Below are 57,671 nucleotides of genomic sequence, written 5' to 3' on the forward strand. Positions count from 1 at the left end.
CAGAAGACGGATAGAGTCAAGCTTGTCGAGGAGAATCAGCGCGTCATACTACGTTAGGCAAAGATAAATGAATATCCAATTTTGTGGAAAATCGCATCTCCTGTTCCTGCTCTGATTTTTTGGCTTACTGGGAAGAAAATCAAATGGGAAAATATGAAACCAAATCACAATATTGGATTAGGCCTCACCCTTCGACTATTATGTCAGGTTTGATGCATGACTAGTGCTTTATATCAGGTGTATAGTTACACTTTTCAATACCCAGATTTTGTTTGAGAAACCGGGTTAAGATTCTTATTCTGCGTTTCCACAAAGGCGTATCTAGAAATAGGATGGTATCCGCCATTTCAAATAAACAACGATAGGAGGGACGGTCCGTCCCTTCGAATATCCATACGCCAAGGCTGTCAATGTCCTTAATAACCTCAATCTGCTCATCTGCGGTTCGTGTAAACCTTCCAGTCTCCGTTCGATGATGAACGATAAGATCTAACTCATACCAAGGAATTTTTAGTGTTTCGGATAGCCGCTTGGCTAGTGTTGTTTTACCGCAATAAACAAACAAGATGTAGGAACGGTTTCAGTCCCGGTGATGCAAGAGGTCATCGGGACTGTTTCCATTCGAGTTCAATCTCAAAGTGCGTTAGGGTTGCTTCTCTACTCCTTCACCGCCCCGACCACGATCCCTTTCACGAAGTACTTCTGCAGGAACGGGTACACCATAAGAATCGGCAGAGCGCCGATGAACACTTGCGCCGCCTTCACCGTTCGATTGGACATGTTCTCCGCGTCGAAGCCGCTCATCGACACTTTCATCGTGTCGAGCTGGATCAGAATCGTCTGCAGGAACGTCGCCAGCGGATAATCGCGAATATCCCCGATATAGATAAGCGCGTCGAACCAGGAATTCCAATGGAACACCATCATGAACAGCGACAAGGTCGCCACGGAGGGCAGCGATACCGGCAAGAAAATAAGCGTTAATATTTTCAACTGGCTCGCTCCGTCGATTAGGGCGGCTTCCTCGAGCTCTTTGGGAACGGAGCGGAAGAAGCTCATCATGAGCACGAGCAGCCAGATATTGACGGCAACAGGCAGAATGAGCGACCAGATGGAATTCAGCAGGCCGAGCTTCTGAACGACGATATAGGAGGGGACGAGCCCTCCGTTGAACAGCAGCGTAATGATGAAATACCACGAGTAGAACGAACGCGCTTTGAACACGCTGTTGTCTTTGGACAACGGATAAGCGGCCAGAAAAATGACGGACATGCCGATCGCTGTCCCCGCTATCGTGCGTATGACGGACACCCAGAGCGAATGAAGAAAGTTTGGGTTGTTCAGCGTCTTGCGGTAGGCGTCGAACGTAAAATCAACCGGCCACAGCCCGACCTGGAAAGCGTTGGCCGGCCCTCTGCCGCTGAAAGAAACGGCTAGCGTATGGATCATGGGTAGTAGGCAGGCAACTGCGATCAGCGCGAGCACGATATAGTTGAAGACGTTAAACGTCCGGTAGGCGGTTGTTTTGTAATACATAGTCGCAAGTCTCCTTGTCTAAGTCTCATGATTTAGAACACTCTATAGTTGGCGATTTTGTAAGCGAGCCGGTAAACGGCGACAACCAGCACACAGCTGATGACCGACTTGAACAGACCTACCGCGGTAGCGAAGCTCATTTTGCCGTCCAGAATGCCGACTCGGTATACGAAGGTATCGATGATATCGCCGGTTTGATAGACCATCGGATTGTACAGGTTGAAGATTTGATCGAATCCGGCGTTCAAAATATTGCTCAGCGACAATACCGCACAGACGACGGTAATCGGAACCAGAGAAGGGAGCGTAATGTGGAGCGTCATTTTCCAGCGCCCCGCTCCGTCCACTTCGGCGGCTTCATATAGCGAAGGGTTGATCCCGGCCAGCGAAGCCAAGAACAGAATCGTGCTGAAGCCGAATTCTTTCCACACCTCGCTTACGACCAGCGTAAAGCGGAACCAGCGGTTGTCCCCCAGAAAGAAGATAGGCTCCAAGCCGAACCAGGAAACGAGCAACCGGCTCACCATTCCGCCTTCCGGAGACAACAGGTCGATCAGGATCGACCCGAGAATCACCCACGATAGGAAGTGGGGGAGATAGACCATCGTTTGCACCGCTCGTTTGAAGGCTATTTTGCGGACTTCGTTCAACAGGAGAGCGAAAACGATGGGTACGGCGAGACCGAATAGGATTTTCTGGAAGGCGATAATGAGTGTGTTCCAAATGACCTGAACGCTGTCTTCGCGTTCGAACAGCAGGCGGAAATGATCCAATCCGACCCAAGGCGATTGAAACAAGGGATGCCATGGCTTGAAATCCTGGAAGGCGATGACCAGACCGGTAATCGGCAGGTAGGAGAATAGAAAGGCCAGAACGACGGCGGGAAGCAGCATGAGGTGGAAGGGAAGCGTCCTGGATGAGAGGAGCGGACTTCTCCGCCGGCCGAATCGTTCTGAAGGGGGTGTGCGGTGAGGCGCAGTAGTATCTTTCATAGTTGTTGATACCTCTTTTCTTTTTCATCTATAATTAAATCTATCACTGCGCCCGGAGCGGCTATATAACGTTCTCTTAGTCTGGCATACGACTCTGTTAGCTGGGAGGGTCGACGCTAAAATCGTGCTATCTCCGCTTAAGATCGTCTTATTTGAATCCTCGCATGCAGCTTTTACAATTTAGGAGGAAACGGACAACTGACTTGGGGGATGAAACGATGAAACACTGGAGAAAAGCCAGGCTTTTGTTGCTCGCCACTGTCCTGGCGATGTTGGTGGCAGGCTGCTCGAACGGTTCGGAAAGCGGGGATCATGGGCAGGCGAACAGCGGAACGGAGGGGACCCCGATTGAGGGGAATGCTCCTGTGTTGAAAGACGGCAAGTACGATCCGCCCGTCGTGATTACGACCGTCAGAGGCATGCCTGCGCCGGCAACCTATAAGAACGGCGAGTCGGCGGACGATAACGTGCACTACCGCTGGGCCAAGGAGAAGCTGGGGATCGAGATCAAAAATTTATGGTCGGTCGTGGACACGAACAATGCGTACGATACGAAGGTGAAGCTTGCGCTCTCGTCGAATGAATCTCTGCCCGACGTCCTCATCGCCTTCGGCGAAACCGCGCAGCTGCTCATGGAGTCCGGCAAGTTCCAGGATGCCGGCGAGCTGTTCGACAAATATGCCGGCGAGGCGTGGAAGAAGGCGATGGCCGAGAGCCCGACGGCCTGGTACGAATACACCCGCGACGGGAAGCGGCTCGGGATTCCGGTGCTCGAATACGAATACAATTTCGATCCGCTGCTGTGGGCGCGGGAGGATTGGATGAAGAAGCTGGGACTGCAGCCACCGAAAACTTTGGACGATTACGAGCGCATGCTGGACGCGTTCGCGAACGGCGATCCCGACGGCAACGGCAAGAAAGATACGTACGGAGCGGTAGCGGGCTTCAAAAACTCCTACGCCGATCCTTACAGCTTCTCGTCACTCGTATTCGGCGCATACGGGGCGATGCCGGATATGTGGCTGAAAAATCCGGACGGCTCGCTGGCGTACGGGTCGGTGCAGCCGCAGATCAAGCCCGCGCTGGCCAAGCTCAAGGAGTGGGTAAGCAAGGGCTACATTCCGAAGGAAGCGTCGATCTGGGATGTCGACAAAGCCGGCGCGTTTATGGCGTCGGGCCGTGCGGGCTCCGTCGGCGGACCGTACTGGGCGGACGTGTGGCCGATCGGTACCGATCTGCAGAAGAACACGCCGGGTGCGCAGCTCGTCACCTACGAAGCGCCGACCGGCCCGGATGGCGGCAGAATGATTCCGGGCAAGCCGAATTACATCGGCGGGATCTTCATCAACAAAAACATGAAGAACCCGGAAATTTTCTTCACGTACGGTAATTACCTGTATGACAACATCGCCGATCCGAAGCCGGGAAGCGAATGGGAGCACGGCTGGGCCAAGGGGTACGATTGGGATATCGTCGACGGTGAGCCAACCTATGATTTCAACAAGATTCCGGGCGGCGGGGTCCGTGTCTTCTTCTACAGCCTGCTGTATCACGGGCCGCGTATCCCCTCGCAAAATTTACTGGCTCTGAACAATGTGGCGATCCATAACAAGGCGCAAACGCCGTATGAGAAAATATGGTCAGGCTTCGCCACGCCACTGGAAATGAAAGCGGCCGTCAGCGTGTGGAACCAGCGCGATTCCCAGGTCAAAAACCTGTTCACTGGAGGCAACACGCCTACAATGAAGGAAAAGTGGGATTATCTGCGTAAAATCGAGCTGGAAACGTACGGCAAGATCGTGTTCGGCAGCGATCCGGTCGATGCATTCGACGCCTTCGTGGAGCAATGGAAATCGCAGGGCGGCGAACAAATTACGAAGGAAGTCAACGAATGGTATAAATCGGTTTCTGAATGAATAGAAAGGCGGGCAACGCTTCCCGGGCGGAGTCCGTCTTTTGCGTTTCACAAATATGGGAGACAGGTGTGGTGGCGTGCATGAATCGGCGGTTGACCATTTTCGTGAAAGTTGTCGTGCTGGTGCTGGGTCTGCTGATTCCGGTCATTGCGTTGTACGCGTATTCCAACCAGCAGTCGGTGAGCGTAATCAAAGACGAGATCAGGGAGATGAATTTCAGCAAGCTGGTTTTCCTGTTGCATCAGATGGATGCGCAAATCCAGCAGTTGTCTACGAACTCGCTGACGATGATCAACGATCCGGCTGTAAGGGAACTGAATTATATGGAGGAATCAGAAGAATTCTCCGAGTGGAAGAAGCTGATGGGAATGGTTCAGGATCACATCAATCTGCAGGCGTCTATGAGCGGATGGGTGTCGGACATTACCGTCTGGTCCAAGCAAGCCCGCGCTGTCGTCTCTACCGATAAGCGAACCGTCTTGTACGACGAGACGATGTTCGCCGACCAGTTGGCCAGGGGATGGCGGTTTAAGCAGGACACGGAGAAGAGTGCATTCGTCTGGTTCTCGGTATTGCCTTTATCCGCTTACGAGCAGCCTGACGAAGCACGCATGATCGTTCGCATCAGCTTCTCGACGGCCTATTTGCAAAACATGCTCGACGGCTACAAGGCGAACGGAAACGGCAATCCGTTCTTGTACCATCCCGAGTTCGGCGTCGTGACCAATCGAACGGCCGATCAGGACGATATCCGGGAATTGAGCCGGTTTCTATCGCAACACCCTCCGAAGCCTGCCGTGGAGGCTCAGACCGTCGAGCTGAACGGCCAGGAGTTTATGGTTAGCTCAATTCAATCGCAGAGCCTGGGCTGGCATTTGGTCGATTTTGTTCCGATGGACACCGTGCTTGCTCCGATCAACAAGAGTCGCAACCTGTTTTATATATCCACGCTTGTTTTGCTCTGCATGAGCGTTCTCGCTTCATTCGTGCTTTACCGCAACGTTCAAGTGCCGATCCGCAAGCTGATCCGGAACGTACAGCGCATTCGAAAAGGCGATTATTCTACCCGGATCAAAGGGGACGGCGGCAGCGAATTCTCCTATTTGTTCCAACTTTTCAACGAGATGTCGCAGGAAATCGAACAACTGGTCGGCAAGGTATACGTCGAGCAGCTCCGCTCCAAGGAAGCGATGCTGAAGCAGCTGCAGTCGCAGATCAATCCGCATTTTCTGTACAATTGCCTGTTTTATATCAAAAGCATGGCGCGGCTGGGCGACGAAGAGGCGGTCGTGGCGATGTCTCTGAGTCTCGGTGAATATTTTCGGTATACGACCCGGCTCGGGAAGCAGACGGCTACGCTGCAAGAGGAAATGGACATGCTGGGCCATTACTTAGCGATTCAAAAGATGCGGCTTGGACGACTCGATTGCCGGATTGAAATCCCGGACAAGCTGCTGACGATCGAATTGCCCCGGCTCATTCTCCAGCCCATCGTGGAGAACGCGCTAGTGCATGGCATAGAGCCGTGCGAGAGCGCAGGGTTGCTGCGTTTGACGGGGGTAGACGAAGCGGGCGAATACCGGATCGTCGTCGAGGACGACGGTAGCGGGATGGAAGAGGAAGCGATGGACAAGCTGGAGCAGCACGTCATGTACAGCAGCAGCGAAGGCGAGTCGGGCTACGGACTGTGGAACGTCAATCAGCGGCTAAAGCTCATATTCGGCAAGCAGTCGGGCCTCATTCTCTCCTCGAGCGACCTCGGCGGCTTGAAAGTGACTGTCACGATTCGAAAGGAGGGGATGGACGATGTATAAAATTTTGATCGTGGACGACGAGAAATTCGTAGTGGACAGCTTGACCGGCACGTTGCCGTGGAATGAGCTCGGCATCGGGGAGGTGTTCGGCGCATATTCCGCCCGGGAAGCGCTGCAGATCATCGAGCAGCATCACGTCGATATCGTCCTGACCGATATTCGGATGCCGGGCATGGACGGCATTCAACTGATCGAACGCATTCGCAGCTTGTCGTTCAATACGGAATGCGTGCTGTTGACCGGATATGAGGAGTTCTCCTATGCCAAACAGGCGATCCGTCATCAAGTTGTCGACTATTTGCTGAAGCCGGTTAGCGATGATGCGATTATCTCGGCGATTCGCGGCATTACCGGCAGGCTGAACGAGAAATGGGAGCAGATCAGCTCCTATCAGCGGGCCGTCTCCACGTTGAACGAGCAGCTGCCGGCTTTGCAGGCCGATCTGCTGCGCGACTTGCTGAACGGCCGCAAATTCGGAGCGCGGCTTCTCGGGGACAAGCTGCGTGTGCTGCGCTTGCCGTTCGGTTTGGACGATACCGTTGCGCTTATGCTGATTCGTCTCGAAGGCGAGTTCGCCTCCGAAGAATACCAGGACCGGTGGCTGATCGAATATGCCATCATCAACATGGCCCGGGAGATCATGGCGCAGGATTTCCATTTGTGGTCCTGCCGAGATGCTCACGATTATTTGGTCGTGGCGGCAGCTCCGCGTTCGGCGGAAGGCGCTGTCGGAGAGATGCCGGAAGGGATGGGGCATGCCGATTTGCTGGAACGGCTGGAACGCGGGGCATGTCTGCTTCAGGAAAATGTCGCCACGTTTCTGAAAGGGAACGTCTCGGTCGTCGTAGGCGGACAAAGCGAGTTTCCGGAAGGCTTGCCGAAGCTCCATGCCGAGGTGCTCGCGCTCATCCGCACGCAGATCGGCAGCAATCAGGGTTTCTTCATGACGGCCCGCCGGGTGCCGGAGCGGGAAAGCATCGATTCGCTGTCCGCCCTCCATAAGCCGCCGTCGTTGCTCCACCTGTTCGAGGCGGGATATTGGGAGGAGATCCGGATCAAGCTGGACAGCGTCTTCGCGGAGCTGGAGCAGCTCGGCGGCCGTGGAGGGGCGACGCACGAATATGCCCTTGAGGTCTACCACGCCTTCTCCGCCGCCCTGTACCATTATGCCCATGCGAACGGTCGGCCGGTCTTGGAGCTGTTGCATGACGGCAAGCTGTATTTGTCGGAGGAATCGCTGTCGGTCCATCGTCTGCGTGAATGGGCGAAGGCGGTTTGCGATGCGCTGCACCAGACGGCGAACAAGGAAATGAGCAATTCCAGGACGGCCGTGGTTCACATCGTTCAAGATTTCATTCATCAGCGGCTTAGCGAGGATGTGTCGTTGCAGACGCTGGCGGATCATGTCGGGTGGCATCCGGTTCACCTGTCCAAAGTGTTCAAGCTGGAAACCGGGGAAATGCTGAGCGATTACCTGCTGCGCATCCGGCTGGAGCGAGCGGTACAGCTGCTCAAGAGCAGCGAACTGCGAATATTCGAAATCGCGGCACAGGTCGGGTATTTGACGACGTCTTATTTCATTAAAGTGTTCAAGAAATACTATGGCGTCACGCCTCAGGAATACCGAAATGCGGGGGATGGCTAACAGAACGACATGCGCGCTTAAGGATGCAATATGGAATCCGGGCCCCGCGTCTTTTACGATGGGAATAAGGTCTCGGCCGATCGCAAAAATGCCGGGTTCCATAGGAGGAGAACTGCATGCTGCAAGAGATTAAAGTGGATTTGAGCAAAAGGAGCGGTACGATCAAGGTGCTGCACGGAGTCAACAACGGCCCCGTCTGTTACGGAGAGCTGATCGACGTTTCGCATCATTACACGGAAGCGGGTATTCCGCTCGTGCGCTTGCACGACCCGAACTGGCCGTATCCGCGGGAGGTCGATATCAGCGCCGTGTTCCCGGATTTCTCCCGGGATCCCGAGGATCCGGCCGGCTACGATTTCTCCCGAACGGATACGTATATCCGCTCGGTGCTGGATACGGGGGCGAAGATCGTGTACAGGCTCGGCCAGAGCATCGAACATACGAAGATCAAATACGATGTTCATCCGCCCCGGGATTACGGCAAGTGGGCGCGCATCTGTCTCAGCATTATCCGTCATTACAACGAGGGCTGGGCAGACGGCTTTCATTACGGCATCGAATATTGGGAAATCTGGAACGAACCCGATCTCGGGAATATGATGTGGTCCGGAACGGCGGAGCAATACTACGAGCTGTACCGCGTCGCCGCGACGGCGATCAAGGCGCGGTTCCCGGAGCTGAAGGTGGGCGGCTACGCGTTAAGCCAGCCGCAAAGCGAGTTTCTTCCGGGATTTCTCGCGTATTGCCGCGAGCATGCGCTGCCGCTCGATTTCTTCTCCTGGCATACGTATACGGTCGAGGTGGAGCGGTTGACTGCCAACGCGGCGTTGATGCACGAGCGGCTCGTCGAATACGGCTTCGCGGATGTGGAAGTCCACCTGAACGAGTGGAATTACGCCGATTTGAACGACTGGACGCAGAGGCTGTGGGCCAGGGGCAGCGGCAAGGCCAGGCGCGACACGTTCGAGAAAGCGAAGGGCGTTCAAGGGGCCTCGTTCTGCGCTGCCGCGCTGATCGCCTTGCAGGATGCCCGGGTCGACGCGGCCAATTACTACGACGGCCAACCGAGCGCGTTGTTTTGCGGACTGTTCGATTATTACGGGGTTCCGCAGAAAACCTTTTACGCTTTCGTCGCCTTCAATGAGCTGGTGAAGCATCCTTATCGGGTTGCGGTTACGGTTGGGGGAGGCACGGCAGCGGCCCAAAACGTATATGCATGCGCAGGAACGAACGATAGCGGGCAAATCGCCTTGCTGATCAGCAATCCCAAAGAGAAGCCCGCCCGGTGTAAGGTCATCGTTGAAGGATGTGAGGCAGGCATGTCAAGCACACTGTCCCGGCTGGATGCCGACCATGATTTTCAGCCGGACGAGACGTTATCCATGAGTTTGGAAAACGATGGCGCCGGCGCAGGTTCGCTCGAAGTGGAGATGCCCGGATACGGCGTCGTGTTGATCCGGATCGGATAGCGCTGCAGACGAAAAGCGATATGTAGAGTTTTCCCGCTTGTCGGATGAACAGGCAGCCGGTGATCGTTCGGACCGGCTGCCTGTTATCAGTAGGCAGCGATCTTCCAATCGGTTAAGCCCGCTTAAATATGTACTATTGACGGTTCGATCGCCAGAATACTACTCTAAAGCTTGTTGAGCGAGCCGATTTACGGAAGCGCTTGCATTGCAACCAATCGTCCTAAAAAGAGTGCCCATCAAAATTCATTTAGGTAAAGGGGGAAAAGGAATTGAAAGTGACAGCCTTTGCAAAGAAAAAGCTTGCGTACCTTCTCGCAGTCGTCCTTCTGCTAGGACTCGGACTACCCGCGCCTGCGACCTCATACGCCGACGCTTCGAATCCGGTCGCCAACGGCGGCTTTGAAGCGACGGACGCGAACGGAACGCCGTCCGGGTGGGCATTCGGCAGATTCAGCGGATCGTACGTCGCGACAGCGGATACGGCGGTGCATGCCGAAGGGCTGCGGTCGCTCCGCCTGCAGGCGGCGCAAACGGCGAGGGTCGCCGTCTATCAGGATGTTCCCGTAATCGGAGGTCACAACGTAACCCTTAATCAAAGCATAAAGCTGGAAAACATTGTTTCCACAAGCATAGGAGTAACGATTCGCGTTCAATATTACAATGCGGCGGGGAGCAGTTTGGGCAGCACGATATACGGCGGATGGAAAGGCACGCAAGATTGGTTCCGTCTTGGCTATGTCCTTCAACCCCCAGTTGCCGCAGTGAAAGCAAGGCTGGAATATTTCCTGTGGGAAGCTTCCGGAACCGTATGGTTCGACGCCATTCAGTTGGATAATTCGCCGCCTTCGGGCGGGTTGCTGCGCAACGGAGGGTTCGAATATCACGACAGCAGCGGGAAACCGACGGAATGGACGTTCGCCGGATACAGCGGAACGTACGAATCGGCGGTGAGCGCTGCCGACTACCACGAAGGACTCAAGTCGCTGCGCATTCACGCGGCTGCACCTGCGCGGGTCAGCGCCGTCCAAGACATCTCCGTCACTCCCGGGCAATATTACAAGCTGAGCCAGTGGGCTAAGACGGATGCGGTCGAAGGAGAACTCGGGGCTGTGCTGCGCGTGCAGTATTATAATTCGGCGAACACAAGTCTGGGCTCCGTTTTGTTTGACGAGTGGAAGGGAACGAACGACTGGTTCTTCTCCTCCTTCTATATTCGGCCGCCTGCGAACGCAGTGAAAGCAAGACTTGAGTATTTCCTATGGAACTCTTCGGGAACGCTGTGGCTCGATAACGTATCGGCCGTTGCGAGCAAATATCCGCCCCCGGAGGTGACGAAAGCCGTTTATCGGCCTAACGGGGAAGCGCATGTTTTTTGGAACAAGGGTTCCATGACGGGCGAAGGCGTAACGGTTTCCGTATATGCGCATTCCGCGCCGCTTGACGACGGTAACCTCCCTTCGGCCGTACTTGTGCAGTCGGGCATCCCGATTGCGGCAGGGAACGCATCGTTCATCATCGATCCCGTGACCTATCCTTATGCCGGAATAGTCGCTCAACATCCGTCCGACGGGGAATCGGCGGTAGCCGGCACACGTCTTGAACCTTATCAGATTCCCGTTCCGTCGGCGTTCGAAAGCATTCGCGGGTTTGACGGAAGCATCGTGTCGGCATGGAAAGTATCGGATGAAGACGCCGTAATCCTGACGGGCGCAACCGTCTCGTTGTATACCTACAATGTGCCGGTAACAGGGCAAAATCTCGCGCAAGCCCGCCTGTTGAGCAGCGGCATACCCGCATCCCACGCAAGTGCGGAAAGCATTCCCGGAGGAGGCTCGGCAACCGATGCGTATATCGGAATGGTGATAACCGATTCGCAAAGCGCGGCGTCCGCGGTCGTCCCGGCTGAGATCAAGACAGTCTCGCAAATTCTGCCGAAGGTTGACAACCAGGCTCCTGCGGTCCGAAGCCATCCGTTCCTATTTTACTCGTCCGAAACGCTAGACCTGGCCAAGACAAAAATAGAAACGTACTCGTGGGCGGAAAACGCTTTTCAACAGATGAAAAAACGCGTCGATCCGCTTGTCGCAGCGCCCGAGATCGTCTACCCGATATTCGGCGCCGGCACGCGCGAGGCCTCCGACCCGATTATTCAATTTATGACGAAAACAAGGGATGCCGGTCTCTTGTACCAGTTGACGGGAGAACCGCAATATGCCGAGTACGTCAAAAAAGTGCTACTCGGGCTGGCCTCCTCTTATTTGGATCTGCCCTATGTGGACACGACGAGGGCACGCTGGGATTTCGAGCTGCTCGCGGAAATCCGGCATATGATGCATTTGATGAGCGCCTACGATTTGATAATGCCGAGCGGAATTTTGAATGCGGAAGAGCAAAGCCTGATCAAAAATCGGCTGTTCCTGACGAATTACGAGAACAGCAGACGTTATATCGAAAACAATCCGAATATGCGTTATTCGAACTGGGTGACCTGGATGGATTTCTCCGTCGGGGCGACGGGGCTTCTGTTGAACCGTCCCGATTGGGTCGATTTCGCGGTGAACCATCCGGTTACCGGCATCAAGAACAACCTGCTGAACAATGTGAATGAAGACGGATTTTTTCTCGAAAACTCAGTCGCCTATCTGAAATTCACCACCGCGGCCTCCATCGGCTTCGCGGAGGCTCTGTACAACGCGAATCTGGATCTGTACCATACGCCGCTGAGCGGCATTCGGGAGAGGGACGGTCTCAGCATACAAAACAAATACCCGATCCGGGAAATGCTCGCCGCGCTCGATTATTACCGGTTCTCGAACAACGCCGTGCCGCCTGTCGGGGATTCGGGCATCCTCGCCTACAGCCCGCTGATCAGCATCATGCTGAACGAAAGCGAGCTGGCTTATGCGCGGTACGGGCTCGATCCCGCACTCGGCAAAGCGCTGGCCGCCGCGGTATGCTTCGACCGTTCGGGAATGCCGCGCGACGCCGGTTTTATTTACGCGGAGCCGCTCGACAGCATCGCGCCGGGGCCGTTTACGATCGGCACGAACGATTTCGCGAACGCCGGCTACAATTGGCTCGGCAGTACCGTCTTGGAAGATACGGGAGCGATATTCTTCCGTTCGCCCGGGGACGGAAACGAGAGCAATCTCAACATGTATTGGGACCCTTACGGCGCCGCTACGGGCCACTATCATTCGGATAAACTAAGCTTGAATCTTCACATGCTGGGTCAGAAAGCCGTTCAGGAAGCAGGCTCCTTCGCCTATGACCAAACGGGACCGCAAATCCCTTGGGGCCGGACTACGCTTGCCCACAATACGATCGTGGTCGACGAAACGAGCCAGGCGCCGCAAGCTTTCGCGCCGTGGGCGATGTGGGCCGGAGATACGGCCGGGCGGTCCTCGGCGGGAGAGAAAAAGGCGCTGGGCATCGGCCCTGTATTCAAGGTTATCCGCGCTTATAATGACAAAGCGTACGGAGGGGCTTTGCCGATTTACGGATCTACCTTCAGTCAAACCAAGCTCGAAGACCGCCTGTTCGATACGAAGCTCGACCGGACCGTCGCGATGATCGACGATTACGTGATCGATCTGTTTCATGTGAGCAGCCCCGGACCGCATCAATACGATTATGCGCTTAACTTTCCCGTCTCGCAGCAGACGGGCGCTTACGCGGGCGATGCGCCGCTGCAGCCGGTTTCCGGTCCGCTCGGCGCGAAGAACGGCTATGATAAAGTCGACTCGGTCAGCCGCGCGACCGCCAATCAGGATTGGACCTACACGCTGGCGCTGGACGATGCCCATGTCGGCATTCGCATGATCGGCGAACCGGGCACGGAAATCATAAAGGGATCGACCATCGGCGACAACTCCATTCTGATTGCCCGGAGGAGCGGGCGGCAGGAAACGCACTACGCTTCTTTAATCGAGCCGTACACGAACGCATCTAATATCCAGCAGTTCGCGTATACGCCGGTTGCAGGCCCGGTCAAAGGATTGAAAGCGGAGCATCTCGACGGCGGCAAAGATTACTTGCTCGTCGGGCAAGGAACGGGCGTGAAGTCAACCTCCGAAACGACGCTGTCAACCGACGGCAACGTCGCGTTCAAGCGCCTTGATCCTTCAGGCGCGACGGCAGCGCTCGCTTTCACCGAAGGAACGAATGCGTCGGCAGGGAATGTCACCATAGGGACGGACCGGCAAGCCGGCAGTCTGCAGTGGACGAAGCTCGGCTCCGGCAGCGCCAGGGTCGATTTCATGGGCGATGCCGGCACGGTCATTACGGTTGCCGACGTACCGTCCGATCGGAACGTGTACGTACTGGATGCCGACGGCCATGCCGTCAACCAACTGGCGGTCGTTCGCAGCGGCAGCCAAGTGTCGTTCGCAACCGATGCGGCTCGCCAGGCGTTCTGCATCTGCACCGCCGGTTCACTTGCAGAGCTTCCTCCGGCCGATAAAGTATCCGTAGAAAGCGACAATCCTTACTCCAATTTGCCGTCGGCGGTTCTGGTCGAACCGGGCAGCGACAGTCCGGGTAGCGTGAAAATCACCGTGGAAGCGGAGCAATTCGCCGCGCAAACCGGAGGCAGCGTCACTCTGACGGATAAGCCGGGAGCTCAACCGGCTGGCGCGATCAACTCGTTCAGGGGATGGGACGATATCGGGCACACGCTCCAATGGAACGTGCACGTCGACGATCCCGGTCAATACCTGGTTAGGCTCCGCTATGCAGCAGCGCTTGACCAATCGTACCGGACGTTCCGAATCGACGGTGCCGGCGACTACAACATCTACTTCCCGAACACGGGCGGCTGGAACGATTGGGATCTCATGGCGCTGCATCATCCGAGCGGCGGTTACCTTCTGTTCACGTTGACGGAAGGAGATCATACGATCACGATGACGAATTCCAGCTTAGCGGACGGCACCGGCACGAACCTGGACTACATCGAGCTCGTTCGTGTCGGCGATACGCCTATGAGCATCGCGGACATAAGCGGCTTGATCGATCGCTTTGCCGCTCAGGGCGAGCTTCGCGAACCGCTGCTCGCCGTTTGGGAGGATTGATTCCATCAGGCGCCCTACCGACGGTGGGGCGCTTTTTCCGTCTTTCACCGGAAGGTATGAATATTCCGTTACCCTTCTCAAGGAGGCCATCAAGTTTGAACAAATTTCTGTCCCGCAAGCGATCTTCGACAACGATGCGCAGGAGCATCCTTATTACGCTGCTCGTCTCGTACATCGCAGTCTTGATCCTCCCCGTGGGTATCGCCGTTATCCTCTACGGGAAAATAGAAAGCATTCTGGTCGAGAACGCGGAACGCTCCAATCTGGCTCTCCTGGAACAGGTGAAGCAGACGATGGATAGCCGGCTGAAGGAAATGGAGTTGCTATCCAGACAGATCGTATTGAATCCGAAGCTCCAATGGCTGCTCGGCAATGCGGACCCTGATGATTTACAGAGCCAACACCGGTTCGTCGAATTTCAGAATGAACTTTCCCGTTACCAGAAGGACAACCATTTTATTTATGAGTTTTTCATATACTTCGCCGGCAGCGGTACGATCGTTTCGTCGGCGCAGAAAACCGATGCGAATACGTTCTTCCGTGATATCGTGCCGTTTAAGGAACAGACGCCCGAGGAAATGATCAAGGCCGTATTTCCAGGCCGATCGATCCGCGCCTATCTGCCGTCTGCACCGATTCAACAAGGGATGTTCGTCAAACGGCTGGTCATCTACGTGCAATCGCTGCCGATCGACGAGAACCGGGATGTCAAAGGCTCGTTCGTTATTCTGATCGATGAGCAGCAAATACGCGACCTGCACACGCAAATCGAGCTACTGAACAAGGGAGATATTTACATATTGGATGAAAACAAGCAGGTCGTCCTGAGTACGGGGAAAGACGAAAATTTCTTAAGCGGGCTTGAGCCGCAGCTGAATTTGGATATCACCTCCAATCATTATGCTTATCGCGGCAGCGACATCATGCTTTCGCATACGTCCTCGGACTTGAATGGATGGACCTACATATCCGCATTCCCGCTCGACGTCGTGATGGGCAAGGTGAACCGGATTAAAGCGCTCGCGTTCCTGCTTCTTCTCGTTTGCCTAGCCGCGGGAACCGCTCTATCCTGTTTGCTCGCTTACAAGAATTACAGACCGATCCGCGCCGTCGTGGGCGATATTTTACGAAGAAAGCGGCTTTCCGGACAAATCATGAGCGATGAAATCGAGCTGATCCGCAGCACGCTCATCGCCTCCTTCGACGAGGAACGGCAGCTGAAGCAAACGCTGGAGCGTCAGGCTCCCGTCATGATGGCCAATTTTTTGACGCGGCTGATTAAAGGACATCTCGACCCGCTAACGATCAGCAAACCGAATCTGGATTTTATGGGCATCGATTTCGTGCATCGGCACTTTGCCGTCTTGCTGATCGATATCGACGACTGCCGCGTGCTGATCAACGGCGATTTGGAGAAGGAATGGGCGTTCGTTCGGTTCATCATAGCCAATGTAAGCTGTGATATGCTGCCTGGAGACGTCTATCCGGCCGAGCTGGACAAAAACAGGGTGGCCTTGCTGGTTAACGTTCCAGGGGTGCCGCATGCCCAGCCGGATACGGCGGACGCGCCAGACTCGCCGGAAGCGGACAGCGGGGACTTCAATCGCCACACTCTGCAGAATGCCGCCGGGGAGCTGAAGCGGCTGCTCGAGCAGCGGTTCGGGATGCATCTTACAGTTGCCTTAAGCGAAACTTGCCCAAGCATGGAAGAGATCGGGCGATGCTACCGGGAAGCTCTGTTCGCGCTTGATTACAAGATGGTGCACGGCTCGAACCATGTCATTCTGTACGAACGGGTCAAGCATTTGAAATTCAAATATTATTTGTACCCGATGGAAACCGAAGTGCAGCTCATGAATCTTGCCAAAAGCGGAGATTGGGCTGGCGCGGAGAAGCTGCTCGACCAACTGTACGCCATGAACGTCGAAGCCGGCAGCATGACCCCGGAGATGGGGAGATGCCTGTTCATCGATATGTTGAGCACGATCTTTAAGCTGCTCCACACCTTGAAGATGGAGGAGGGGGTTATTTTCAAGGACGGAGAGGACCCGGTCAAGACCATTTCCTCCTGCGCGACGGTAGAAGAGATGCACGAGCAGACGAAGCTTCTGTACCAAGCCGTATGCACGCATGTAAAGGCGGGGCGACCCGATCGCGGCGAAAAGCTGTACGGCATGATCACCCGCTATATCGGCGAACGTTTTCAGGAAAGCACGCTGAGCCTGACGACGCTGGCCGATCATTTCGAGCTGACGCCGCAGCATTTGTCCGCGGTTTTCAAGAAGCACAGCGGGCAGACGATTACCGATTTCATTACGGCACTGAGAATGGAATACGCCAAAAAAATGCTCGCCGACCCGGCCCTGACCCTATCGGCCGTAGCGCAAAAAGTCGGATATGCGACCGATGTCGGCTTTATCCGCATGTTCAAAAAATACGAGGGCATCACGCCGGGCAAGTACCGGGAAACGATGGAAATCGGCGGCAAGCAGAATGAAACGCCTGCAGGCTGAAGCGGCAATGCCTTGAGAACACCGTCATCCGAAATTCGGCATGCCCTTCTTAAATGGGAAATGTCGGTGATCTTAAGGATGGTTAACCGAGTTTCCGAATCGGCTATGTTCAATGGAGAGACGCGGATTTATGATCGGTAGCGAGTCGAAAGACGAATACCTAAAGGGAGGTTCTCCACCATGAAAAAAGAAATGGGAACGATCGTTTCCCTGCTGCTCGCGTCTTCCATGCTCTTGAGCGCATGCGGGGGAAATACGCCGGCGGCCGCACCGTCAAGCCAAACGGGAGAAGGAACGCATGCGGCGACGCAAACGCCCGACAAAAAGGAAGCCGGATATCCTGCGTCCTTGACTTACTGGGCTGTGTTGAACGCCAACGTTTCGGCCACTTTAAAAAGCTATAGCGAGGTGGCAGCCTACAAGGAACTTGAGAGGAGGACCGGAACGAAGGTCGAGTTCCAGCACCCGACAGCCGGTCAGGATAAGGATCAGCTCAACCTGATGCTCGCATCGGGCAAGCTTCCGGACGTCATCGAGTACAGCTGGGGGACCGTCAACAAAGGCGCAGACGCGCTGATCAAAGAAAAGTCGATCATCCGCCTGAACGAGCTGATCGATAAGCACGCTCCGAACTTGACCAAGCTTCTGAAGGAGCATCCGGAGTATCGCAAGATGATCACGACGGACGAGGGCAATATCTACGCCTTTCCGTTCATTCGCGGTGACGATTATTTGCTTACTTACGGCGGGATTGCCCTTCGAGAGGACTGGCTGGAGAAGCTGAATTTGCCAATGCCCCAAACGATCGACGACTATTACAACGTCTATAAGGCTTTTAAAAACGGCGATCCGAACGGAAACGGCAAGCAGGACGAAATTCCGGTTCTGCTCAATTTCAACAGCGGCAGCAGCGGATTTTATTTCCTCTACGCTTGGGGCATTTCCGACGGCTTCTATCAAGAAAACGGAAAAATCAAATTCGGAGCGATCGAGCCTCAGTTCAAAGAGTTCGTTGAGGTCATGCATAGCTGGTTCAAGGAAGGTCTCATCGACAAGGATTATGCCGCAACCGACCCTAAGCTGCAGGACTCCAAAGTGACCAACAGCCAGCTCGGCTCCGTTCCGTTGCTGGTAGGAGGCGGAGTCGGCAGGTACATGGATCTTATGAGAGATAAGGATCCGAAATTCAAGCTCGCCGGCGCTCCCTACCCTGTGCTGAAAACCGGCGATAAGCCGGAGCTCGGCCAGAAGGAAGCTCCTTTCTCGGGAATAGGCGCCGCGATTACGACATCCGCCAAAAATCCGGAAGAAATCGTCAAGTGGCTCGATTATAAATACGGGCAGGAAGGGCATATGCTGTTCAACTTCGGCATTGAAGGCGAGAGCTACGCCTTGACCGACGGCTATCCGAAATATACCGACAAAATCTTGAAAAACCCGGATAAGCTGCCGATTGCCCAAGCGATGGGGCAATACATTCTCGCGATGGGCAACGGGCCATTCGTGCAGGATCGCCGCTACATGGAGCAATATGCCGGCCTCCCCGAGCAGCAGAAAGCCATCGAAACCTGGATGAACGCCAAAAACGAGAAATGGCTGCCCGTTCTGACGCAAACGGCCGAAGAAAGCGCCAGATTCAACTCGATCATGAACGATGTGAACACTTACTTCAATGAAACGATCAACAAATTGATTATGGGTATCGAGCCTCTCGACAACTTCGACAAATTCGTCGGAACGTTGAAATCGATGAAAATCGAGGATGCCATCAAGCTTCGGCAAGCGGCATTGGACCGTTACAACAAACGTCAATGACGGTTGCGATTGGGGCTGATATGACATGCTGAAGACGGCTGCCAAAGATTTTCGCAAAAACAGAACGATTTATTTATTGGCGCTTCCCGTTATCGCTTATTACCTAGTATTTCATTACGGCCCGATGTACGGCGTTCAGATCGCCTTCAAGGATTTTTCCCCAAGCCTCGGCATTGCGGACAGCCCTTGGGTCGGGTTCCGGCATTTCAGCGATTTTTTTCACGGCTTTTACTTCTGGCGCATCGTACGCAATACGCTGCTGCTCAGCTTGTACAGCATCGCCTTCAGCTTTCCCGCTTCGATCGTGCTGGCGCTGCTGCTGAACGAGCTGAGAAACCGGCTCTTCAAGCGGACGGTGCAGTCGATCACGTATTTGCCGCATTTCATTTCGCTCGTCGTCGTCGTTGGCATGATGGTCGATTTCCTGTCCGCCGACGGCTTGGTCAACCAAATCATCGCCGCTTTCGGTTTGGAGCCGTTCTTGTTCTTGCAGGAGCCCAAATGGTTCCGGTTTCTCTACGTATCCTCGGGCATTTGGCAGGAGGTAGGCTGGGGTTCGATTATTTACCTGGCGGCGATCTCGGGCATCGATCCGACCTTGTACGAAGCGGCCAAGGTTGACGGAGCGGGACGCTTCAAGCGGGTCCTGCATATTACCATCCCGGGCATTCTACCGACGGTTGCGATTTTGTTCATATTGCGGATGGGCTCCGTCATGGCGGTTGGCGACGAGAAAATACTGCTTCTGTACAACCCGATGACCTACGAAACGGCTGACGTGATCGGAACTTACGTATACCGCAAAGGGATTCTGGAATCGAGCTACAGCTTCAGCTCGGCCGTCGGGCTGTTCAATGCCGTTATCAACTTCGCCTTCCTGCTGGCGACCAATCTGATCATCAAACGATCCGGCGGCGCAAAGCTGTTTTAGGAGGGAATGAATATTTCGAAGCATCGAACGGCCGGCGAACGGATATTTGATTTCGGAAATGCGTTTTTTATGATCCTGCTGTCAATCGTCACCTTATATCCTCTTCTGTACGTCTTTTTCGCCTCCGTCAGCGATCCCGCCTCCGTCGTTCAATACAGAGGCATTCTGCTCATGCCGCTCGGGTTTACGGTCGAGGCATACAAAATGGTGTTTAAAAACCCGATGATATCGCTCGGCTATTTGAACACGCTGTTTTACGTCGGTGTCGGAACGGCTCTGAACATTCTGATGACGTCGCTCGGAGCCTATTGTCTGTCCAGGCAAGGCCTGCTATGGAAAAATCAAATGATGATGATGATCGTCATCACGATGTTTTTCTCGGGCGGACTAATTCCCGCTTATCTGCTCGTCAGCGGTCTCGGCTTGATGGATTCGCGGTGGGCGCTCATCATCCCGGGCGCCATGAGCGCTTATAACATGATCATCATGCGTACCGCATTCCAAGCGGTGCCCGTCAGTCTGGAGGAGTCGGCCCGGTTAGACGGGGCGGGTGATCTGACGATATTGTTCCGGATCGTGCTGCCGCTTTCCTTGCCGGTGCTAGCCGTGATGGTGCTGTTCTATGGTGTAGGACACTGGAATGCATGGTTTTCGGCGATGATCTACTTGCGTACGCGCGAGTTATGGCCGCTGCAGCTGGTGATGCGCGAAATCCTCATCCAGAACGCGACTGACAATATGATGACGTCCGTCGGCGGCGGGGACCGGATGCCGGTCGGCGAAACGATCAAATACGCGACGATTATCGTCTCTACCGTTCCGATCCTGTTCTTGTATCCGTTCATGCAGAGATATTTCGTTAAAGGCGTCATGATCGGAGCGGTGAAGGAGTAAAGCGAAGCTTCGGAACCGAACGGGTACTCGGTATCGGGGATGTATCCCAGAGCAAGAAGCAAACGGATGTTCATCCATCGGCCGCTCGATTCGACGCTGATCGAGATGCATCCGGATATGACGCATTGATAGTGCGTAATGACTGAGGTAGATCAGTTTAAATTGTAGGTTTCGTTAGAGGAAACATAGGATCAATAAACGAAGGAGCTGCTGCAGGCAGCTCCTTTTGTTTGGCTTGCGACGCAGCTCCCTCTTTTCAATGTTGCTACGCAGTTTCATTCCCCGACGGCGATACCGGCGGCTCTTAAATGCCCGTAGGCAACGATTCTGCTAAATTGAGATGCAACTTCACCTGTAGGAAGAGGCAGATCGTTTTTAATCCACCACACGACAATCCCCATGAAAGACGAGACGAGGTACTCGAGCAGCAATTCCTTGGATATCGCAAAAGGGGAACTTCCCTGAGCAAGATCCCAGCCTTCATTCAGTTTATCTTTAATGATATTCTCCATTTTCGCCCGAAACCGGTAGATTCTATTCTCTTCAATTAACATGGCATAGTAAAAGGTGGTGTTCTGTGAAATATGCTCCAGTACAGTTTGCATGACTGTCTCAAGTGTAGAAATTTGGAAAGGACTCATATTGAATGGACATAGTACGATCACATTTTTTAATTCGCTCAACAACTCATCCGTACATGTGTCCAATAAATCGGGTTTATTTTGGTGATGAAGATAAAATGTGTTTCGATTGATCATAGCCCGATCTGCAATATCCTGGATCGTTATCGCTTCATATCCTTTTTCCTTAATGAGCTCATAAAAGGCCATTCGAATCGATTGTCTAGTGCGTAGTACCCTTAGATCCGTTTTTCCACTCATGATTTTCGTTTCTCCCCCAATTAATTTAGACCGTTAAGCGACAAAGTTCTATGAGTTGTATCTTATCCTTCAAAAACAAAAATATTAAATATTGAGCGTTGTCTTCGTCTTCATTATAATGAGCGAAAGATAAATAAACAACATAATGTTCATTATTTATCTAATGACTATAAACTCTAAGGAGGATATTTACAATGACATTCAACCATCAAAATGAGCTTGTCCTTAAAGCAATCACTGTGCTGGAAAGTTTAGAGAGCGGCAACCCCGAAGCGATTACGGCTTACGTTCATCCGGAGAAATATATTCAGCACAACCAGGCCTTACTTGATGGTCGTGAAGCCATGCTTGGCGCACTTGAACATTTGAGGAAAGTTGGTACAAAGGTAAGCATTAAGCGTACTTTAGGCGACGGAGATTATGTGGCTCTTCATTCCGTATATGATTTTCACGGCCCTAAAATCGCCTTTGATATTTTCCGTTTTGAGAAGGGGCTCATCGTCGAGCATTGGGACAATTTGCAAGAGATGGCGGACAATACGCCAAGCAATCATACGATGATTGACGGACCGGTCGCGATTAAGGATATCGACAAGACGGATGCCAACAAAGTATTGGTCAAAAGCTATGTGGAGAACATTTTGCTTGGGAGGAAGCCCGAGCTGCTTGCCTCTTACTTTGATGGCGATAACTACATTCAGCATAGTCCGCATATTGCAGACGGGCTTTCCGGTCTTCATGCCGCTTTGCAGGCGCTGAAGGAGAAAAATATTGAATTTCAATATACTCAAGTCCATCAGGTAGTCGGACAAGGCGATTTTGTGCTTACGGCGAGTGAAGGTTCCTTCGATGGCCAGCCTACCGCTTTCTACGATTTGTTCCGCGTGGAGAATGGAAAGATCGCCGAACATTGGGACGTTATCGAGGCCATACTGCCGGCAGAAAAACGAAAGAATTCGAACAGTAGATTTTGAGATTGGTGTAGCTGAATCGCAAGAAAGAATGAATGAACGGCTTCGGGCGAATATCGTCCAAGTCTTTTGGGGAGCGGTTATTGCTTTGATAGCTGGAGTTATTGGATACTGTCAATACAAATTACTTACACCGAATATCATGGAAAGGTATACATGTAATTGTCTACTTCCTTTTCTAAGTAGGTTTATAGGATAATTTGAGATATAGAAGAGAGAGGGGGGAGCGGGATGAGTCGCGCGAAAGTACTGCTCGTCGAGGACGATTGGGAATGGATTAACGGCTTGAAAATGTATTTTGCGGGCGAATCCGTTTTTGAGATCGTGTCTTGCGTAGACAATAGGGAAGCCTGCATGGCAGCGCTCGAGCAAATATCGGTGGATGTCGTTCTCATGGATATTATATTGGGCGATGCCAACTCGTCGGGGCTGGATGCCACACTGGATATTGCGCACAAGTATCCTTCGGTTAAAGTCATTATGGTAAGTTCTTTGGATAATGACGATGAAGTATTTAATGAAGCGTTTCTGAGCGGGGCATACGACTTTGTGTACAAGGATGAATTCGAACAAATTCCCGCTGTAATTGCGGGGGCGATGAATGATCAGGGGACCAAATATGGTCCGAGATTAAGAAAGCTCGTATTTGATAAGAAGAAGAAGCTTCTAACTCCTTATGATATCGTGTTGCTCAAACTCACTGTAGAGGGGAAGACGCAGCAAGAAATCGCCGATATGAACAGCGTCAGTCTGTCTGCGGTGAAGAAGCATGTCGGTCGCATACTGGACAAATTTGATTGGCAACGATCGACTCGAGAGCTGGCGGACAAGTGTCATAAATGGGGGCTTCTAGAGTAAGGAGCGTAAACAATGATCGTTGCTTTCTTGGTGTTGTCTGTCGTCACGTGCCCTGTAGGGCTTTACTTGCTTGTAAAACATAGAGAAAACCGCTTACTCATTTGGGGGGCGCTTCTTCTTTTTACATTGGGTTTAAGCGGTCTGCAAGTGGGTTTGGAAAAGCTCATCCTCCCTTACCTGGAGTCTGGGGATTCAAGCAATGGCTGGATAACGGCGCTGTCTGTTGTTGCAGCTTTCTTGAATATCGTCATCCACACCTTTCCGTATTACTTAGTGCTTATCTTTTTCATCGTTTTTGCGGGATACACAAATCCGATGATGACCGGTTTATTGTTTGTTCCGGCGATGTTGTCCTTTATTTTCAGCGATGTGTATCCGAATCCGAGAATGAATTATTCCTATATTTTAAGCTGGGGCATCCCGTATCTGCTGGCCTCTATTGCTTTATTTATCAAAGGGATGATGAAAGCAGAGAAAGGAAGAGTTAAGAAACTTCAATATTTCGGGATCGGGATGATCATTCTGATTCCTGAAGTGTTCTTGCTGCTCTTGCAAACGGAAGGCACTTATTTCCGACTTCCAGTAGAGATTATCACGTTTATTCCGATCCTTTGCCTAATCAGTTTACTGTTAGGATTAGTGTTATACGTATATAATGTCTTCGCACGCTTTCAATCCTCTGTCGTGCTTACCAAGATGCAACTGGGCACGAGCATGATGCAGCACACATTTAAGAATGCGATAACGAAAAATAAACTGCATGCATTGAATATGCAGCGCAGTCTCGCGTCCAAGCAATACGAAATCACAGAGGAACATCTAGGTAGCTTGCTCCGCTCCAATGAGCATCTGATGAGCATGGTGTCCAAGTTATCCTATTTAACCCGAAGCCGGGTCACGGCGGAGCTCGAATCTACCGAAGTGTCTATTCTGTTGGACGAGGCGATCGACCAATTCCCGCATCCGGCTGTATCGTTCGAGAGGCGATATGGAACTGTAATGCTGCATATCGATCGGACGTTGATCGCAGAGTGCTTCTCGAACATTATCAGCAATTCGATCGAAGCAATGGACGGACGGGGGCAGGTGACCGTAACGGTAGAACGGATGAGACGTCATGTGAGAATTCATTTTACGGATTCGGGAAGGGGGATGAACGAGGAACAATTGAGAAACCTGTTCGAACCTTTCTACTCCACGAAGGTGAATTCGGGTCACAACTTCGGTCTCGGCATGTTTCATGTCAAAAAAATCATGAACGCGCATCGCGGGAAGGTGAAGGTGACGAGTCAACCGGGCAAAGGAACGACCGTTACGTTGCAGTTATCCTAGCGCATATCCGATAGCCTCCTCCGCGGAGGCTATTTATTATATTTTATTGCGTTCTAGTTCAATTAAGGTACACATAAAAGTGTCTACTTATGTCGGATGGGAGTGAAAAATATACTGAAGATACAAGATTAGAGGTTGGGAGGAAACGGAATGGTTAAAATCGGGGTGGGAGTATTTGTGAAACAGGTATTATATAAGATCGTCCAACTGGTAACGTCTTTCGCATTGTTATTAAGCTTGACGGCTCCTTTCGGTATTCAATCGGCGGATGCGGCGCAAACAGGGATTGGCAGCCGTACGCAGCAAATCGCCGCAGGAATGTATCATTCGCTAGCTCTGAAATCAGATGGCACCGTTGTCGCTTGGGGCCCTGCATTTTTCGAAGAAGTAAAAGTACCGGCAGATCTTACGGGGGTGGTGTCGATCGCCGCTGGAAGTAGCCATTCGCTGGCGCTGAAATCGGACGGCACCGTCGTCGCTTGGGGAGATAATTACTATGGTCAAACGACCGTGCCGGCAGGCCTTACGGGGGTGGTGTCGATCGCTGCGGGGGGGTGGCATTCGCTGGCGTTGAAATCGGACGGCACCGTCGTCGCTTGGGGATATAATAGTTTGGGGCAAATAGACGTGCCAGCAGATCTTACGGGGGTAGTGTCGATTGCTGCAGGGCAATACCAATCGCTGGCGCTGAAATTGGACGGGACCGTTGTCGCTTGGGGAAAGAATGTTTTTGTACAACCGATTACTGTACCGGCAGGTCTTACGGATGTCGTGGCGATCGCCGCTGGAAGCAGCCATTCGCTAGCGCTGAAATCGGACGGCACCGTCGTCGCTTGGGGATATAATGGGAATGGACAAACGAACGTACCGGCGGGTCTTACTGGGGTGGTGTCGATCGCCGCTAAGTCGGATACATCGATGGCGCTGAAGTCGGACGGCACCGTCGTGGCTTGGGGAAATAATTATTTTGGACAAGCGACCGTGCCGGCCGATCTGAACGGGGTAGTGTCGATCGCCGCAGGACCTGACCATTCGCTGGCGCTGAAATCGGACGGCACTGTCGTCGCTTGGGGAAGTAATGGTTATGGACAAATTACCGTGCCGGGAAGCGACAACTTGGTGGGTCTGACTGTTCAGGAAGGGCCCCTCGACAGCCCGTTTTCCTCCGCCGATACGTCCTATACATATTACTACAACGGCCTGTCTGTATCGGACGTGCATGTAACGGCGACGCTGGAAGAAACAGCTCATACATCGTTATCGATCAATGGTCAGCCGCAAGCAAGCGGCAGCATTGCAACGGTCAGCTTCTCGGGTGAGTCGACGGTGATTCCCGTTCGGGTTGAGCCGTATTTCAAACCCGGTAAGACGTATACGATTACCGTAATGAGAGATTCCACGCCACCCGATATTCAATTCGACTTGAACGGGAATGCGACGCCGTCGAAATACGCTTCAACTAGAGTTGAAGTTACCGATGCGGAGAGCGGTCTCGATCCTGCATCAGTACAATATGCATGGTCGCAAAACACCGCCGTTCCGACCGACGGATGGGCGGATTTCGTGAGCGGCGAGACGCTGGAGCGAACAGGCGTAGACGGCAACTGGTATTTGCACGTTCGGGCGGTCGACAAGGTCGGAAATGTCGCGAATGTGGTCTCGCAAGCTTATGCGCTCAGCACGCCGCCGACGGTTGTCGTATCCAGTACGGCCGGAGGAACGGTTAACGCTGCCTTTCCGATCACGATAACGTTTAGCGAACCCGTAGACGATCTTGATGATGGCAGTATCATGGTCGGAAACGGTACAGTTTCCAACGTTGCAAGGTCCAGCACGTCTGTCTATACCGCCACGATCACGCCGATTGTGAGCGGTCATGCTGTGACCGTGCGTGTATTGGCGAACGCAACGTCCGACGCAGCTGGCAATGGCAACGAAGCGTCTAATGTCGCGACCTTCCTCTACGACACGACCAAGCCTGTCGTATCCTTCGACTTCACGGACGATCAGCGACTCGCCGCGCCTCCGTCCTCCGTCCGCGTATCAGTGAGCGAAGCGGTCTATTGGGCGGCGGATCGAACAGAACTGAATGCGGGCAATGCGCTTCCGCTCCTTAGCATGGACAAAGACGACGAGGCATTTACCGCGTATACGGCAAGTTACGAAGAGGCGAATCGAACCTATACGCTAACGTTCGACGGTAAGCTCGATGATGGTGTCTACACGGTGAGTGTGTTAGGAAATACAGTGGAAAACGTCTATCACAATACGCTCGACGCGACAAGCGCAAGCTTTATCGTTGCCGTGCCTGTCGTTACGGGGATTTCCGGTAATCGAACCGGCTTTACCAACGCGGGATGGAGTGCGGTAGTCGACATTACAGGCCACAATCTTACGGGACAGTCGGTCAGCGTCTATGTAGATGGCGAGGCGGCCGCTCCAGCCCATGTCATCAGTGATACAAGCGCTTCCGCCGTCATCACGCTTCCGCCCAACACTTCGGCGAGCGATAACATTCACATCCTGACGGTATATGTGAATGGGGTGGAAGCTGCGGGCCGATCCGTAACTATGATTGTGCATGCGCCGAGCGGCAACGCCGATCTGAGCGGCTTGTCGTTGTCACCCGGGTCGCTGAGCCCGTCGCCGTTTGCGGCGACAACGACTGCCTATACGGCGAGCGTTGGCAACAACATCGGCAGCGTAACGGTGACACCATCGGTGGCCGACAGTACCGCGACGGTGACCGCCAGCGTATATGGCAAAGCCGGGGAGCTCGTGCAAGGACCACTAGTCTTGCCGAGCGGCATGGCGTCTCCGCCGCTTTTGCTTGAAGCCGGAAGCAACCGGATCGCGGTTGTCGTAACAGCGGAGAGCGGCACGACCAAGACGTACAACCTGACGGTAACGAGAGCAGTAAGTCACAGCAACACCGCTCCTGGCGGTGGATCCATGCCTGACGTTGCCAAGCCGATCATCGATCTTAACGGGACATCGCTTGATCCGGATACCCTTGACATCTCGGTGCCGTCCGTCACGCTTATAGTGACGCCGAACCAAGACGGCATGGCTTATGTCAGCATTCCGGCAATCATTCTAGCCGACCTTGCGGACAAGAATGACAGCTTGATGATCGAGATCCAAACCCCATACGGCAGTTATCAAGTCCCGGTCGGCTTAGCATCGCTCATTCCGGAGCTGAAGGACTTGCTTGTTGCAAACAATTTAAACGCGGAGGATATCTGTTTCAAGATCACCCTGACCGACAAGTCAGGAGACAGGGCCATACAGGCCGTACTTGCGGACGGCATGCCGAATGGAAAGCGGATCGGCGCGGTTGTCGATTTTCATATGGAAATCGTGAATGGCAAGTCGGGAAAAACGATCGGAGCAAGCAACCGGTTCAGTGAGGCGCTTACGAGAATCATTACAATGCCGAAGGATATGACCGGCATGCCGGAACAATGGGGCGCTTTCCGCTACAACGAATCAACGAAGGAGTTCGAGTTCGTCCCCGCCCGGACGGAACAGGTCAATGGCGCGTGGGTGGTGTCGATTCGCTCTTATTCCAACAGCGTGTATGTCGTGGCGGAGCAAGCGGTTAGCTTTGCCGATGTGCAAAATCATTGGAGCCAATCATTAGTCCAACTGGCAGCGGCGAAAGGACTCGTTAGCGGTGTGGGCAACGGGCGGTACGCGCCCGACGAATCCGTGACCCGCGCGGAGTTTGCAGCCATGCTCGTCAGGGTGTTGGGGCGGGGCGCATCGACGAGCGACAGCGCGGCACCCTATGGCGATGTTCAGCCTAATGCATGGTATTTCGCTGAAGTAGCTGAAGCGAAGGAATTGGGACTACTGGACTTTGCTATAGGCGGCTGGATCATGCCCGATCAGCCGCTAACCCGCGAGGAAATGGCAAGTATGCTTGCGGCAGCGATGAAACTCGAGAAACTTTCGACAAGTGGCAATCATTCCACCCTGGAAAGCTACAAGGATATAGCGGAGATAAACCCGGCATTCATGGCAGATGTTCGCATGGTGGTCGAACTTAATGTCATGACAGGCATAAGCAAGAACACGTTTCGTCCGAAAGGCGAAACGACACGCGCAGAGGCTGCGACCGTGCTGATCCGAATACTGAAAGCGCACGAGTGGATAGACTGAGGCGCGGGATCGCCAACACTGCTGTGGAGTGAACCGTACTCTAACAAGACAATAAGTTGCGATAGATTCGTCGCTGTAGTTATATTAAATCAGATATATAGAGGCACTCTAAATGGGTGTCTTTTTATTTCGCGGTAAGAGTGATACGGAGAACCGTATCATAAGTGACGGCAACAGAATTAGAACAGGATCGTTACATGTGAATTGTTTATGGTTCTAGCCATGGATGTCGCTGAGCAAATGCCGTTCCTTCGATTAATAGTTCAATACTCAATGGTAGTAAAATCGTTTGAAATGATGAAAAGGAGGAATGAGGGATGATAGATCGAAGGCGGATAAAAAAGCTTGATCATGAGGTTGAAATCAACATTTAAAAATACAAAGCCTTGAGTTATTAACATAGCATTAGATTAGGAACATAAAGTTTGTGAATGGAACTAAGAAGGAATCTTGACTGTAGAAGCCATGATCTAGGCAAGTTCCATAGTGACCAGCAGTAAAGTCATGTGAACAGTGTCACTCTTCAGTTTCTCCCCCCAATAGCTCCTCAAAGGAAACATCGAGAGCTTTGGCAATTGCAACGACTTCATAATCCTGGACAAGCCGGTATTGCCCTTCTAATCTGGACAGGCTAGTTGGGCTGATATCGAGACCGAATGTTTGTAGCCTGGCAAGAAAGTCTTTTTGTTTCATTCTTTTAGCTTTTCGAATGGCGACAACTTGAGTACCTATAATATTTTTATCGCCCGGCGGATCCTTTCGGTGCTTCATTTCCTGTCACCTCACCTCACATGCTATTTAAATAGTATGTGAGGATATAATTGTTTTAATTCGATATTCGCATTAAAATGAAATAAACCGATATTCGCATTAAAAATCCGAGTGTGCATCAGGTACAGTCAAGAGACGAAGCTAAACGAACTTGGCCAGGAATCGCTGGCGAAGGGAATTCCGCCTTCAGCAAATGAAACAGTTCTGGCCCAGAGCCGAAAAGTCGACGAGCTAGTCACCCGATTTCATGTTCAAAAAATGGCTGAAAGGGAGCAAGGGAATCGATAAAGCTTTTGTGGGGAGAGATGAGGTTATGGAGTTTCCGTCATGGTTCCAGAGCGCGATTCAGGAAAGGCTGGATGAGGTATCCGCTAGAATTCAGTTCCAAACGGATCTGAGAAAGTACCGGGAAGAGGAAAAGAACGCTTTCGAGGCGTTGTTCTCCGGTGTGAATATGACTCAATGTCCGGAGTATTCGGAATGGAAAGACAAACACCATTACTACAGAGGTCTGGAGAATGAACGGTTGTATTTACAAGGGATGCGCGACGGAGCGAGGCTGGCGATTGCGCTGATGTCCGATCCGTTTGCGGAGCAGGAGGGGGACGCCAATTCGGCCAGATCAAAATCGGAGCATTAGATGAGGAGGGGGCAAGACGCACCCCTCTTTTTGTCAGATGTATACCGTTCTATGTAATTAGGTGATGAAGATGTGATGCAAAGCTCAAGTCATTATTATCATAAATACGAATGACTTTTCCATTATATGGTTGTAACCGGGCTTAGAAGTCCGAGCGGTTATCTTCGAAGTCTCGCGTCCACTTATACATCATTTTCAACATCTTTATATCAGGTGTATAGTTACACTTTTCAATGCCCAGATTTTGTTTGAGAAAACGGGTTAAGATTCTTATTCGGCGTTTCCACAAAGGCGTATCTAGAAATAGGATGGTATCCGCCATTTCAAATAAACAACGATAGGACGATCGGTCTGTCCCTTCGAATATCCATTCGCCATGGCTATCAATGTCCTTAATAACCTCAATCTGCTCATCTGCGGTTCGTTTATATCGGTCGGTCTCCGTTCGATGATGAACGATAAGATCTAACTCATACCAAGGAATTTTTAGTGTTTCGGATAGCCGCTTGGCGAGTGTTGTTTTACCGCTGGCTACAATTCCAGTGATAAGAACCTTTTTCAATGAATTTTGCCCCTCCCGCTGAGAAGTTTAGGCTTATTCCTATTTTTCCGAGTTACAAGCTTTTCAGAATTATTATAGTGCATCATAGGAAACCGTAACAGATGAGAGATAACCGGTATCAGCAGAGGAAGAAAGTGACAAACGATGATTGTCCAGCCTTTCAGGGATCGTTGCGGGCGCATGTAAAGGAGACTTATGGGTTGATGATTATTGTAGGAACCGGCAAGGTTCAATAACTTTATTGCAATCAATATAGCTACAGGAAGCACATGGAAAAAAAGGATTGGAATTAACACCGACCGGAATGTTTGTGAATGAAAGTGTAAGAAGAGGCAAATTGCATGAATGAAACCGTCATGTTAGGATTAGGATAGAAAAAGGAGCCGGAGGGCCATCCGACTCCCTGCACAACATTCTGGGTGGGAAACCTCCAGTCAAAACTAGAAAATAACCCGTTCCCTTGAAGGTGAGGAGAGTGGGGAGGGGCAATAGGGTAATGGAACGCCCGAAGATCATCAAAAAAGCCTCCAACTTAAGGGGAGGCTTTTTGACCTGCGTTCTCGTGCTTAAATCCAAAACCGTCCGTCCAGATGCCCGGCGATATAGGCAGCCTGCAAGCATTGAACCTCTTCCGTATAATGCACGTGATCTCTAAATGCATTTGTACCAAAGCAACGCGTAAACGTATAGAGATCGATGATCGGAACTTCATGCGCGGACATGACTTCATCCGCGATGGCATTATAGGCGACCACATCGTCTTGATAGCGATAGATCGACGTCGAACGAGCGTTATGAATTTGTTCGACCGCATCCGTCGTCCGGATCCAGACGGGAGCCTGCGCCATCTCCCTTGCGATGCGCGCGATCTCTTCGAGATTGTCGCGATACGCGACAGGCGACACCTGCTTGCGGCCGGATACCGGGTCCGTCTTGATATCGTGCAATCCGCAATTGAGAAGCAGCACGTCATAACGGACTTGCTTATCCCGTTCTCGCCCCAAATAATCGAGAACCATGCCGCTGTCTCCGCCATTCGCTCCCACCGGACGATCCAGATCGGCGAGCGCTTCCTCTACTCCGCGTTTGCGATCGTACCGATAACGACCCTCAAGCATTTTCCTCAGATAAGGACCATATTGGATCGAAATGCTATCGCCCAGTACAAAAAGTTGCTTCATTCGCTAACCCCTTCCCCGACTCGAAAAGATCTAAACCTCGCTTGTTTTCACACCTTGCAATCGCTTTCATTCAGAGATTGTAGCAGATGAATGCGTCCCTGAGAATATTCACTATTCCCCATGCATATTTAATTCTCCATAATCGCTATTTCCATCCCTTATAACCAAGTATATCCCACAGACTTCAGCCATTCTCTTGCAATAATCATATGCCCTGTTTGCGATGGATGAATTCGATCTGCTGCTAATTCGGTTGGATGATGATGTTTTAGGTAAACATCAAATGCGGCTTGAACATCAATGTATATTGTACCATGCTTCTCGCTAATTCTTTTTACGGCAGCTCCGTATTCTAGGGTCATGATACGTATCTGATCATTGGGGTTAGTTTCAATAAAGAATGGCGTCATCAAGACAATCTTTTGAATTTCCGCGGCTTTGCTTTCTTCGACTAGAGCGCTCAATGTCGTTTCGAACTCCTCTAGCGATACATGCCACTCTTTCATTAATCTCCGATTATAATGACGCGCTACATCATTGATGCCAATCATAATGGAGACCCAGTCTGGCCTTAAATCGATGACGTCTGTCTGCCATCGTGTTTTAAGCTCTCTTACTGTATTCCCCCCGATACCCATATTGATCATCCGCATATCCAGCGTTGGGTAAGTCGCCTCTAGCATCGCATGAAGCTGAGCAACGTAACCCCTCCCAAGACTACTGTCCCCTTTCCCTTCGCCAATCGGACGAGCCCGTTCACAATCCGTTATAGAATCACCGATCATGATCACTTTTTTCCCACTCAGTATCATCTGTTTTTGCCTCTCCTTTTTGCTCGATATTTACAATACTGTTATAAATCCTAGCAAAAATGATTTCTGATGGAAATCATTATTATTATTTATCTAGCCGCCTCCCGAACCTGCTGTTCAAAATTGGCGATAATCTCTTTGCCGTAATAGTTGTCCATCAGATCGGCATAGTATTCCGGCCAGCGAGCACCCGACTTATCGGAGAACAGCAGTGTGATCAACAGTTCATTTTGCTTGGAGCGGAATGCGCTGACATCGATGCCGATCGGCGGGGACAACGTTACGCCAAGCTTGGGCTTGGTCAGCAATTGCGCCAGAAATTCGCGAATCTCCTTATCCCGCTCGGTTAAGCGAGGGTCGATGACCTGCAAACCAAGCGCCATAGGGGCTTCGGGCGTGAAGAAGCTCCATGTGGACAGCCAGTCCGGCGCCTCTGGCGTTCCGCTGCCTGTGCCGCTGTTATCCGCCAGCAATGTAATGGTATTGCCGCTTCGCGTGTAATGCTTTCCTTCAAACCCGTAATGGGTGAGCAGGAAGCCTTCCTTACTGGCCAGCCAATCCAACATCGCAGAGATTTGCTTGGCTTTCTCAGGATGCTTGTCTACCACCTTCTTGGAGAATACGAATGGAGCGCCTGGAGAAGGGAAAGTTCCTAGCGGTGCTGTCCCAAGCGGGTTGAACGGCACCCAATTCGCTTGCGGATTATGGATGCGAGACAGGGACTTATACTGGACGAGCCTGCACAAGGCACTGTGCGGGTGGAGCGCCACTCCAATCAGTTCATCTATACGCCGAAAAATGGAGCGAGCGGTACGGATACCTTTACTTACTATGCCATCGACGGCAAGGATCGCTCCAACTATGCAACGGTCACTATTGCTTTGGATGAGCAACAAGGCGGAGGCGAAACGCCGCCGGGCAACGAAGGGGGAGGGACACAGTCGGGGAACGGCGGTGGGGGAACATCGCCAGGCAACCGCGAAGAAGAGACGCCTGTGGAAAACGGAGGAGAAGAAACACCGCTGGGCAGTAACATTGAATTTAACGACATACAGGGGCACTGGGCTAAGGCTTCAATTATGGAAGCAGCCCGCCGGGGAATTATTGTTGGTTATAAGGACGGCACCTTCCGTCCGCAACAGACCGTCACTCGCGCACAATTTATTGTGATGCTGCAACGGGCGTTGGGGCTGGAGGGAAGCGAGTCGAGTCGCAGCTTCACCGATCTGCAAACGGTTGGCGCCTGGGCACATTCGCCGTTGCTGAAGACTGTGGAAGCAGGGTGGCTGACCGGCTATCCGGACGGCACTGTACGTCCGAACGCCCCGCTTACTCGTACCATGATGGCAATGATTATCGCAAAGGCATTGGAGCTGCAGCCTGGCGATGCACAGCAGGTTTCTTTTGCGGATGCTGAAGATATTCCGGCTTGGGGCAAGGCAGCGGTGGAAGCAGCGAGGAGCAAGGGGCTGATACGCGGACAAGCGAGCAATCGCTTCAATCCTGACGCGACGACAACCCGAGCAGAAGCCGCGACGCTGATACTGCGTTTGCTGGAGCTGGAGTAGAGGGCTTTACGAAGGAGGAGGCGATATTTCTCCTTTTGTGGACAACTCAACCTGCAAGATTCGCTTTATTAAACAAAGAAGCCGCAAAGAGTAAAAGCTTACTCTTTGCGGCTGTCTCTTGTTGAAAATCGATAACAGCGGGTGAATAATCTAGTGTCTCTCCTCCAACTGCATCAATAATGGACTCGGTAATGGCAGAAGCATCCTTGAAATGCAGCTACTGTCGCTATTTCTTTGGACTGCGAAATATGTCCAGTGCAGGGCAGAATAGAATGGTCGCAGCAGGTGCGTCGATTGCGATGGGAGCTGCACGGGGACGCGAGCAATTTTCGCACTCCATGTTACCTGTGTTTGAGGTTAGTTGGGTGCATTTCCATTCGATGTAGGTCAATGATCATATTGCCGCCTTTAAGAATATCTCTATGATTAATTCACCTAATTGGATGTGATCAACGCGTTTTTGGAAAGAGAATTCGTCTCCGCCGATCCCAAAGCTCCGTAGAAGCTTATCACCATTTTCAAACTTAATGCCTATCTCGGAAACGACATCAGAGGCTAACAAGGAATGCGCCGCCCCAGTATCAATGATTAGATTGTCAATGGTTAAGGAGCGCCCTCTATAGCAAATTGTCATGGAAGCTTGAAGTAAATTGTGGGCATATTCAATCTGCATTTCATCTACTCCTGTATAGCGGATTATTTCTAAGTTCAATGGTTATTTTTTCCTGGCCGGTATGATAAACAATATTATTATTTCTGCATTTGAACAGTTCTCTCGTTGCTTCATCAGGGTCTTGAATCGCTCGTACTAGAGCGACTTCATCAACAAACTGAATGTTATCCTTGGTATGAGAGTCAAGAATTTCAAGCAATACGTACTGATCAGGATAAATCGTACGAACCTCTTGCCATTGCATTGTTATCACACCTTTGTAGTATTTTGGTCATCTATTTGAACTTTGGATACATATAATTATACCTTATACAGGAATATGGGGATACCGTAGCCCAGTGAATACTTCGAATAGATTTATAAGGTGGACCCTATTGTCAAGACACTGTTTTTAGATCTAACTTTTCTGCATGCGGATGTAAGAACAAGATAACGGCAAACCGACTTTACCTGATATAGCCAAGCTAACGTCTTTTGACGAGCTAGATCGTGAACTTCTTCTCATGCTGGTAAAGCGTATCGAAGTGAAGGAGAACGGGGAAGTTAAGATTATTTACAACTTCAAGGTCTAACATAACAGCTTTTAGGGAAGGCGATGCCTGAGATGCCGCACATTCAGCCGCCTTCCATATTTTTATATGTTGACTCGCATACTCAACACATGTGGAAGCGGTAGTGTCATTGCATCGTAATTGGGGACGCCTAAACTCTAAGTCATCACTATGCACAACAACAGCCCTTCACCACTGAGTAGAGTGGTGAAAGGCTGTTGTCGCTTCATAATTCATTCGTCAAGCAGATACATGACTTGCTGTTTAACCTCTGTGAAAAGCGAAGGTTTTAGGTGTCCGCAGTTATTTGTATCGTGTATGACTTACAATATCTCCTTGTCTATACATTGTTCCAAACCTCATCGTCCACTGAATTATTCCAAAATTCCATACTGGTCAGGCTGGCGTGTTCGAGATTTTTTAATGCTTCACGTTCTCGTTTTGCGTTCAGGTATCCAATGAAAACGGCAACTTCAATGGCGTCCTGCTCAGGTATATGGTCAATGATGCGCTTCAATTCTTCTCTGTTAATGCTCACAATATCACGCCCCTTCAGAAGAGGTACCTTTATTGTAACACAAAGTATCTCTTTTCCAGAGAGTCTGCTGTTGCCCTTTCTAACAAAACCAAAAAGAGGGAAAAACCTATATACATCGAATGAGTTAAGTGCTGAATTGTAATAATGGTTAAGATCAGGGGGAGATTAGAAATGAAGTTAACCCATACTCGCTTGCTCGTAGATTGCTTTAAGGAATGTTTTATTTTTTACCGGGATGTGATGGGATTTGAACCCATTTGGGGAACAGAAGAGGGCAAATATGCCGATTTCAATACAGGTAATACCACACTCGCTCTTTATGATAGAAAATCCATGGCTGATGCGATCGACTGTTCTTATTCAGTACACGATCATTTTAATGATCGGGCAGTAATTGTCTTTCAGGTGAATGATGTAGACAAGGCATTTCTTGAACTGAAGGAAAAAGTCAACTTTATGTCGGAGCCGATTTCTAGACAATATGGGATAAGAAGCGTTAATTTCAGAGATCCCGCAGGGAACTTAATCGAGTTGTATCACGAAATTCCAACAGAATAAAATTGGAAAATTCATCGGTGATAAAGTTTTGATGGTTAGGAATCAAATTTCTATGATATGGAATTTTCAATAGCTTTGTAATGCTCTGTGTTTTCAAATGCCATAGTAAGACGCGGTAAAGGTATACCTAATTTTTTTGCTTCTCTCACAACTTCAAGTACCGCAAAACCTGCTTTACTGTTGTTGTATTCCACAAAAAGTCGCGGTAAGCTGCCCTTTGCAAAAATAACCTTGTTAAAAAGTATGCCGAGAAGTGTCGGTGGAATTTTAGTCAGCAGGAGGGAAATGGCATCAAGTTTTGCCCCTCTTGCTTTAAGTACAGGGATCATTTCTCTCATATTTAACCCAACATTTGCAAATGAGGTCCTATGGTTCATGAGCGCTGGAAAACTTCCCAGTTTTAACACCTCGGTCTCCATAGCTGCATTCATGGCAAAGTGATTCCATAACCAGTTTTGCATATCCTTTACCCAATTAATTTTAAAATGGGCACTTTCAAAGCATTCCTTGACCAATTGGTTATTATGCTCGGTGCCTACCCGTGGTTTTTCAAGAAATATCATTTTCAAAAAGCCACCTCTAAGCCTATTGTCCGCTATGCCGCCTCCTCCTCCGGGGAAGCCAAAGACAACATTATTCATAGACAATGGCGAGATCGATGATTTCAAATCTTGCCAAACATTATTGAATATTAGGACAGGGGTGTTTCCAGCAGCAGTCGATAGTAATTGGGCTGCTTCTGGAAGCTGTTCCGTGTTGACACTCACAATAATGAGATCGTAATTCGGGCTCAGCTCCTCATGAAGTTTGACGTTCCAGCTTTCTTTTATTAGCTGTTTCCCTCTTCGTGCGTCCCACATTTCAAGCTCTATATGGCTTCCGAAGGTTTCCTTTCTCCCTTTTCTAACGTAAAACTCAACGGTATGCCCTGCCTGTTCAAAAGCCCAAGCATATTGCGTCGATATCACACCTCTACCGAAAAATAAAATTCTCATGTTAGCCTCCCTAAAATAGTTGATAATCCTTGTTGATGATCCAACAACGTGTTGTATGATGTTATTGTATAGATTCACTATAGGGTCATCAACCATCAGATTTTTAATATCTGTCGGATAATCGATTGAGCAGAAAATGGAGGCAAAAATGAAAAAGCAACCTGAAATTACGGACAAGACAAGGCAAACCTTTATAAATGTATTCTGTGATTTATATAGCCAAAAACCAATCGAAAAAATATCCATTCAAGAAATTGCCAACCAATCAGGATATAATCGCAGTACATTTTATCAATACTTTACGGATATCTATGAGTTGTTGGACTACGTTGAAGAGCGTGTCATGAAATCCATTAACGAGGAAATGGCAAGCAGAGAGTTTTCTACACATTCTTTCCAAGATGCACTTCAATGTTTGGAAAATGCAGAGGAAATTTCTGTTTTTAAAGCCCTCTTGGGCGACTATGGTGCTGTTCATTTTGTTGAACGCCTGAAAAGAGAAATCCCCTTTGAGAAATTGATTGTGAATTTTCCATCAAATGAGGTCTTAGCACCCTACATAATTGAGTTTTACATATCCACACTAATATCTATATTTCGCCTTTGGATACGCAACGGCAAAGATCTATCGTCGGAAGAATTGGTCAAGTTGGTAGATAGCCTATTTGCAAATGGGATAACACCGTATCATAGCTCTGGCGCGTGATTTAGGGCCACATTCCTGAAGGGGGAGAGTCTTTCATAATTCTTTCACTGCTCTATGTTATGATGGCGCTGAAAACCAGGTGGCATTATAGCACTAGGAGGAGAATTATGAATCAGTGGAAGAAACAAGGCGTTTTGGTTTTAGTCGTCTGCATGCTGGTAGTTGGATTTTACCCAGGAGGGTTAACGGGAACTGCTCATGCAGCGGGTCCTTTTGCAGAGGGTAGCGGAACATCTGAAGATCCGTTTCAGATCGCAACAGCAGAACAATTTTATGAGATCAGGAATTATTCATCGAGTCATTTTGTTCTAAACAATGACATCGATTTAAGTACGTCTAGCGCATCTTCCGACTGGGTTCCGATCCCTGACTTTACAGGCAGCTTGGACGGCCAAGGTCATCGTATTACGAATTTGTATATTCATAGTACAGGAAACAACGTCGGACTGTTCGCCAAGGTTGGGAGTGCTTTGAGTAATGGGATTGTACATAATTTGGAAGTGCATGCCTCTCAAGTTCAGGGGATGGATAATGTAGGTATTCTGGCCGGCACCAATTTTGGCTCTATCGAAAATGTCAGTGTTACAGGAGCTGTATATGGGCAGAAAAGTACAGGCGGTTTGATCGGTTTTAATAATCAAATCGTTAATCGCCAACACAGGGTATTCAACAGCCATGCCGATGTATATGTGTCCGGAGTTATGAATGTAGGCGGTCTGATCGGCGACAGCTCCCGGAGCGATATTATCAATAGCTCTGCGTCTGGTATTGTTATAGGTCAAGGTAATCACGTGGGCGGTCTAATCGGTCAGAATGGCTCGAGCGTTACCCAAGGAAGTCACGCAACAAGTCAAGTCCAGGGTGTCGATAAGGTAGGCGGCCTGGTTGGTCGCAGTTTTACAAGTGATTACTCGGATAGTTCGGCAGCAGGTCAAGTTCACGGTGAGGATAATGTAGGCGGCTTGATTGGGGTTATAGAGGGGACTGACCATAGAACAATTTCTCAAAGCTCGGCGACAGGTGATGTCAGTGGTAAAAAATATGTAGGCGGCTTGATCGGATATGGCCTGAATAGTGCCATCACAGACAGCTCTGCATCGGGTGACGTTACAGGTCGGGGCGACTATGTTGGCGGTTTAATTGGGCATGCTCTGGAAAGTATCGTATCACACAGCTCTGCATCAGGCTCGGTCGTAAGCAAGGGCGGCTATGTAGGCGGTTTAATCGGACAATCTCGAGATGGCGACGTTTCCGATAGTTTTGCAACAGGCGATGTGAAGGCGAACCTGCGTTATATCGGTGGTTTAATTGGCCGCAATAGGGGGGGAGACGTCTCTAATAGTTACGCGACAGGAGCAGTTGTCGGTGACTTCGGATCTGTAGTAGGTGACTTTGGGTATGTCGGCGGCTTGATTGGTCGTAGTTCAGACGGGGATGAGGTGAAAGACAGCTTTGCTACAGGTAGTGTAACGGCCAATAGTGATTACATTGGCGGTTTAATAGGATATGCGGTAGGGAATGTTACCAATAGTTATGCAATAGGTCATGTTGATGGCGAACGGTATGTAGGCGGTTTGATCGGTGATTTTAGAAATGGTGATATTTCAAAGAGTTTGGCAGAGGGAATGGTTGCTGGTGAGGACTATATAGGAGGTCTCGCGGGATTCATTAAGGAAGGAAACACCTCAAAGAGTTCTGCATTCGGGGATGTTCGGGGCGATAGAAGTGTAGGCGGTTTGGTCGGTGAATATATAACGGGCACGATCACTGAAAGCTCTGCAATGGGGAGTGTCACGGGTAGCCGTAATGAAGGGGGGCTCGTGGGCAGCTTTCAAGAGGGCGACGTTACCTTAAGTTATGCTGCAGGCGAAGTAAAGGGTCATAAAAACACGGGCGGGTTGATCGGTGAGTTTGTAAATAGCTCTGTCACCTACAGCTATGCTGCAGGGAATGTCGCGGGTGAGGTTGACGCCGGCGGTTTAATCGGAGGAAATAGGAAGGGTGACATCTCTTTTTCTTTTGCAATCGGGAATGTGTCTGGTTGCGATGATATCGGAGGTTTAGTGGGTGACAACGATCAAGCGAAAATATCCAATAGCTATGCTACAGTTAATTTAACAGGGATGTGCAATCCAAGCTCTGATTCAATGGGAGGTCTTGTCGGGGATAATTCCGGAACCATTGAAAATAGTTTTGCGAAAGGTTCGATCGCCGGACAGATCACTAGAGCCGGTGGTTTAGTGGGTGACAACCGCTATATCGAAGGAAACATCGCGAACAGTTATTACGATAAGGAGTTATCGGGGCAATCAGATAACATCGGTAAGGGCTTAACTTCTGAACAAATGAAAGATATTTCCAACTACGAGGACTGGGACTTCGATACCTTATGGAAAGTAGATCAGCATCATGATGGTTATCCTTATTTAATAGGAATGGAGAGCATGCAAGCTTTCTTAACTTATATGGGGAATGATTCGAACGATGATAGCGGGTTGTATGTAAGTAAGCCCTATAAGACTGGCTCTTTAGTGACTATAGAGGATCTTGATTGGACAAGGACAGGACATCTCCTCCAAGGGTGGAACACAGAGTCTGATGGCAGTGGTGTACCCTATGGGATCGGTGATACGACACAATTAACTAGCAGCTTGCTGCTCTATGCCAATTGGCAGCCTATCCGTTCGGACAATGCGAATCTGGCAAATCTTAAGATTATCGCGGCTGGTGAAGAGTTAGCGTTATCTCCAGAATTTGCGGTAGAGGAGAAAAGTTATCGAACGGAAACCACGTCAAGGGAAGCAACGATTATAGCGGCTCCTTCTGATGCAAGAGCTACAGTGAGCTTGGAAGGAGACGAGCTGGCTGGAGAGAAAACAGTCGTTCTTGTCGAAGGAGACAATTGGTTTGAGCTTGTCGTGACAGCAGAGAACGGCGAGACAGAAACCTATAGCCTGACGATTCATCGTAAGGGTGTTCCAACAACACCGGGGAATCAACAGGGCGGCGGATCGGGATGGTCGCAGTCTAACAACGCCAATCTTGCCGACTTGAACGTTATCTTAGAGGGGAAGAAGCTGGTCTTATCACCAGAGTTTGCGCTAGAGGAGACGAGTTATCGAGCGGAAGCAAGGTCTAGTAAGGCAACGATTAAAGTGACTCCTTCCGATGCAAAAGCTACGGTTTCCTTGGGAAAAGAAAGGATAGATGGAGAGAAAACGGTCGCTCTCGAAGAAGGAGACAATGTGTTCGAGCTTATCGTGAAGGCAGAGAACGGGACGCTCAAGACCTATCGTCTGACGATTTATCGTGTAGCAACACAGGAAGCGTTGGAACCTCCGGTATGCTCATTTTCTGACATAACGGGTCACTGGGCGGAGACCTTCCTATGCGAAGCCTTCGAGCGAGGAATTGTAAACGGTCATACGGAAACGAGGTTTAGTCCGCAAAGCGGCATCACACGAGTCGAGTTCGCAGCGATCTTGCTCCGAACAGTGGGTCTGGCTTCTTCGGCTCCCACATTGACCGAGCATCGCTTTGTGGATCAGGATCAAATTCCCGCTTGGGCGACATCTACGGTTCATATTGCGGTGGAGAAGGGTCTATTATCCGGATATCCGGATCATTCGCTTCGACCGTTGCATAACGTGAGTCGGGCAGAGATGGCGACGATGATAGGGAGAGCGATGAAGTGGGGGAACTCGCCGGGGAACACAACCTTCCGCGATGATGCCGATATACCGCATTGGGCTAAGGGGTATATCCAAGAAGTTGTGGCGAGAGGTTTACTGAATGGGCGTGGCAACAATCGATTTAGTCCGTTAGAGTCGGCGACAAGAGCGGAAGCAACTGTGCTGCTGCTAAGATTAGGGCATGTTATTGACGAGTTAAACTAGGGAGAAAGAAAAATTAAACCGGAGATGTGCGGACGGAAATAGCGGAGAGGGGCGACAAGCCCCTCTTTTTTGCATGCTATCCAATTGACCGGAGATCATGTCGAGTCCGCGGGGAACGAGCCTGTCTATTGTTGAGAATGGTTTTCAGTGCTATGATCGATGAAAAAATGTACAGGAGCATTTCAAGCAAGGGGGGAGTCGCGCGTGTCGCTTTATTGGGAAGAAAGGCGGGACATGGAGCAAGTATTGTTTCGGTGGCAGGGGCTGCAGACGCTCGAAGCCTACTTAAAGCCGATTGCGAGCCATTTCTATACAAGGAATAACGTCTTGATCTATGTGACGGGCGGCAGTGCGGACTGGACAATCAATGAGCAGGTTATTAGGCTTGAGCCGGGAAGTCTTGCTGGCATTGCGGCTGGTTCGCAGGTGGAGATTATACATGCTGTCGGGTTTGGACTGAAGGGCTGGGTCATTGACTTTTGCCAATATGAGGTGCTGCGCACAGATCCGCATGGGGGAGAGCTGATGCGGCAAAAGTGGTCGGTTCCTGCAGAAGGACCGGTCGTATTGGATATTTTGGCGAAAGATGAGGTTGGGGAGCAGTTGGAGCAGCTGGCGTTTCCGGGAAAAGGACGCAGCGGTATCGAGCAGGAATTGATTCGCCAGCAGTTGCTTTACTTGTTGCTGGACACGTTGTACAAAGCGGCATATAGCGGAGAACAGACCGGCAATCAAGCTGTGAAGGACAAGCAAATTGCGAATAAAGCAGCGGATCAGGCTGTGCTGAATTCCATTGATTATGTGCATCAGCATTACGACAAGTCGCTTACGAGGGAAGCGATGGCGAAGTTGGCGGATCTTAGTCCATGGCACTACTCGCGCAAATTCCGAGCCATGACAGGAAAGCCGCCGCTTGAATATTTGAATCAATATCGGATATTCCGAGCGCAGGAACGCTTGCTGTTGGCTGGCGCCCTGGCTCAAGACGTTGCCAAACAGGTGGGCTTTGAGGACGCCTATTATTTCAGCCGCCGGTTCAAGCAATTTACTGGAGTCTCGCCCAAATCCTATGTTCGGAGCGTCGCCAGCAGCCGTATTTGCGTGTTATCGGCGACTTATGCAGAGTCGCTGCTGGCGCTGGGGATTGTGCCGCATTCGGTGCTGGTAGTCCCGTTGCTGTTGCCCGAGCACCAGCGGAAGGCCTTTGAACGGCACGGGGTAAAAATGATTCCTGTCCCGCAATATATGATTGATTACCAAGCCATTCAGGCGGAACGGACCCAGTTTATTGTCAGCCCTATGATAAGCGAGGGGACGAGGCGACATCTGATGACGATTGCTCCGATGGCAATCGGCTTTGCGGCCGATATGATGGGGGCGATCTCCCAATTGGCGGTCTTGTTTCGCAGGGAGCGGGAAGCGGAGCGAGTATATGCGGCTATTAGCGCTGCTGCGGCAGAGGCGCGCAATCAACTGGCAGACGTGATACGAACCCGTGCTACTGTGATGGTGCTGCGTGTGGAGCCTTTTGGATATCGTTACTTGGGGGCCCATTCCTTCGGCGTCTCTCGCATCCTCTATCGCGAGCTGGGATTGACGATTCCGTCTGTTCTGAACGAGGGTCAGGGCTGGTTTAACCCCCTGCGCCTGGAACAGTTGCCGCTTGCCAATCCGCGTTATATTTTTGTTGAGAATCGTATTACGGAAGGCGAGGATAATCAGCAGTCGTTGCAGGCATTGATGAGCAGTAAATACTGGCGTCAACTGGACGCGGTTCAAAACAATCGTGTTTTCCACGTCGAAACAGGTCTGTGGGTCAACGGTTGCGGACCTATCGGACATGCGGAAATACTGCGTCAGATTATTGCAAGCATTACGAAACAGGCAGCACAATAATCACAGATTTTAAGCACAATCGCCCATGGAGCATGGAACCCATTTTCGCTATTATTTGATAATGATAATTATTATCAACAAAATAGAGGGGAGTATATTTGTAATGTATAACCGTATTGTTGTGTTCGTGGTGACGGCAATGTTGCTTATTGGACTGACGGCGTGTGCAGACGGCAATGACAAGACAGTTGCAACACCATCAGGGAGTGCAAGCACGGGGACGGGGTCTGGCAACGAAGCAAATCATTCCGGTTCAGAGGAAGAGCCGCCTGCGGAGAAGCAAGCGGGAGAGACGCATGTCTACAAGGGCCCTTTGGGGGAAGTCGCTGTTCCGGTTCAGCCCAAGAAGCTGCTAGTGATGAATACCAGATATGCGGAATATCTAATTGAGATGGGAGTTAAGCCGCAATTTGTGGTGTTTATGCCGCTTTTGGAGCCCGAGTATCGAGCGGATTATTTCACCTCGCACGGCGTAGAACTGATTGAATACCCTCAATATGAGCAGAATTACGAATTGTTACTTAATTTGGGGCCAGATCTGATTTTGGCTCAAGGTCTTGGCATGGATGAAGCGGTATATGGGCAATTAAGCAAAATTGCGCCAACAGTGGCGCTTGACTCGGGCCCATCCATGGATGAAGCCATGCCGTTGCTGGCGGAGCTTTTCGGCAAGGAAGCCGAATATGAACAAGCCAAGTCGGCTTTTGATGCTAAGGTGGCCAAAGCAAAGGCGCAGCTTGCGGAAGCTTTAGGCGATCAGACGGTAATGGTGCTGCGCGTGGAGCCGAATCAATATCGCTATTTGGGACAACATGCCAAGATGGGCAGCAGCCAGCTTTTATATACGCAGTTGGGGTTGAATACTCCTCCGTATCTGGCTGACGCTCCGGACTGGTTCACCTCGTTATCGGCGGAGGTGCTGCCGGAGGTCGCCCCGGACTATATTTTTATCGAGCAGCGGGCAGCCGAGGGCATGGATTCGACGGAATCATGGAATCAACTGATGGAGAGCAGCTTGTGGAAAGGGCTAAAGGCAGTCAAGGAAGGAAAGGTTTTCCCGCTGGCGACCAATGATTTTGTTCAAGGCGAGGGGCCGGTCGGATACAGTCGTTTGATCGACTATATTGTAAGTTCGTTGATCCCCGGATCAGACGGAGCGTGAAGGGGGACGTATGATGCCGGAGCAAGCGGAGATTTATGATGTGACGATTGTTGGCGGCGGACCTGCAGGGATGTACGCGGCTTTCTATAGCGGCATGCGCGAGATGCGGACCAAAATCATTGAAGCCCAAGAGCAATTGGGCGGATTCATGCGTATGTATCCAGAGAAGATGATCTGGGATGTCGGCGGCGTGGAGCCGATTCGCTGTGAAGCCCTGATTGCTTCTCTGGAGAAGCAGGCGCGGACCTTCGAGCCTACTGTCGTGCTGGGTCAACAGGTGCATGGGCTCGAACGGCGACCGGATGGCACGATGGTTCTGATAGCCGACAATGGCGAGAGCCACTATACACGAACAGTGATTTTATGCGCCGGACGGGGGATTACCCGGATGCAGCGGTTGGATATCGAAGGGGCGGATCGCTACGAGGTAGCCAATCTGCATTATACAATCGTTAATCTGGAGCGGTTCCGGGACAAACATGTGCTCATATCCGGCGGGGGCCACTCGGCGGTGGATTGGTCGAATGAACTTGCTGCATACGCCAGTCGTGTTACGGTCGTACACCGTCGTGAGAAGTTTGACGCGCTGGAGCGCCAGATTACCCGGATGTATGAACATGCGGATGTACGCACGCCTTATTATCTTTCCAAGTTGTATGGGCAAGGCGAGCAAATTAGTCATGTCGATCTGACACATATGGAGACGGGCGCAATAGAGCGGCTTGAGGTCGATGAGGTCGTCGTTAATCACGGCTACAAACGCAATTATGGAGCACTGTTGGATTGGGGAATGGAGCATTCAGACTATGGAATTATCGTCGACGGCCAGATGGATACCCATTTGCCGGGTGTTTTTGGAGCGGGAGATTTCGTAACCTATGACAGCAAGGTTCGGCTGATTGCCGGAGCCTTCAACGATGCAGTACTGGCCGTAAATAGCGCCGCGTTGTATATGGATCCTACGGCCAACAAGATGGCGGGAGTGTCCTCCCACCACGAGATTTTCCGTGAACGGAACAGGACGTTTGCCAGACGTAATTAGGTTTCTTATCGATTCCCTCGCCGCTCTCGTCCAGTCGGATAAACCCTTGAATGAATAAGATATTCACATACAACGACATGACTTTTTCACAAAATCTTATTTATAAAAAGGGAGAATATGCGATGATTCGTAAATATTCGACTGGACCGCTAAATAACCTAACGGAGAAGGATAAGACTGTATCTAAAGATATTGTTGTGAACTCGCTAAACCAACATCAGCATAGGAATGCCCGAGTAAGAATCAAAGTGTATGCCTTAAATGGAAAGAAAAAATTGATTCATAACGTTGCATTTAATGTGAAACCGAGTGAGTCCACATACAATAGCTTTTTCGTGGGAAATGCGAAGCAGTATGAAGTTCAATTTATTACAAATCAATTGAAGGTTCAATTTGCGTCGTTTGGGATAAGTCCGAGAGATCGTTATGTTGCTGCACATCGAGTAATCAACAGTGAGCTAACAAAAATCGTATGAGTATGACTGCAGTTTGCCTTCCGGGGGTCTCCCTGGGAGGCATTCTTGCTATTTGAAGAGTGGGAAAAGGCAGGGATGTCGTGTGAGCGGCGCTGAGCATTTAACAAAGCAATGAGGAGGACGAGTTCGTAATAGCATGTCGCCAATACGGCTCGTTCTCCTCCTTCATCGGATTCTCCGATTCAACGCTTGGAGTATCCGCGTCGAAGCCTTAGCCGTTGGCCCGTGCTGCAACGGGCTTCGAGCTTGCATCGGATTCGGCCAGATGCACATCCAGTATCGTGACGCCGCCCGGCTGCAGCTTGACCTCGAAGCTTTGCTTGGAGGATATCTCGCCTGTGTAATGGTGAACCAGTCCGCCGGTTGCATCGTCTTTGTAGCGGACAGGCAGAATCGGGAAGCTTGAGACGACGCTCGTGTCCGCAACGATCGGCTTCATCGTGACGAAGGCGCGGCGGTATTGATGGTCAACGTTGTTGAACAGATAGAGTCGGTAAGCGCCGTTGGCGAGCTGGAATGCCATATGCGGCATATCGCAGGTCAACGGGCAGTCGGACAACTCCTTCAACACTAGCGCGAGCGCGTCGCGGAAGCCGGTCGTCACCTTGGCGAAGGGAAGCGTGTCGATAAGTGTGTAAGGGAAATCCTCCGCGTCGACGGGGTTGCCTTCCAGATCCGGCGTGCCATCATCGATTGCTAGCAGCGCCTCGACCGCCGAGCGGAGCTCGTCCGAGACCGGAACGTTAGCTCCGAAGACGAAAGCGGTCAACGGACGATTGCTGTAGCGGTCGGTGATGAGTATAGTCGGCTCGATACCGTAAGCCTCGGGCTTTATGTCGCCGAGAGCGGTGCAAATAACCGTTCCGCGATCATAGGTCGCGACCCTGCGCTGCTCTTCGGGGGACAGCATATCGAAATCGGGAACAAGCAACGTGCCGGTAAAAGAGTCCAGATCCTCCGAACGAACGCAGGCGCCGCAGTGCGTGCCGGCTTTGGCCAGCTCGTAGAACAGCTTGAACGGCGTCCAGCGGCGGGTGTTGATATACTCGATCAGCATCTTTTCGTAGGCATAGTCTGACCAGAGCATAACGGGGGACAGAGTACGCTCGACATCGGCGGAGAAGGCGATCTCCATTCGCTCGCGCTCCCAATTCCAGTCTTCGCGTTGGATACCGTCGCCAAGGCAGAGGAAGTAGCCCTCCAACGCGCGCCGCGAACCGCCCTTCTCCGCAAGCTGGTAGGCCATCATCGTATACAAGTCGCGTTCATGCAGGCAAGGAGCATGCTTCATCACGTCCCATTCTTCGGTCGCATCCTGCACGCCGGCCATGGAAATCAGATGACCGTCGCGAATATGCGCCGCCGTCGTCGGGGCGATAGCCATATACCGGTGGAAAAAGTAATCCTGGCTCTCCCAAGGAGAAGAGATATAACAGCTTGTCGGCAGAATGTTCGCCGTCAGGTAATCGACGCCCGCGCGCATGATTCGGGCCATATCCATACCGAGGCAATACTTCGTCTCGAACGGATCCGTGCAATACATACCAAGCACCATTACCTCGAGGCCGACGGCGTGCACTCGTGCGCAGATTTTCGCAAAGAAGCGTTCCCAGCGCCAGCACAGGAATTCAATCCATTCGGCGCGAGCGTGCCGCCAAATCCAGTCCCCGCGGGCATCCTCCGTCGCGGCTTCGTCGTTGCCGAGACCCGCCGTTATGTCCTCGGGCAGGACGAAGCCGGTATGGTCGACAAACTGCGTCACCAGGTCGGTCGAGTAGTCGCCGTGATAAATGTTCCCGTTCGGGCAGAAGCCATCCGCCAGATGGACGCCCTTAAAGCCGTAATCGACCAGCGTACGGCAAAGCTGATCGATGAAGAAGTCCTCGTAATAGGTCCCGTCTGCAAACCGTTTGAGCGCAAAGTGTCCGTGTCGCTTGCCGTTGCGGCGATGGCTGTAAATTTCCGGATGGTCGGCGATCCACTCGCGATGGAATCCGTCGCCGATCGTAGATCCCATGATCCCCGCATACAGTCCGGTACCGGCGTCGGCGAGATTGAGCGCGAGATCGCGCAGGTCATGATTGCTCCAGGGCTGTCGCTCCCGCTCGGAATTGCGCGGAATGCCATAGTAGGCGCAGTTGTCGGCGGGCAGCACATACTCCTCGTCCATTCCCTTGTGCTGGTGGACGAAGTCGGGATGGAACAGCAGCGCGCAAGCCCCGTCGGGGAGAAATCCGGTCTGATTCAGAAATCTTGCGGCACCTCGGTCGGAATCGTTGCGTTCGAAGCCGAGCATTTGCATCCAGATAAAAACCTTTCCGTTTTTGAGCTTCTCCATAATGCCTCACTCCTTGTGCTTTCTTTGACGTTGACGGTGATTGTCGTTCGGACTGAAAAGGGTAAAGAAAACGCCTTTCTGCGAAAATTATAAAAAGGGGGACGATAGATGACTACTTCCCATATTCCACTTTCCCTATCCTTTCTCCACCCCTTTAGATGCCGATCCTGGACGAGGCCCGAAAGGTAGACAAAAAAGAGTTAAAATAGAAAATGAGCAGTAGCGTGCAGCAGGTGCAATTTCGTATAATCTTGTAAAACGACTTGGATGGCAGCGGGGTGGGCACAGTTGAGGGCATTCAAGCATCCGAACATTTTCGTCAGAATCGTTGTTCTGTTTCTCGTACTCATTCTTCCTCTCTATCTGCTCGTGTTCGTCATCAATCATACGAGCGGCAGCATTCTGCGCAAGGAAATCGCCGGGTCCATGGCGTCGAGAATCGGCTCCTATTCGGCCCTGATCGATTCCGAGATCAACCATATCGAACGGCTGAAGACCGATTTTCTAAGCGACGAAGACCTGCAGAAGCTGAGCACGGTATCGGTCACGCTGAGCGACTACGAAAGATTGACGGCGATCAACCGCCTGAAGAAGAAGCTGCTGACGTTCAAGGAATCCGCGCGGCTCATCGAGGACATTCAAGTCTACATCCCCAACGTGGAGAAAACGATTCGCGTATCCTCCTATTCCGAACCGATGAGCGAATCGGAAATGAAGATGATCCGGGATTCGAATACGCTGCGCAGTCCGAGAATCATTCCATGGGGCGGCCAGCTCATCCTGGCGCTGTTCGATCCTCCCTTTTCCGGCGCAAGGAGTAATTTCTACATGAAAATCGTGCTGTCCCGGGACGCGATGCTGCAAACGCTTCAGCAGGTCACCGCCAAAGAGGACGGCAAATTTTATATGACGGATCTCGACCGAACCTGGATGCTGTCCAATTCGGAGTTCGCTGCGGATGACGTTCAGGCGAGCCTGGAGAATTTGTTGAAGGAAACGGCAGGAATATCCGACAGCGGGTTCGGCAGCTGGAAGCTGGAAGGACAACCCTTCTTCGGGGCTTATCAAAGCTCCAAGTACTTAAATACAATGCTGCTTGTCGCCGTTCCGGAGAACCGGATTTTCGGCATGTTGGACAGGTACAACGCGCTGCTCTGGCTGTTGTCGGCCGCCACGGTCGTTATAGTGATCGTGTTTTCCTACCGGATGTACAAGATCATTCACCGCCCGTTGCAGGTGATGGTGCGCGCGCTGAGAAAGGTCGAGGACGGCGATTTGAACATCGCCCTAAGCCACGGCAAGCATGACGAATTTCAGTATCTGTTCGGACAATTCAACGTAATGGTCAGCCGTCTGCGCGCGTTGATTCGCGAAGCGTACGAGGAACGGATTCATTCCCAGCAGGCGCAGCTCAAACAGCTCCAGTCGCAGATCAATCCCCATTTTCTGTATAACACGATTTTCGTGCTGCATCGCATGGCGTCCTCTTACGGGCTGCCCGATGTGACGAGATTTACGGATTTTCTGGGCAAATACTTTCTGTTCCTGACGCGCACGGGCGCAGACGCCGTCACTCTCGCCGAGGAATTAAACCACGCGGTTATCTACACGGAAATCCAGAAAATCCGTTTCGCCGACAGAATCGAAGTGGAATGGCCCGAATTTCCAGTGCGTCACAAGGAGCTTCGCGTTCCGCGCATGATCATTCAACCGATTTTGGAAAACGCATACAAGTACGGGTTAGAGAGAAAGACCCGAGGCGGCTCGCTTCGAATTTCGTGGGAAGAAGACGAGGATAGCGTGCGGATCGTGATTGAAGACAACGGCGATCATCTCGATGACGAGACGCTAAGCCGACTGAACCGTTCGTTGCTTAACAGCGAGATGGGGCAGGAGATCACGGGATTGCTCAACGTGCACCGCCGATTGCAGCTGTATTTCGGCGACGAGGCCGGATTGAAGTTTGCTAGAAGCCGGCTCGGCGGGTTGAAGGTTGTTATCGGAATTTCAGATCGGGGAGGGATTAAGCATGCATCGCTTGTTGATCGTCGATGACGAGCCGCTGATCGTGCACGGGCTTGTCGACTTTATTGCGCAGCAGGAACGTTGGCCTCTGGAGGTGTACGGCGCCCTGTCCGCCGAAGAGGCTTTGGCGATGCTGGACAGACACCGGATGGATATCGTCATCTCGGATATCGGCATGCCGGAGATGGACGGACTTGAACTGCAGAAAAGAATCGTCCGTCGATGGCCGAAATGCAAAATCATTTTTTTGACCGGGTTCAACGATTTCGACTATGTCCAGGAGGCGATGCGCCATCAAGGCTTAGATTACGTCTTGAAGGCTGAAGGAGACGATGCCGTCGTTCAGGCGCTGGAGAAGGCGATCGAGCAGATCAAGGAGGATATCCGCAAGGAGGAGCTGATCCTTCAGGCGGACAAACAGTTGAAGCTGGCGATTCCCTCGCTGCAAAAGGAACTGCTGAGCCATATTCTGCAAGGGGATCTGCATTCCGTTACCCGGCTCGACTCGTTGTTCGGAGAGCTCAACGTTCCGTTCGCATCGGACGCGCCTGTGATGATGGCGATGGTTCGATACGATCATTTCGGGCGGTTTCACAGCATTTACGATCGAAGCCTGCTGTCCTACAGCATTCAGAACATTGCGCAGGAGGTGCTGACGAACTCTGTCAGTCTGGTATCCATTGAGTTGGATCGTTCCCGGATGATGTGGTTTATGCAGCCGTGTCCAGATGGAGAGGGAGGCGGTTTGAGCGTGAACGACCTGCCGTACGCCGGGGGTTGCCTGGAGCTCATTCAGCAGACGTGCAGGGAACTGCTGGACATGCCGCTGTCTTTCATCATGAAGGAGATAGCGGTTCCTTGGGCGGAAGTCGGCGATCTTTATGAGGAATACAACCGGCTGCTGTCCAGAGGGTTGGGGATGGGCTCCGAGTTTCTGTGGATCTATGACGAGACGACGGCGATGCCTCATGAGGGGCGCCATACTCCGTTTCATTCCGGACAGCTTCGCAGCCGGATCGATTTGATGACGCTTTATTTTCAGAATGGGCAGAAGGATGCTTTCGAAGGCGTGCTTTCAGACATCGTTGCCGAGGGAGGACGCTTTACCGCCGATCCGTCGATCCAGCAGGAGATCTATTATTCTCTGGTTCCGATGTTCCTCTCGCAGTTGAATCGGTTATCGGGCGAGGAGCAGAGGGGGCTCATCGACATCGGCAGGCTGACGGGGCTGGGCGCCCATGTCTCGTGGAACGAGGCGATGGAGTACCTGCGGAAGTTGTCTTCCTCGATGTTCGCGGAGAGCCGCGGCGGGATGGAGCGGGAAGAGAATGTCGTCGTGCACAAGGTTCAGCGATACGTTCAGGAGCATCTGGGCGGCGATCTGTCTCTTGTGGCCATCGGGGATGTGATCGGCCACAATTCGAAGTATTTGTCGCGGCTGTACAAGAAGGCGACGGGAGAAGATTTGTCCGCCTATATTAGCGGTACGAAGCTGAAGAAGGCTCAAGAGATGCTGAAGGATACGAATATGAAAATCTATGAGGTGTCAGCCGCGATCGGCTTTCTGTCGGAGCCCTACTTCTATCGGTTTTTCCGCAAAGCGACGGGTATGACTCCTCAAGACTATCGGGATCTGCATGGAGGCGGGATACATGAACATCTATAAGCGGTTGGGCGTGAAGGAAATGATTAACGCGGCGGACTCCTACACGATTATCGGCGGGTCCTTGATGCCGAATGAAGTGATAGAAGCGATGTCGGAGGCCGCACGGGCGTTCGTGTCTATCGAAGAGCTGCATGATGCGGTGGGGAAAAGGCTGGCGGAGCTTACGCGCAACGAAGCGGCGATGGTAACGGGCGGAGCGGCGGCCGCGATGGCGATCGCTGCAGCCGCATGCATGGCAGGTGCCGATGGGGAACTGGCCGGGAAACTTCCTTGCGCCGAGGCGGGCAGGAATGAAATCCTTCTATACAGCTGCCAAAATAACGGATTCGTCCAGGCCGTCCGTCTGACCGGAGCCAAGGTCATCGAGCTGGAGGACCGCACCCCCGACTCCGACCGGCAGCTTCGCGAAGCGATTACGGGCCGGACGGCTTGTCTTCTCTATTTCGTATCCACACAGTTTGAAAGGTACGCCCCTCCGCTTGGCGACGTGATTTCCATCTGCCGGGAACGCGGCGTGCCCGTCATCGTGGATGCGGCGGCGCAATTGCCGCCCGTCTCCAACCTGTGGGCCTATACGGAGATGGGCGTCGATCTCGTCATCTTCTCCGGCGGAAAGACGCTGAGAGGACCGCAAAATACCGGACTGGTCGTCGGCAGAGAGGATTTGATCGCCGCCTGCCGCGCCCACTCCTCCCCGCGTTCGTCGGTGGGCCGTCCCATGAAGGTAAGCAAAGAGAGTCTGGTTGGATTGCTGGCGGCTGTCGAACGATACGTGGGCCTGGATCAAGAAGAGTTGTCCAGGCAGTACGAATTCGCCGTCGAGACGATCTGCGCGCATGCCCGCAGGCTCGGTCTCCGTGCCGAGAGGCTGTATCCGGGCCCTACAGGCCAGAGCTATCCCCGCGCGGCGCTTTATCCCGACCCGTCGTGCGGCTATACGGCGGAAAGCCTGCAAGCTGAGCTGAAGAGCGGGGACCCGATGATTTGGGTTGGTTTGTCCGAGGACAAGGCGGCCATTCTCGTTAACCCGCTGCATCTTCAGGATCGCGAGATCGCGCTCGTGTGCGACCGTCTAGCGCGGTTGGTTGGATAGAAGATAGCGAAGGCGGCCATCGGCACGTGGTCGCCTGACTTCGGCGGCTTCCAAGGCGCGGACGGGTATACGAGCTTGCGTTAAATGGAAAGCGCTTACAAAAGTGTTCTTGAGAGAAAGAATGGAGCCTTCGGAGTATCGCCTGGCGCATGAAGAAAGTTAGTGGAGAAAAGATAGAGAAAGTGGAATATGGCAAGTTGTTGCCCATTTGCAGTCAACCTATAATAAAAATCGTACTTCATAATCGTTCAGTATTCCACTAAGGAGGAAGAGCATGAAAAAGAGTTTAGTGCTGTTAATGTGTTTTGTATTTGCGGGTTCCCTCTTGCTTACAGCGTGTTCGGATTCCAACAATTCCGCTTCACCGGGCGCTTCGTCAAGCACCGCTTCCAGTGAGCCATCTTCCGCATCTTCAGAGTCTAGCGGAGAAGCAACGCCTGATCCGAATGCGAAGTATGATCCGCCAGTTACGGTAACAACGGTTAGGGCAATCACTGCCGATATGAAGCTTCCCGAAGGTCAAACTTATGAAGACAATGTTTGGACGCGTACGTTACGCGATGAGTACGGAATTGATACAAAAGTACTGTGGAATGTCGATGGCGGACAGTATGATAACAAACTAAACATGTCCATCGCTTCCGGCGACTTGCCCGATCTGATGAAGGTTTCTTCTGCGCAATTCAAGCAACTCCTGGAATCGGACAGTTTGGCGGATTTAACGGAGGTGTACGAGAAATACGCTTCGGAGGAAATGAAAAAGCAGCACGCTATTGGCGACGGCATTGCGCTGAAAACCGGAATGATCGGCGATAAGCTGTATGCTCTACCAGATGCGGCCTCGGCTATTGGCGGTGCACCAAGCACTTTGATTTGGATTCGTGCCGATTGGCTGAAGAAGCTCGGCCTGGAGGAGCCAAAATCGCTTGAAGATGTGTTCGCCATCGCCCGAGCGTTCACCAAGAACGATCCTGACGGAAATAATAAAGCAGATACGACAGGAATTGTATTCGAAAAAGGTTTCTTATCCAGCGGTCTCGGCAATCGCGGCTTGTTTAACTCTTTCGACGCTTTCCCGCAATCCTGGATAGCGGATAGCACCGGAAATCTCGTCTATGGCAGCATTCAACCGGAAGTAAAAACAGCATTGCAGGCTTTACAAGATCTGTACAAGGAAGGACTCCTTGATAAGGAATTCATCGTCAAGGACGCTGGAAAAGTGATTGAGACGCTGGTAGCCAACAAGGCCGGAATCGCCTTTGGACCCCATTACTTCGGACAATTTATTCATCAAACGAAGGTTCAGCACCCGGAAGTGGAGTGGAAACCATTCCCACTGATGAGATTGGACGGAAGCCAGGCGAAGGTATCGCTGAATTCGCCGACGTTGGGACAATATGTTGTGCGCAAAGGCTATTCCAATCCTGAAGTTATCGTGAAAATGATGAACCTGGCTTTCGATATCACCGTTGGCGAGAGAGCGACGAAAGAAAATTACGATAAATACATGTACGATCCGAAAGACGGAACGATTCAGATCTGGAATTTTGCTCCCGTCTTCTCCAATGATTCCACGGATGCGTTATTCCAGCAAATCATCGATGCCACGGAAGCGAATGATCCGACTCTTGCGAAGGATGCAACGGCCCAGCTTGTAATCGCCAACGCGAAGAAAGCGCGAGAGGGCGAACATTCCTTATACGGTTGGACGCTATACTCCGATGCCTGGAAAATCTATTTTGACCTTATGAACAAGGGCTTGTATGTAAACAACGGTTTCTACGGCGTTCCGACACCGACAATGACGGATAAACAAGCGACGCTTGACCAGCTTGAGCTGGAGACGTTCTCCAAGATCATTATGAATGCTGCGCCAATCGACGACTTTGATAAATTCGTGGAAAATTGGAAAAAGCTTGGCGGAGACCAGGTTACGAAAGAAGTAAATGAATGGAAACAAACCATGTAAATCAAGATGCCTGATCATGAGTCGGTTGCTTCCATGGAGCAAGCCGACTCATGTTGGCAATGGAGGAGCCTGTATATGCCAGCTCGAAAATGGAGGAAAGAAGGGCCTCTTCATCTCATGCTGCTGCCCTCGCTTGTGCTGTTGTTGATGTTCAGCTACTTGCCGATGGCTGGAATTGTCATTGCGTTTCAGAAGTTTAATCCGGGTCTAGGCGTATGGCGTTCGAAATGGATCGGATGGGATAACTTCACCTATTTATTCCTGCTGCCTAACTTCAATCAAGTTCTCATCAATACCGTCGTTATTGCAGGGATGAAGATCATTGTCGGGATTCTGCTGCCTTTAATCGTTTCCATCATGCTTAATGAAGTACGCCACAAGCTGTTGAAATCAGGGATTCAGACTATTATTTATTTGCCCCACTTTTTATCCTGGGTCATCCTAGCGGGAATATTGATTGATCTCTTGTCCATGAAGGGCTTGGTTAACGTCTTTTTGACCCGCGTATTCGATATTTCACCGATCTTTTTTCTGGGTGACAATAGCTGGTTTCGAATTGTACTTGTGCTCTCCGATGCCTGGAAGGAATTCGGATTCAGCACAATTGTCTATCTTGCTGCCATTACGAGCATCAATCCGGCCCTTTACGAATCTGCCACAGTAGACGGCGCTGGCCGTTGGAAAAAGACATTAAACGTGACGATTCCCGGGATCATCCCGATTATCGTGCTGCTGACGACTTTAAGTCTTGGCAATGTGCTCAACGCTGGCTTTGATCAAGTATTTAACCTGTACAATACGGCCGTCTACGAGACAGGCGATATTATCGATACGCTAATTTATCGTACGGGCTTGGTGGAATTCAAGTATGGCCTGGCGACTGCTGTAGGCGTTTTCAAGTCGGTCATCTCATTCATCATGATCTCCATCTCTTATTGGCTTGCTTATCGGCTAGCAAACTATCGGATTTTCTAGAAGGAGCGCTATCGCAATGAAGTATGCACAGCGACCTATGGAACGAGCCGGCATTTGGCTGATCTATCTCGTTCTTATTGTCCTCTCGATCTTATGCATTCTGCCCATGATTCACGTATTGGCGGTTTCCTTGTCCGGCGCAGCCCCCGCCACCGCCGGTCAGGTTACCTTCTGGCCGATAGATTGGACGTGGGAGTCTTATCGCTATGTATTCGGCAAAGCCCAATTTATTAAAGCGATGGGTGTCTCTGTGGAGCGGGTAGCGCTTGGTGTAACCATTAGCATGCTATTGACCGTGCTTGCTGCGTATCCGTTGTCCAAGGAGCAGAGCGAATTCCGATTCCGAACCGCATACGCCTGGGTTTTCGTAGCGACGATCTTGTTTTCAGGCGGACTCGTTCCCTCGTATATGACCATACGAACCTTCCACATGATTGATACGATTTGGGCGCTTGTCCTTCCGGGGGCTGTTGCGGTATTCAACACGATCGTGCTGCTCAATTTTTTTCGCGGCTTGCCGCGCGAGCTGGAAGAAGCGGCGTTTATCGATGGCGCCGGGCATGGAATTGTTCTATTTCGGCTGTTCTTACCCATGTCGCTGCCCGCGATCGCAACGCTTACGTTGTTCAGTATTGTGGGGCATTGGAATTCCTGGTTCGATGGGTTGATTCTGATGAATAGCCCCTCCAACTATCCGCTTAGCAGCTATTTGCAAACGGTAATCATTGGACGTGAAATGACGCAGCTGTCTCCTCATGACGCCGTCCTTCTGTCG

41 protein-coding genes (1 of these 41 running past the window's edge) are annotated in these 57,671 nt (G+C 51.4%); 28 read left to right on the top strand and 13 right to left on the bottom strand.

Annotated elements, in window-relative coordinates:
• Positions 1 to 657 precede the first annotated feature (657 nt).
• Positions 658 to 1,536 carry a carbohydrate ABC transporter permease gene (locus DFP98_RS14115; protein WP_116061252.1) on the bottom strand — a complete coding sequence of 293 codons (879 nt, stop codon included), beginning with the start codon at positions 1,534 to 1,536 and terminating at the stop codon, positions 658 to 660.
• A 32-nt stretch (positions 1,537 to 1,568) separates the two neighbouring features.
• Positions 1,569 to 2,429: an ABC transporter permease gene (locus tag DFP98_RS14120; protein ID WP_246016540.1), complete on the bottom strand. Its 861-nt coding sequence runs from the start codon at positions 2,427 to 2,429 to the stop codon at positions 1,569 to 1,571.
• 317 nt (positions 2,430 to 2,746) lie between these two features.
• Between DFP98_RS14120 and DFP98_RS14125 the strand changes: the two genes are divergently transcribed.
• The 9 genes from DFP98_RS14125 (at position 2,747) to DFP98_RS14165 (ending at position 20,597) form a co-directional block, all read left to right on the top strand.
• Positions 2,747 to 4,444 (top strand): type 2 periplasmic-binding domain-containing protein, encoded by a 1,698-nt coding sequence (locus DFP98_RS14125; protein WP_116061254.1) that lies wholly within the window; start codon positions 2,747 to 2,749, stop codon positions 4,442 to 4,444.
• An 80-nt stretch (positions 4,445 to 4,524) separates the two neighbouring features.
• Entirely contained in the window at positions 4,525 to 6,258 is a 1,734-nt protein-coding gene (locus DFP98_RS14130; RefSeq protein WP_220377097.1) for a sensor histidine kinase, read from the top strand.
• A complete protein-coding gene (locus DFP98_RS14135; RefSeq protein ID WP_116061256.1) occupies positions 6,251 to 7,903 on the top strand; it encodes a response regulator in 1,653 nt (550 codons plus the stop codon). Before DFP98_RS14130 ends, DFP98_RS14135 begins: the two co-directional genes overlap by 8 nt.
• Before the next feature lie 116 nt (positions 7,904 to 8,019).
• On the top strand, positions 8,020 to 9,372 hold the full coding sequence (locus DFP98_RS14140) for a GH39 family glycosyl hydrolase (protein WP_116061257.1): 1,353 nt from the start codon (positions 8,020 to 8,022) through the stop codon (positions 9,370 to 9,372).
• Between the two features lie 275 nt (positions 9,373 to 9,647).
• Positions 9,648 to 14,444 carry an alginate lyase family protein gene (locus DFP98_RS14145; RefSeq protein ID WP_246016541.1) on the top strand — a complete coding sequence of 1,599 codons (4,797 nt, stop codon included), beginning with the start codon at positions 9,648 to 9,650 and terminating at the stop codon, positions 14,442 to 14,444.
• A 95-nt stretch (positions 14,445 to 14,539) separates the two neighbouring features.
• Entirely contained in the window at positions 14,540 to 16,957 is a 2,418-nt protein-coding gene (locus tag DFP98_RS14150; RefSeq protein ID WP_181917682.1) for a helix-turn-helix domain-containing protein, read from the top strand.
• A gap of 180 nt (positions 16,958 to 17,137) precedes the next feature.
• Positions 17,138 to 18,772 (top strand): extracellular solute-binding protein, encoded by a 1,635-nt coding sequence (locus DFP98_RS14155; RefSeq protein WP_116061260.1) that lies wholly within the window; start codon positions 17,138 to 17,140, stop codon positions 18,770 to 18,772.
• 25 nt (positions 18,773 to 18,797) lie between these two features.
• A complete protein-coding gene (locus DFP98_RS14160) occupies positions 18,798 to 19,703 on the top strand; it encodes an ABC transporter permease (RefSeq protein WP_116061261.1) in 906 nt (301 codons plus the stop codon).
• 69 nt (positions 19,704 to 19,772) lie between these two features.
• The gene (locus tag DFP98_RS14165; RefSeq protein WP_391573291.1) at positions 19,773 to 20,597 is read left to right on the top strand and encodes a carbohydrate ABC transporter permease; all 825 of its coding nucleotides are present in this window, start codon (positions 19,773 to 19,775) and stop codon (positions 20,595 to 20,597) included.
• Between the two features lie 275 nt (positions 20,598 to 20,872).
• Here DFP98_RS14165 and DFP98_RS14170 read toward each other — a convergent pair whose 3' ends face one another.
• Positions 20,873 to 21,478, bottom strand: a complete 606-nt coding sequence (locus tag DFP98_RS14170; protein ID WP_116061263.1) for a TetR/AcrR family transcriptional regulator — start codon at positions 21,476 to 21,478, stop codon at positions 20,873 to 20,875.
• A 194-nt stretch (positions 21,479 to 21,672) separates the two neighbouring features.
• Between DFP98_RS14170 and DFP98_RS14175 the strand changes: the two genes are divergently transcribed.
• From DFP98_RS14175 to DFP98_RS14190, 4 genes are all read left to right on the top strand, one after another.
• Positions 21,673 to 22,452: a nuclear transport factor 2 family protein gene (locus DFP98_RS14175; RefSeq protein ID WP_116061264.1), complete on the top strand. Its 780-nt coding sequence runs from the start codon at positions 21,673 to 21,675 to the stop codon at positions 22,450 to 22,452.
• A gap of 228 nt (positions 22,453 to 22,680) precedes the next feature.
• Positions 22,681 to 23,307, top strand: coding sequence for a response regulator transcription factor (locus tag DFP98_RS14180; protein ID WP_116061265.1), 627 nt, complete (start codon positions 22,681 to 22,683; stop codon positions 23,305 to 23,307).
• Between the two features lie 12 nt (positions 23,308 to 23,319).
• The gene (locus DFP98_RS14185) at positions 23,320 to 24,639 is read left to right on the top strand and encodes a sensor histidine kinase (RefSeq protein ID WP_116061266.1); all 1,320 of its coding nucleotides are present in this window, start codon (positions 23,320 to 23,322) and stop codon (positions 24,637 to 24,639) included.
• 150 nt (positions 24,640 to 24,789) lie between these two features.
• A complete protein-coding gene (locus DFP98_RS14190) occupies positions 24,790 to 28,803 on the top strand; it encodes an RCC1 domain-containing protein (RefSeq protein WP_116061267.1) in 4,014 nt (1,337 codons plus the stop codon).
• A 516-nt stretch (positions 28,804 to 29,319) separates the two neighbouring features.
• Here DFP98_RS14190 and DFP98_RS14195 read toward each other — a convergent pair.
• Complete coding sequence (locus DFP98_RS14195) at positions 29,320 to 29,574, bottom strand: helix-turn-helix domain-containing protein (RefSeq protein WP_116061268.1); 255 nt, start codon at positions 29,572 to 29,574, stop codon at positions 29,320 to 29,322.
• A gap of 313 nt (positions 29,575 to 29,887) precedes the next feature.
• Between DFP98_RS14195 and DFP98_RS14205 the strand changes: the two genes are divergently transcribed.
• On the top strand, positions 29,888 to 30,214 hold the full coding sequence (locus DFP98_RS14205) for a hypothetical protein (RefSeq protein ID WP_116061270.1): 327 nt from the start codon (positions 29,888 to 29,890) through the stop codon (positions 30,212 to 30,214).
• Positions 30,215 to 30,356: 142 nt separating this feature from the next.
• Here the strand turns inward: DFP98_RS14205 and DFP98_RS14210 are convergent, their stop codons facing one another.
• The 4 genes from DFP98_RS14210 to DFP98_RS14225 form a co-directional block, all read right to left on the bottom strand.
• Positions 30,357 to 30,776 carry a P-loop NTPase family protein gene (locus tag DFP98_RS14210; protein ID WP_220377098.1) on the bottom strand — a complete coding sequence of 140 codons (420 nt, stop codon included), beginning with the start codon at positions 30,774 to 30,776 and terminating at the stop codon, positions 30,357 to 30,359.
• Positions 30,777 to 31,342: 566 nt separating this feature from the next.
• Positions 31,343 to 31,957, bottom strand: a complete 615-nt coding sequence (locus DFP98_RS14215; protein WP_116061271.1) for an SGNH/GDSL hydrolase family protein — start codon at positions 31,955 to 31,957, stop codon at positions 31,343 to 31,345.
• Between the two features lie 158 nt (positions 31,958 to 32,115).
• The gene (locus DFP98_RS14220; RefSeq protein ID WP_116061272.1) at positions 32,116 to 32,769 is read right to left on the bottom strand and encodes an SGNH/GDSL hydrolase family protein; all 654 of its coding nucleotides are present in this window, start codon (positions 32,767 to 32,769) and stop codon (positions 32,116 to 32,118) included.
• Between the two features lie 89 nt (positions 32,770 to 32,858).
• Positions 32,859 to 33,539 (bottom strand): hypothetical protein, encoded by a 681-nt coding sequence (locus tag DFP98_RS14225; protein WP_220377099.1) that lies wholly within the window; start codon positions 33,537 to 33,539, stop codon positions 32,859 to 32,861.
• On the opposite strand from DFP98_RS14225, the gene DFP98_RS14230 reads away from it, so the two are divergent.
• On the top strand, positions 33,528 to 34,337 hold the full coding sequence (locus DFP98_RS14230) for an S-layer homology domain-containing protein (RefSeq protein WP_220377100.1): 810 nt from the start codon (positions 33,528 to 33,530) through the stop codon (positions 34,335 to 34,337). The genes DFP98_RS14225 and DFP98_RS14230 overlap by 12 nt on opposite strands.
• Before the next feature lie 394 nt (positions 34,338 to 34,731).
• Here the strand turns inward: DFP98_RS14230 and DFP98_RS14235 are convergent, their stop codons facing one another.
• The 3 genes from DFP98_RS14235 to DFP98_RS14250 all read right to left on the bottom strand — a co-directional run bounded on the left by DFP98_RS14235 (position 34,732) and on the right by DFP98_RS14250 (position 36,099).
• Positions 34,732 to 35,010: a retropepsin-like aspartic protease gene (locus tag DFP98_RS14235; RefSeq protein ID WP_116061275.1), complete on the bottom strand. Its 279-nt coding sequence runs from the start codon at positions 35,008 to 35,010 to the stop codon at positions 34,732 to 34,734.
• 1 nt (position 35,011) lies between these two features.
• Complete coding sequence (locus tag DFP98_RS14240; RefSeq protein ID WP_116061276.1) at positions 35,012 to 35,254, bottom strand: hypothetical protein; 243 nt, start codon at positions 35,252 to 35,254, stop codon at positions 35,012 to 35,014.
• A gap of 647 nt (positions 35,255 to 35,901) precedes the next feature.
• Positions 35,902 to 36,099: a DUF2281 domain-containing protein gene (locus tag DFP98_RS14250; RefSeq protein WP_116061277.1), complete on the bottom strand. Its 198-nt coding sequence runs from the start codon at positions 36,097 to 36,099 to the stop codon at positions 35,902 to 35,904.
• 171 nt (positions 36,100 to 36,270) lie between these two features.
• Here DFP98_RS14250 and DFP98_RS14255 point away from each other — a divergent pair, with 171 nt between their 5' ends.
• Positions 36,271 to 36,657, top strand: coding sequence for a VOC family protein (locus DFP98_RS14255; protein ID WP_116061278.1), 387 nt, complete (start codon positions 36,271 to 36,273; stop codon positions 36,655 to 36,657).
• 50 nt (positions 36,658 to 36,707) lie between these two features.
• Here the strand turns inward: DFP98_RS14255 and DFP98_RS14260 are convergent, their stop codons facing one another.
• Positions 36,708 to 37,652 (bottom strand): ketopantoate reductase family protein, encoded by a 945-nt coding sequence (locus tag DFP98_RS14260; RefSeq protein ID WP_116061279.1) that lies wholly within the window; start codon positions 37,650 to 37,652, stop codon positions 36,708 to 36,710.
• 148 nt (positions 37,653 to 37,800) lie between these two features.
• Here DFP98_RS14260 and DFP98_RS14265 point away from each other — a divergent pair, with 148 nt between their 5' ends.
• The 6 genes from DFP98_RS14265 to DFP98_RS14290 all read left to right on the top strand — a co-directional run bounded on the left by DFP98_RS14265 (position 37,801) and on the right by DFP98_RS14290 (position 46,830).
• Positions 37,801 to 38,358 (top strand): TetR/AcrR family transcriptional regulator, encoded by a 558-nt coding sequence (locus tag DFP98_RS14265; RefSeq protein WP_116061280.1) that lies wholly within the window; start codon positions 37,801 to 37,803, stop codon positions 38,356 to 38,358.
• Between the two features lie 107 nt (positions 38,359 to 38,465).
• Entirely contained in the window at positions 38,466 to 42,254 is a 3,789-nt protein-coding gene (locus DFP98_RS14270) for a GLUG motif-containing protein (protein ID WP_181917685.1), read from the top strand.
• A 204-nt stretch (positions 42,255 to 42,458) separates the two neighbouring features.
• Positions 42,459 to 44,150, top strand: coding sequence for a helix-turn-helix domain-containing protein (locus tag DFP98_RS14275; RefSeq protein WP_220377101.1), 1,692 nt, complete (start codon positions 42,459 to 42,461; stop codon positions 44,148 to 44,150).
• A gap of 103 nt (positions 44,151 to 44,253) precedes the next feature.
• Positions 44,254 to 45,312, top strand: a complete 1,059-nt coding sequence (locus tag DFP98_RS14280) for an ABC transporter substrate-binding protein (RefSeq protein ID WP_181917687.1) — start codon at positions 44,254 to 44,256, stop codon at positions 45,310 to 45,312.
• A gap of 13 nt (positions 45,313 to 45,325) precedes the next feature.
• Positions 45,326 to 46,354, top strand: a complete 1,029-nt coding sequence (locus DFP98_RS14285; protein ID WP_116061284.1) for an NAD(P)/FAD-dependent oxidoreductase — start codon at positions 45,326 to 45,328, stop codon at positions 46,352 to 46,354.
• A 122-nt stretch (positions 46,355 to 46,476) separates the two neighbouring features.
• On the top strand, positions 46,477 to 46,830 hold the full coding sequence (locus DFP98_RS14290; protein WP_181917688.1) for a hypothetical protein: 354 nt from the start codon (positions 46,477 to 46,479) through the stop codon (positions 46,828 to 46,830).
• Between the two features lie 211 nt (positions 46,831 to 47,041).
• Here DFP98_RS14290 and DFP98_RS14295 read toward each other — a convergent pair whose 3' ends face one another.
• Positions 47,042 to 49,168 carry a hypothetical protein gene (locus DFP98_RS14295; protein ID WP_116061286.1) on the bottom strand — a complete coding sequence of 709 codons (2,127 nt, stop codon included), beginning with the start codon at positions 49,166 to 49,168 and terminating at the stop codon, positions 47,042 to 47,044.
• 288 nt (positions 49,169 to 49,456) lie between these two features.
• Between DFP98_RS14295 and DFP98_RS14300 the strand changes: the two genes are divergently transcribed.
• The 6 genes from DFP98_RS14300 to DFP98_RS14325 all read left to right on the top strand — a co-directional run.
• Positions 49,457 to 51,223: a sensor histidine kinase gene (locus DFP98_RS14300; RefSeq protein WP_220377102.1), complete on the top strand. Its 1,767-nt coding sequence runs from the start codon at positions 49,457 to 49,459 to the stop codon at positions 51,221 to 51,223.
• Positions 51,198 to 52,859 carry a response regulator transcription factor gene (locus DFP98_RS14305; protein ID WP_116061288.1) on the top strand — a complete coding sequence of 554 codons (1,662 nt, stop codon included), beginning with the start codon at positions 51,198 to 51,200 and terminating at the stop codon, positions 52,857 to 52,859. The genes DFP98_RS14300 and DFP98_RS14305 overlap by 26 nt, the downstream gene beginning before the upstream one ends.
• The gene (locus DFP98_RS14310; RefSeq protein ID WP_181917689.1) at positions 52,846 to 53,952 is read left to right on the top strand and encodes an aminotransferase class V-fold PLP-dependent enzyme; all 1,107 of its coding nucleotides are present in this window, start codon (positions 52,846 to 52,848) and stop codon (positions 53,950 to 53,952) included. The genes DFP98_RS14305 and DFP98_RS14310 overlap by 14 nt, the downstream gene beginning before the upstream one ends.
• Before the next feature lie 274 nt (positions 53,953 to 54,226).
• A complete protein-coding gene (locus DFP98_RS14315) occupies positions 54,227 to 55,921 on the top strand; it encodes an extracellular solute-binding protein (RefSeq protein WP_116061290.1) in 1,695 nt (564 codons plus the stop codon).
• Between the two features lie 75 nt (positions 55,922 to 55,996).
• The gene (locus DFP98_RS14320) at positions 55,997 to 56,896 is read left to right on the top strand and encodes an ABC transporter permease (protein WP_116061291.1); all 900 of its coding nucleotides are present in this window, start codon (positions 55,997 to 55,999) and stop codon (positions 56,894 to 56,896) included.
• Positions 56,897 to 56,912: 16 nt separating this feature from the next.
• A protein-coding gene (locus tag DFP98_RS14325) for a carbohydrate ABC transporter permease (protein WP_116061292.1) crosses the window boundary here: on the top strand, positions 56,913 to 57,671 show its 5' portion. 126 nt of this gene lie beyond the right edge of the window; only the first 759 of its 885 coding nucleotides appear in the window; it begins with the start codon at positions 56,913 to 56,915; its stop codon lies off the right edge, out of view.

It is taken from the genome of Cohnella phaseoli, assembly GCF_003386235.1.
GTDB lineage: Bacteria > Bacillota > Bacilli > Paenibacillales > Paenibacillaceae > Cohnella > Cohnella phaseoli.

What these genes read in the sequence shown, in the direction of transcription:
- DFP98_RS14160 (WP_116061261.1), top strand. Translation starts at nt 18,798, where the DNA reads ATGCTGAAGACGGCTGCCAAAGATTTTCGCAAAAACAGAACGATTTAT.
- DFP98_RS14140 (WP_116061257.1), top strand. Translation starts at nt 8,020, where the DNA reads ATGCTGCAAGAGATTAAAGTGGATTTGAGCAAAAGGAGCGGTACGATC.
- DFP98_RS14190 (WP_116061267.1), top strand. Translation starts at nt 24,790, where the DNA reads ATGGTTAAAATCGGGGTGGGAGTATTTGTGAAACAGGTATTATATAAG.
- DFP98_RS14195 (WP_116061268.1), bottom strand. Translation starts at nt 29,574, where the DNA reads ATGAAGCACCGAAAGGATCCGCCGGGCGATAAAAATATTATAGGTACT.
- DFP98_RS14180 (WP_116061265.1), top strand. Translation starts at nt 22,681, where the DNA reads ATGAGTCGCGCGAAAGTACTGCTCGTCGAGGACGATTGGGAATGGATT.
- DFP98_RS14240 (WP_116061276.1), bottom strand. Translation starts at nt 35,254, where the DNA reads ATGCAATGGCAAGAGGTTCGTACGATTTATCCTGATCAGTACGTATTG.
- DFP98_RS14315 (WP_116061290.1), top strand. Translation starts at nt 54,227, where the DNA reads ATGAAAAAGAGTTTAGTGCTGTTAATGTGTTTTGTATTTGCGGGTTCC.
- DFP98_RS14135 (WP_116061256.1), top strand. Translation starts at nt 6,251, where the DNA reads ATGTATAAAATTTTGATCGTGGACGACGAGAAATTCGTAGTGGACAGC.
- DFP98_RS14155 (WP_116061260.1), top strand. Translation starts at nt 17,138, where the DNA reads ATGAAAAAAGAAATGGGAACGATCGTTTCCCTGCTGCTCGCGTCTTCC.
- DFP98_RS14265 (WP_116061280.1), top strand. Translation starts at nt 37,801, where the DNA reads ATGAAAAAGCAACCTGAAATTACGGACAAGACAAGGCAAACCTTTATA.
- DFP98_RS14120 (WP_246016540.1), bottom strand. Translation starts at nt 2,429, where the DNA reads ATGCTGCTTCCCGCCGTCGTTCTGGCCTTTCTATTCTCCTACCTGCCG.
- DFP98_RS14170 (WP_116061263.1), bottom strand. Translation starts at nt 21,478, where the DNA reads ATGAGTGGAAAAACGGATCTAAGGGTACTACGCACTAGACAATCGATT.
- DFP98_RS14205 (WP_116061270.1), top strand. Translation starts at nt 29,888, where the DNA reads ATGGAGTTTCCGTCATGGTTCCAGAGCGCGATTCAGGAAAGGCTGGAT.
- DFP98_RS14215 (WP_116061271.1), bottom strand. Translation starts at nt 31,957, where the DNA reads ATGAAGCAACTTTTTGTACTGGGCGATAGCATTTCGATCCAATATGGT.
- DFP98_RS14235 (WP_116061275.1), bottom strand. Translation starts at nt 35,010, where the DNA reads ATGCAGATTGAATATGCCCACAATTTACTTCAAGCTTCCATGACAATT.
- DFP98_RS14320 (WP_116061291.1), top strand. Translation starts at nt 55,997, where the DNA reads ATGCCAGCTCGAAAATGGAGGAAAGAAGGGCCTCTTCATCTCATGCTG.
- DFP98_RS14285 (WP_116061284.1), top strand. Translation starts at nt 45,326, where the DNA reads ATGCCGGAGCAAGCGGAGATTTATGATGTGACGATTGTTGGCGGCGGA.
- DFP98_RS14290 (WP_181917688.1), top strand. Translation starts at nt 46,477, where the DNA reads ATGATTCGTAAATATTCGACTGGACCGCTAAATAACCTAACGGAGAAG.
- DFP98_RS14165 (WP_391573291.1), top strand. Translation starts at nt 19,773, where the DNA reads ATGATCCTGCTGTCAATCGTCACCTTATATCCTCTTCTGTACGTCTTT.
- DFP98_RS14130 (WP_220377097.1), top strand. Translation starts at nt 4,525, where the DNA reads ATGAATCGGCGGTTGACCATTTTCGTGAAAGTTGTCGTGCTGGTGCTG.
- DFP98_RS14185 (WP_116061266.1), top strand. Translation starts at nt 23,320, where the DNA reads ATGATCGTTGCTTTCTTGGTGTTGTCTGTCGTCACGTGCCCTGTAGGG.
- DFP98_RS14310 (WP_181917689.1), top strand. Translation starts at nt 52,846, where the DNA reads ATGAACATCTATAAGCGGTTGGGCGTGAAGGAAATGATTAACGCGGCG.
- DFP98_RS14175 (WP_116061264.1), top strand. Translation starts at nt 21,673, where the DNA reads ATGACATTCAACCATCAAAATGAGCTTGTCCTTAAAGCAATCACTGTG.
- DFP98_RS14255 (WP_116061278.1), top strand. Translation starts at nt 36,271, where the DNA reads ATGAAGTTAACCCATACTCGCTTGCTCGTAGATTGCTTTAAGGAATGT.
- DFP98_RS14220 (WP_116061272.1), bottom strand. Translation starts at nt 32,769, where the DNA reads ATGATACTGAGTGGGAAAAAAGTGATCATGATCGGTGATTCTATAACG.
- DFP98_RS14260 (WP_116061279.1), bottom strand. Translation starts at nt 37,652, where the DNA reads ATGAGAATTTTATTTTTCGGTAGAGGTGTGATATCGACGCAATATGCT.
- DFP98_RS14125 (WP_116061254.1), top strand. Translation starts at nt 2,747, where the DNA reads ATGAAACACTGGAGAAAAGCCAGGCTTTTGTTGCTCGCCACTGTCCTG.
- DFP98_RS14115 (WP_116061252.1), bottom strand. Translation starts at nt 1,536, where the DNA reads ATGTATTACAAAACAACCGCCTACCGGACGTTTAACGTCTTCAACTAT.
- DFP98_RS14280 (WP_181917687.1), top strand. Translation starts at nt 44,254, where the DNA reads ATGTATAACCGTATTGTTGTGTTCGTGGTGACGGCAATGTTGCTTATT.
- DFP98_RS14305 (WP_116061288.1), top strand. Translation starts at nt 51,198, where the DNA reads ATGCATCGCTTGTTGATCGTCGATGACGAGCCGCTGATCGTGCACGGG.
- DFP98_RS14270 (WP_181917685.1), top strand. Translation starts at nt 38,466, where the DNA reads ATGAATCAGTGGAAGAAACAAGGCGTTTTGGTTTTAGTCGTCTGCATG.
- DFP98_RS14295 (WP_116061286.1), bottom strand. Translation starts at nt 49,168, where the DNA reads ATGGAGAAGCTCAAAAACGGAAAGGTTTTTATCTGGATGCAAATGCTC.